The organism is Roseitalea sp. MMSF_3546 (assembly GCF_030732865.1).
Lineage (GTDB): Bacteria > Pseudomonadota > Alphaproteobacteria > Rhizobiales > Rhizobiaceae > Roseitalea.
Genome location: NZ_JASHKB010000023.1, coordinates 1 through 57,671 on the forward strand (window position 1 = coordinate 1; position 57,671 = coordinate 57,671).

At 67.2% G+C, this 57,671-nt stretch carries 50 protein-coding genes (1 of these 50 running past the window's edge); 23 read left to right on the plus strand and 27 right to left on the minus strand.

All coding sequences use genetic code 11. The features are described 5' to 3' along the window. On the plus strand, positions 1 to 501 hold a 501-nt coding region (locus RBB34_RS15660; protein WP_306120179.1), incomplete at its 5' end, for an aminotransferase class I/II-fold pyridoxal phosphate-dependent enzyme. Between the two features lie 18 nt (positions 502 to 519). On the opposite strand, the gene RBB34_RS15665 is transcribed toward RBB34_RS15660, so the two are convergent. Genes RBB34_RS15665 through RBB34_RS15675 form a run of 3 tightly spaced genes read right to left on the minus strand, consistent with a single transcriptional unit; the run spans position 520 to position 3,560 of the window. Beyond that, a complete protein-coding gene (locus tag RBB34_RS15665; RefSeq protein WP_306120180.1) occupies positions 520 to 1,695 on the minus strand; it encodes a CaiB/BaiF CoA-transferase family protein in 1,176 nt (391 codons plus the stop codon). A gap of 7 nt (positions 1,696 to 1,702) precedes the next feature. Next, the gene (locus RBB34_RS15670; RefSeq protein WP_306120181.1) at positions 1,703 to 2,518 is read right to left on the minus strand and encodes a tellurium resistance protein TerC; all 816 of its coding nucleotides are present in this window, start codon (positions 2,516 to 2,518) and stop codon (positions 1,703 to 1,705) included. A gap of 55 nt (positions 2,519 to 2,573) precedes the next feature. Next, entirely contained in the window at positions 2,574 to 3,560 is a 987-nt protein-coding gene (locus RBB34_RS15675; protein WP_306120182.1) for an alpha/beta hydrolase, read from the minus strand. Positions 3,561 to 3,681: 121 nt separating this feature from the next. Here RBB34_RS15675 and ettA point away from each other — a divergent pair, with 121 nt between their 5' ends. Further along, positions 3,682 to 5,331: an energy-dependent translational throttle protein EttA gene (gene ettA, locus RBB34_RS15680; protein WP_306120183.1), complete on the plus strand. Its 1,650-nt coding sequence runs from the start codon at positions 3,682 to 3,684 to the stop codon at positions 5,329 to 5,331. Between the two features lie 519 nt (positions 5,332 to 5,850). Here the strand turns inward: ettA and RBB34_RS15685 are convergent. The 3 genes from RBB34_RS15685 to RBB34_RS15695 all read right to left on the minus strand — a co-directional run bounded on the left by RBB34_RS15685 (position 5,851) and on the right by RBB34_RS15695 (position 8,835). Then, positions 5,851 to 6,750, minus strand: coding sequence for a LysR family transcriptional regulator (locus RBB34_RS15685; RefSeq protein WP_306120229.1), 900 nt, complete (start codon positions 6,748 to 6,750; stop codon positions 5,851 to 5,853). 66 nt (positions 6,751 to 6,816) lie between these two features. Further along, on the minus strand, positions 6,817 to 7,797 hold the full coding sequence (trxB, locus tag RBB34_RS15690) for a thioredoxin-disulfide reductase (protein ID WP_306120184.1): 981 nt from the start codon (positions 7,795 to 7,797) through the stop codon (positions 6,817 to 6,819). A gap of 213 nt (positions 7,798 to 8,010) precedes the next feature. Then, entirely contained in the window at positions 8,011 to 8,835 is an 825-nt protein-coding gene (locus RBB34_RS15695) for a hypothetical protein (protein ID WP_306120185.1), read from the minus strand. A 201-nt stretch (positions 8,836 to 9,036) separates the two neighbouring features. On the opposite strand from RBB34_RS15695, the gene RBB34_RS15700 reads away from it, so the two are divergent. After that, positions 9,037 to 9,807: an FkbM family methyltransferase gene (locus RBB34_RS15700; protein ID WP_306120186.1), complete on the plus strand. Its 771-nt coding sequence runs from the start codon at positions 9,037 to 9,039 to the stop codon at positions 9,805 to 9,807. A gap of 93 nt (positions 9,808 to 9,900) precedes the next feature. Here RBB34_RS15700 and greA read toward each other — a convergent pair whose 3' ends face one another. The 4 genes from greA to carA form a co-directional block, all read right to left on the minus strand. Further along, positions 9,901 to 10,374 carry a transcription elongation factor GreA gene (greA, locus tag RBB34_RS15705; protein WP_306120187.1) on the minus strand — a complete coding sequence of 158 codons (474 nt, stop codon included), beginning with the start codon at positions 10,372 to 10,374 and terminating at the stop codon, positions 9,901 to 9,903. A 177-nt stretch (positions 10,375 to 10,551) separates the two neighbouring features. After that, positions 10,552 to 14,058 (minus strand): carbamoyl-phosphate synthase large subunit, encoded by a 3,507-nt coding sequence (gene carB / locus RBB34_RS15710; RefSeq protein ID WP_306120188.1) that lies wholly within the window; start codon positions 14,056 to 14,058, stop codon positions 10,552 to 10,554. A 183-nt stretch (positions 14,059 to 14,241) separates the two neighbouring features. Continuing rightward, a complete protein-coding gene (locus RBB34_RS15715) occupies positions 14,242 to 14,697 on the minus strand; it encodes a PilZ domain-containing protein (RefSeq protein ID WP_306120189.1) in 456 nt (151 codons plus the stop codon). Positions 14,698 to 14,911: 214 nt separating this feature from the next. Beyond that, entirely contained in the window at positions 14,912 to 16,135 is a 1,224-nt protein-coding gene (carA, locus tag RBB34_RS15720) for a glutamine-hydrolyzing carbamoyl-phosphate synthase small subunit (protein ID WP_306120190.1), read from the minus strand. A gap of 284 nt (positions 16,136 to 16,419) precedes the next feature. Between carA and RBB34_RS15725 the strand changes: the two genes are divergently transcribed. From RBB34_RS15725 to RBB34_RS15740, 4 genes are all read left to right on the plus strand, one after another. Beyond that, complete coding sequence (locus tag RBB34_RS15725) at positions 16,420 to 16,869, plus strand: GatB/YqeY domain-containing protein (protein WP_306120191.1); 450 nt, start codon at positions 16,420 to 16,422, stop codon at positions 16,867 to 16,869. Between the two features lie 139 nt (positions 16,870 to 17,008). Next, a complete protein-coding gene (gene dnaG / locus RBB34_RS15730) occupies positions 17,009 to 18,925 on the plus strand; it encodes a DNA primase (RefSeq protein WP_306120192.1) in 1,917 nt (638 codons plus the stop codon). Between the two features lie 334 nt (positions 18,926 to 19,259). Beyond that, a complete protein-coding gene (gene rpoD, locus RBB34_RS15735; protein ID WP_306120193.1) occupies positions 19,260 to 21,293 on the plus strand; it encodes an RNA polymerase sigma factor RpoD in 2,034 nt (677 codons plus the stop codon). A gap of 64 nt (positions 21,294 to 21,357) precedes the next feature. Continuing rightward, a complete protein-coding gene (locus tag RBB34_RS15740) occupies positions 21,358 to 21,933 on the plus strand; it encodes a Uma2 family endonuclease (RefSeq protein WP_306120194.1) in 576 nt (191 codons plus the stop codon). Here RBB34_RS15740 and RBB34_RS15745 read toward each other — a convergent pair. From RBB34_RS15745 to ung, 3 genes are read right to left on the minus strand one after another with little or no spacing between them, the layout of a single operon-like run. After that, entirely contained in the window at positions 21,913 to 22,290 is a 378-nt protein-coding gene (locus RBB34_RS15745; protein WP_306120195.1) for a type II toxin-antitoxin system PemK/MazF family toxin, read from the minus strand. The two genes, RBB34_RS15740 and RBB34_RS15745, sit on opposite strands and share 21 nt — an antisense overlap. Then, a complete protein-coding gene (locus RBB34_RS15750) occupies positions 22,277 to 22,495 on the minus strand; it encodes a type II toxin-antitoxin system PrlF family antitoxin (RefSeq protein ID WP_306120196.1) in 219 nt (72 codons plus the stop codon). Before RBB34_RS15750 ends, RBB34_RS15745 begins: the two co-directional genes overlap by 14 nt. Positions 22,496 to 22,526: 31 nt before the next feature. Next, positions 22,527 to 23,225, minus strand: coding sequence for a uracil-DNA glycosylase (gene ung / locus RBB34_RS15755; RefSeq protein ID WP_306120197.1), 699 nt, complete (start codon positions 23,223 to 23,225; stop codon positions 22,527 to 22,529). 94 nt (positions 23,226 to 23,319) lie between these two features. Here ung and RBB34_RS15760 point away from each other — a divergent pair, with 94 nt between their 5' ends. Continuing rightward, on the plus strand, positions 23,320 to 23,751 hold the full coding sequence (locus tag RBB34_RS15760) for a secondary thiamine-phosphate synthase enzyme YjbQ (RefSeq protein WP_306120230.1): 432 nt from the start codon (positions 23,320 to 23,322) through the stop codon (positions 23,749 to 23,751). Between the two features lie 34 nt (positions 23,752 to 23,785). After that, positions 23,786 to 24,343 (plus strand): Uma2 family endonuclease, encoded by a 558-nt coding sequence (locus tag RBB34_RS15765; RefSeq protein WP_306120198.1) that lies wholly within the window; start codon positions 23,786 to 23,788, stop codon positions 24,341 to 24,343. Positions 24,344 to 24,353: 10 nt separating this feature from the next. Here RBB34_RS15765 and RBB34_RS15770 read toward each other — a convergent pair whose 3' ends face one another. Next, entirely contained in the window at positions 24,354 to 25,286 is a 933-nt protein-coding gene (locus tag RBB34_RS15770) for a DUF5996 family protein (RefSeq protein ID WP_306120199.1), read from the minus strand. 171 nt (positions 25,287 to 25,457) lie between these two features. Between RBB34_RS15770 and RBB34_RS15775 the strand changes: the two genes are divergently transcribed. From RBB34_RS15775 to ppdK, 3 genes are all read left to right on the plus strand, one after another. Further along, positions 25,458 to 26,123, plus strand: coding sequence for a DsbA family protein (locus tag RBB34_RS15775; RefSeq protein ID WP_306120200.1), 666 nt, complete (start codon positions 25,458 to 25,460; stop codon positions 26,121 to 26,123). 50 nt (positions 26,124 to 26,173) lie between these two features. Then, positions 26,174 to 29,635, plus strand: a complete 3,462-nt coding sequence (gene smc, locus RBB34_RS15780) for a chromosome segregation protein SMC (RefSeq protein WP_306120201.1) — start codon at positions 26,174 to 26,176, stop codon at positions 29,633 to 29,635. Positions 29,636 to 29,737: 102 nt separating this feature from the next. Then, positions 29,738 to 32,440 (plus strand): pyruvate, phosphate dikinase, encoded by a 2,703-nt coding sequence (gene ppdK / locus RBB34_RS15785; protein ID WP_306120202.1) that lies wholly within the window; start codon positions 29,738 to 29,740, stop codon positions 32,438 to 32,440. Here the strand turns inward: ppdK and RBB34_RS15790 are convergent. Then, positions 32,416 to 32,781 (minus strand): hypothetical protein, encoded by a 366-nt coding sequence (locus RBB34_RS15790; protein WP_306120203.1) that lies wholly within the window; start codon positions 32,779 to 32,781, stop codon positions 32,416 to 32,418. The genes ppdK and RBB34_RS15790 overlap by 25 nt on opposite strands. A 132-nt stretch (positions 32,782 to 32,913) precedes the next feature. Between RBB34_RS15790 and RBB34_RS15795 the strand changes: the two genes are divergently transcribed. Continuing rightward, a complete protein-coding gene (locus tag RBB34_RS15795; protein ID WP_306120204.1) occupies positions 32,914 to 33,660 on the plus strand; it encodes a hypothetical protein in 747 nt (248 codons plus the stop codon). Positions 33,661 to 33,662: 2 nt separating this feature from the next. On the opposite strand, the gene RBB34_RS15800 is transcribed toward RBB34_RS15795, so the two are convergent. After that, entirely contained in the window at positions 33,663 to 34,574 is a 912-nt protein-coding gene (locus RBB34_RS15800; RefSeq protein WP_306120205.1) for an MBL fold metallo-hydrolase, read from the minus strand. Positions 34,575 to 34,735: 161 nt separating this feature from the next. On the opposite strand from RBB34_RS15800, the gene RBB34_RS15805 reads away from it, so the two are divergent. The 8 genes from RBB34_RS15805 (at position 34,736) to dxs (ending at position 46,643) form a co-directional block, all read left to right on the plus strand. Next, entirely contained in the window at positions 34,736 to 35,314 is a 579-nt protein-coding gene (locus tag RBB34_RS15805; protein ID WP_306120206.1) for a biotin transporter BioY, read from the plus strand. A 129-nt stretch (positions 35,315 to 35,443) separates the two neighbouring features. Next, the gene (gene xdhA / locus RBB34_RS15810) at positions 35,444 to 36,868 is read left to right on the plus strand and encodes a xanthine dehydrogenase small subunit (protein ID WP_306120207.1); all 1,425 of its coding nucleotides are present in this window, start codon (positions 35,444 to 35,446) and stop codon (positions 36,866 to 36,868) included. Further along, positions 36,865 to 39,186 carry a xanthine dehydrogenase molybdopterin binding subunit gene (gene xdhB / locus RBB34_RS15815; RefSeq protein ID WP_306120208.1) on the plus strand — a complete coding sequence of 774 codons (2,322 nt, stop codon included), beginning with the start codon at positions 36,865 to 36,867 and terminating at the stop codon, positions 39,184 to 39,186. The genes xdhA and xdhB overlap by 4 nt, the downstream gene beginning before the upstream one ends. 140 nt (positions 39,187 to 39,326) lie before the next feature. Next, positions 39,327 to 40,136, plus strand: a complete 810-nt coding sequence (gene cysQ, locus RBB34_RS15820) for a 3'(2'),5'-bisphosphate nucleotidase CysQ (protein ID WP_306120209.1) — start codon at positions 39,327 to 39,329, stop codon at positions 40,134 to 40,136. 11 nt (positions 40,137 to 40,147) lie between these two features. Beyond that, on the plus strand, positions 40,148 to 41,050 hold the full coding sequence (gene cysD, locus RBB34_RS15825) for a sulfate adenylyltransferase subunit CysD (RefSeq protein WP_306120210.1): 903 nt from the start codon (positions 40,148 to 40,150) through the stop codon (positions 41,048 to 41,050). After that, complete coding sequence (gene cysN / locus RBB34_RS15830) at positions 41,050 to 42,963, plus strand: sulfate adenylyltransferase subunit CysN (protein WP_306120211.1); 1,914 nt, start codon at positions 41,050 to 41,052, stop codon at positions 42,961 to 42,963. Before cysD ends, cysN begins: the two co-directional genes overlap by 1 nt. Positions 42,964 to 43,073: 110 nt before the next feature. After that, positions 43,074 to 44,432 carry a homoserine dehydrogenase gene (locus RBB34_RS15835; RefSeq protein ID WP_306120212.1) on the plus strand — a complete coding sequence of 453 codons (1,359 nt, stop codon included), beginning with the start codon at positions 43,074 to 43,076 and terminating at the stop codon, positions 44,430 to 44,432. A gap of 285 nt (positions 44,433 to 44,717) precedes the next feature. Further along, entirely contained in the window at positions 44,718 to 46,643 is a 1,926-nt protein-coding gene (gene dxs, locus RBB34_RS15840) for a 1-deoxy-D-xylulose-5-phosphate synthase (RefSeq protein WP_306120213.1), read from the plus strand. A gap of 4 nt (positions 46,644 to 46,647) precedes the next feature. Here the strand turns inward: dxs and RBB34_RS15845 are convergent, their stop codons facing one another. Beyond that, positions 46,648 to 47,394, minus strand: a complete 747-nt coding sequence (locus RBB34_RS15845) for a M23 family metallopeptidase (protein ID WP_306120214.1) — start codon at positions 47,392 to 47,394, stop codon at positions 46,648 to 46,650. Positions 47,395 to 47,537: 143 nt separating this feature from the next. After that, positions 47,538 to 49,379, minus strand: a complete 1,842-nt coding sequence (glsA, locus tag RBB34_RS15850; RefSeq protein WP_306120215.1) for a glutaminase A — start codon at positions 49,377 to 49,379, stop codon at positions 47,538 to 47,540. A 159-nt stretch (positions 49,380 to 49,538) separates the two neighbouring features. On the opposite strand from glsA, the gene RBB34_RS15855 reads away from it, so the two are divergent. Beyond that, positions 49,539 to 50,300, plus strand: a complete 762-nt coding sequence (locus tag RBB34_RS15855) for a phosphatase PAP2 family protein (RefSeq protein WP_306120216.1) — start codon at positions 49,539 to 49,541, stop codon at positions 50,298 to 50,300. 36 nt (positions 50,301 to 50,336) lie between these two features. Here the strand turns inward: RBB34_RS15855 and RBB34_RS15860 are convergent, their stop codons facing one another. Continuing rightward, on the minus strand, positions 50,337 to 51,362 hold the full coding sequence (locus tag RBB34_RS15860; protein ID WP_306120217.1) for a phosphatase domain-containing protein: 1,026 nt from the start codon (positions 51,360 to 51,362) through the stop codon (positions 50,337 to 50,339). 308 nt (positions 51,363 to 51,670) lie between these two features. On the opposite strand from RBB34_RS15860, the gene RBB34_RS15865 reads away from it, so the two are divergent. After that, on the plus strand, positions 51,671 to 52,663 hold the full coding sequence (locus tag RBB34_RS15865; RefSeq protein ID WP_306120218.1) for an aldo/keto reductase: 993 nt from the start codon (positions 51,671 to 51,673) through the stop codon (positions 52,661 to 52,663). 95 nt (positions 52,664 to 52,758) lie between these two features. Here RBB34_RS15865 and RBB34_RS15870 read toward each other — a convergent pair whose 3' ends face one another. The 8 genes from RBB34_RS15870 to RBB34_RS15905 all read right to left on the minus strand — a co-directional run. Then, positions 52,759 to 53,031, minus strand: a complete 273-nt coding sequence (locus tag RBB34_RS15870; protein WP_306120219.1) for a hypothetical protein — start codon at positions 53,029 to 53,031, stop codon at positions 52,759 to 52,761. A gap of 10 nt (positions 53,032 to 53,041) precedes the next feature. Next, positions 53,042 to 53,350, minus strand: coding sequence for a hypothetical protein (locus RBB34_RS15875; protein WP_306120220.1), 309 nt, complete (start codon positions 53,348 to 53,350; stop codon positions 53,042 to 53,044). Positions 53,351 to 53,401: 51 nt separating this feature from the next. Continuing rightward, on the minus strand, positions 53,402 to 54,205 hold the full coding sequence (locus RBB34_RS15880; RefSeq protein WP_306120221.1) for an SH3 domain-containing protein: 804 nt from the start codon (positions 54,203 to 54,205) through the stop codon (positions 53,402 to 53,404). 7 nt (positions 54,206 to 54,212) lie between these two features. Next, on the minus strand, positions 54,213 to 54,647 hold the full coding sequence (locus tag RBB34_RS19860) for a GlsB/YeaQ/YmgE family stress response membrane protein (protein ID WP_346432546.1): 435 nt from the start codon (positions 54,645 to 54,647) through the stop codon (positions 54,213 to 54,215). After that, a complete protein-coding gene (locus tag RBB34_RS15890) occupies positions 54,644 to 55,330 on the minus strand; it encodes an SH3 domain-containing protein (protein WP_306120222.1) in 687 nt (228 codons plus the stop codon). Before RBB34_RS15890 ends, RBB34_RS19860 begins: the two co-directional genes overlap by 4 nt. A 98-nt stretch (positions 55,331 to 55,428) precedes the next feature. Further along, complete coding sequence (locus tag RBB34_RS15895) at positions 55,429 to 55,773, minus strand: hypothetical protein (RefSeq protein WP_306120223.1); 345 nt, start codon at positions 55,771 to 55,773, stop codon at positions 55,429 to 55,431. A gap of 55 nt (positions 55,774 to 55,828) precedes the next feature. Then, positions 55,829 to 56,749 (minus strand): SH3 domain-containing protein, encoded by a 921-nt coding sequence (locus RBB34_RS15900; RefSeq protein ID WP_306120224.1) that lies wholly within the window; start codon positions 56,747 to 56,749, stop codon positions 55,829 to 55,831. A 121-nt stretch (positions 56,750 to 56,870) separates the two neighbouring features. After that, positions 56,871 to 57,671 carry the 3' portion of a L,D-transpeptidase gene (locus RBB34_RS15905; RefSeq protein WP_306120225.1) on the minus strand. It continues 183 nt past the right edge of the window, so only the last 801 of its 984 coding nucleotides appear in the window; its start codon lies off the right edge, out of view — the gene reads right to left on this strand; it ends in the stop codon at positions 56,871 to 56,873.

Consider the following 57,671-nt stretch of genomic DNA (forward strand, 5'->3'; position numbering starts at 1 on the left):
GACGTGATCGAGGGCACGCTCGGCAAGGCGTTCGGCGTGATGGGCGGCTACATCACCGGCTCGCGGAACCTTGTCGACTTCGTGCGCTCGTTCGCCAGCGGTTTCATCTTCACGACCGCGCTGCCGCCGGCGCTGGCGGCGGGTGCGGTGGCCTCGATCCGGCATCTGAAGGCCCATGACGAAAAGCGCCGCGCCCACCAGGAGGCTGTCGGGAAAGTGCGCGCCGCGCTCGACCGGCTGGGCATTCCGCATATGCAAAACCCCTCGCACATCGTGCCGGTGATGGTGGGCGATGCGGCCAAGTGCAAATGGATCTCCGACATCCTGCTGGAGACCTACGGGATCTATGTGCAGCCGATCAACTATCCGACGGTGCCGGTGGGCACCGAGCGGCTGAGGATCACGCCGACCCCGTTCCACAGCGATGCCGACATCGCCCATCTGGCCTCTTCGCTGTGCGACCTATGGAGCCAGTGCGCCCTGGCACGGGCCGTGGCGTAGGGGCACCGGGCGCCGGCGTCAGCCGGCCTCCAGCTCCGCCAGAACCGCCTCGGTATGCTCGCCCAGACGCGGCGAGGGGCGTTCGGCGCAGAGGCCGTGCCCGTCCATCATCACCGGCATGCGCACAGACGCGATCGGGTTGCCCGCCGCGTCGGGCAGGTCGACGCGCATGCCGCGCGCGACGATCTGCGGATCGGCGAAGGCGTCGGCGATGGTATTGATCGGCCCGATCGGCACGTTGGCCCTTTCGCAGCCGGCGACCAGATCGTCACGGCGCCACCGGCGCGTCTTCTCGACCAGCCTTTCGGTTAGCGCAGCCCGGTTTTCGACACGCGCCCGGTTCGTTGCAAAGCGCGGATCGGCGGGCAGATCGTCGGCGCCGACGAGTGCGCACAAACGGCCGAACTGGCCGTCATTGCCGACCGCGATGATGACGAACCCGTCGGCTGTCTCGATCACCTGATAGGGCGCGATGTTCGGATGGGCATTGCCGAGCCGGTTCGGCGGAGTGCCCGTCGCCAGGAAGTTCATGTTCTGGTTGGCCATGGCGGCCAGCATGACGTCCATCAGCGCGATGTCGACATGGCGGCCCCGGCCGGTTCTGAGCGCCGCGATCAGCGCCGCCTCGACCGCCGCGGTCGCGTAAAGTCCGCTGAAGATGTCGGCGATGGCAACGCCGGCCTTCATCGGCTGGCGGTCAGGCTCGCCGGTCACCGACATGAAGCCGGCCATGCCCTGGATGATGAAGTCGTAGCCCGCCCGGTCCTTGTAGGGGCCGGTCTGGCCGAAGCCGGTGATCGAACAGGTGACCAGTCTGGGGTTCAGCGCGGCGAGGCTCGCATGGTCGAGCCCGTATTTGGCGAGGCCGCCGACCTTGAAGTTCTCGATGACGACATCGGCGCGCGCGGCAAGCTTGCGCACGGTGGCCTGGCCATCGGGTGTCTTGAAGTCGACGGCGACCGAGCGCTTGCCGCGATTGGCGCTGTGGAAATAGGCGGCCGAAAGCGGATTGCCGTGCGCATCGGTGATGAAGGGCGGTCCCCAGCCGCGCGTCTCGTCGCCGCCATCGGGATGCTCGACCTTGATCACGTCCGCGCCCAGATCGGCCAGCATCTGCCCGGCCCAGGGGCCGGCGAGCACCCGCGCCAGTTCGATCACGCGGATGCCGGCGAGCGGCTTTTCGGTCGTCGTCATGCGCGCATCAGGCCCGGGCGCGGATCTTGCGCGATTTCAGGCGCTTTTCGGCCAAGAGCTTGCGCTGGTAGCGGCCCTGGACGATCTCGACCAGAACCATGGTCACCAGCACGAAATAGAAGGTGGTCTTGCTCATCGCCTCGACGGTAAAGCCGAAGAAGGCCAGATGCGCAAGGTGCCCGCCCTCGGTGGTCAACAGGATGCCGACCAGCAGCAGCACGAACAGGCCGACGACCTCGTACATGCGGTTGCGGTCCAGGAAGTTGGCCACCGTTTCGGCCATCAGCACCATGAGCGCGCCGGAAATGACGATCGCCGCGGTCATGACGATGAAATTGTCGGTCAGCGCCACCGCCGAGAGGACCGTGTCGAAGGAAAACACCAGGTTCATCGCGGTGATCCAGAACAGCGCGCGCATCATCGAGGAGGTCGCCTGCCGCTCTTCGCCATGGCCCAGATCGTCGATCGCAAGAAGGTGGAAGATCTCGCGCGTGGCGGTGTAGATCAGGAACACCCCGCCGGCGAGCACGATCAGCGCGTGGCCGGAAATCTCGCCTTCGATGAAGGGCGGAACGGAGATCGTCGCGAACGGGTCCTCAAACGCCTGGATCAGCTGCAGCACGACGAACAGCAGCACGATGCGCAGCACGATCGCCAGGATGATTCCGAGCCGGCGCACCTGGGCCTCGTTTTCGGGGCCCGCTTTCTTGGCCTCGAGCGAGATGTACAGCAGGTTGTCGAAGCCCAGAACGGTCTCCAGAGCCGTCAGGACCAAAAAGACGGTCAGGTTCTGCAGCGTGAACAGGTCGGTCAATAGCTCCATCGGGCGCCCCATGCGGTTGTTGGCGCGCTCCGCTTAGCAGAGCCGGGCGGATGCGTCACCCGGCCGCATCGCGCCGGACATGGGTGTCGAGCCAGACCAGAAGATGGGCCGTGGCCGGCCCTGCGACGCGGTCGTTCAGCGTCTCGTGCCGGCCATCGGGATAGATCGCCACCGTGACGTCGGCAAAGCCGGCGCGCCGCAGCCGTTCGGCCTGGGCGCGCACCGCCGCCCCGTTCGCCGTTGCCGGATCCTTGCCGCCGCCGACCAGATGAAAGGGCAGGGCACGGGCGCGCGCCGATGCGCCTGCGACATCCGCGCCCCGGCGCATCATGGCGAACACCGCCTGCCACAGACCGACCGAGGGGTCCCATCCGCACAGCGGATCGGCGATGTACGCATCGACCTCGGCCTCGACATGGCTCAGCCAGTCGAACGGCGTGCGCCCGTCGCCGGCCGCCTTCGCCCAGGCGGCAAACGTCAAACGTGGCAGCAGGCGCGAGGGCACGTCCGAGCCGAGGCGAAGCCGTTCCCAGCCAAGCACGATGCGCGCGGCATGCGCGGCGATCCCGCGCGCAAGGTTCGCGTTCCAGACCGCCACGCCGGCCAGCCTTTCGGCATGGGCGAGCGCGTGGTTCATGGCGATCAGCCCGCCCATGGAATGGCCGAACATGACCACAGGCAGGCCGCCATGGGCAGCGCGCGCATGGTCCTGAACCGCCGCGCAATCGGCCATCACCTTGCCGATCCCGTCGCCGCCAAGCGAGAACACGCCCGGCGGGGCGTCCGGCGCGCGCGTGCCGCCATGGCCGCGATGGTCGTGTGCATACACATGCCAGCCCGCCGCGGCCAACGCGCGCGCGAAGCGGCCATAGCGCGCCGCGTGCTCGGCGACCCCGTGATTGACGTGCACGATGCCGCGCGCCGGCGCGGCCGCCGCTTGCCGGTAGACATTCAGCCTCGCCCCGCTCGGGGCGGCGAGTTCGAGGCGGTCTTCGAACGCGGTGTGCGTCCTCGCGTCCCGTGAGCCGGTCTTATCTGTCATGCTGTCCCGTCCATGCGCCGGCCTCGCCGGCGCCCGACGGGCCGCCGCCGATTGCCCTTGCCCGGCGTTTCGCCTAGAACGCGCCCGATTTCCCATCATCGCGATCCAAGGAGCCTCGCGCGTGGCACGCCAGTTCATCTATCACATTTCCGGCCTTTCCAAGGCCTATGGCAACAAGAAGGTGCTCGAGAACATCAACCTGTCCTTCTACCCGGACGCCAAGATCGGCATTCTGGGGCCGAACGGAGCGGGCAAGTCGACCGTGCTGCGCATCATGGCCGGCCTCGACACCGAGTTCAACGGCGAAGCCTGGATCGCCGACGGCGCAACGCGCGGCTACCTGCCCCAGGAGCCGCAGCTCGATCCCGACAAGACGGTGCTCGAAAACGTCATGGAGGGCGTCGCCGAAAAGAAGGCGATCCTCGACCGTTACAACGAACTGATGATGAACTATTCCGACGAGACCGCCGAGGAGGGCGCGAAACTCCAGGACATCATCGACGCCCAGAACCTGTGGGATCTCGACAGCCAGGTCGAGATGGCGATGGAGGCCCTTCGCTGCCCGCCCGGCGACTCCGCCGTCGACCATCTGTCCGGCGGCGAGAAGCGCCGCGTGGCGCTGTGCCAGCTCCTTTTGCGCCAGCCCGACCTGCTGCTGCTCGACGAGCCGACCAACCACCTCGATGCCGAAACCATCGCCTGGCTGGAAAAGCATCTGCGCGAATACCCAGGCTCGGTGCTGATGATCACCCACGACCGCTATTTCCTGGACAACGTCACCGGCTGGATTCTGGAGCTCGATCGCGGCCGCGGCATCCCCTACGAGGGCAACTACACCGCCTATCTGGAAGCCAAGGCCAAACGCATGGCGCAAGAGGGCCGCGAGGAGGCGGCGCGGCAAGAGGCGCTCGCGCGCGAGGCCGAGTGGATCAACGCCGCCCCGCGCGCGCGCCAGGCCAAGTCCAAGGCGCGCATCCGCGCCTATGACGAACTGGTCAAGGCGGCCAGTGACCGCCGGCCGGGCGACGCGCAGATCATCATCCCCGCCGGCCAGCGTCTGGGCAACGAGGTGATCGAGGCCCGCGACGTGACCAAGGGCTATGGCGACAGGCTGCTGATCGACGATCTCGACTTCAAGCTGCCGCCGGGCGGCATCGTCGGGGTGATCGGGCCGAACGGGGCGGGCAAGTCGACCCTGTTCCGCATGATCACCGGCCAGGAGCAGCCCGACAGCGGGCAGATCGTCGTCGGCGAGACGGTCGAGCTGTCCTATGTCGACCAGAGCCGCGATGCGCTCGATCCGGACAAGACCGTCTGGGAGGAGATTTCCGGCGGCAACGACATCATCAGGCTCGGCCCGCACGAGGTCAATTCGCGCGCCTATTGCGGCGCCTTCAACTTCAAGGGCGGCGACCAGCAGCAGAAGGTTGGCACGCTGTCGGGCGGCCAGCGCAACCGGGTGCATCTGGCCAAGATGCTCAAGGAGGGCGGCAATGTCATCCTGCTCGACGAGCCGACCAACGATCTTGACACCGAAACGCTCGCCGCGCTCGAGGAGGCGCTGGAGAACTTCGCCGGCTGCGCCGTCGTGATCAGCCACGACCGCATGTTCCTTGATCGCCTGGCCACGCACATATTGTCGTTCGAGGGCGACAGCCATGTCGAATGGTTCGAGGGCAACTTCGCCGAGTACGAGGACGACAAGATCAGAAGGCTGGGGCCGGAAAGCGTCAATCCCAAGCGCGTGACCTACAAGCGATTGACGCGGTAGGAGGCGCTGGCGGCGGATGCCAGGGCGCCCGCCGCCAGACAGGCGCCACTGGGCTGGCGCGCCTTCGACGGGCGCGGATCGGGCCATCAACTCCGGACAAGAAAAAACCGGACCGCTGGGAGGAGGTAGCGGCCCGGTTCAAACTGTCTGCGAGGGCGGGAGGAGGTGCCCTCGCAAAGCGCGTCTCCGAAGCAACTGGGAGGAGGTAGTTGCCCCTTCGACACCGCCAATATGGGACAGCCGGCGCCGTTCTTCAATTGCATTTTGTGCAATGCACATATGCTGGAATGCATGGCTTGTGCGGCGATTTGTAGCGGATGGGCCGGAAATCCAACAATTCCTGCCCAGCAATGCGACACTGCGCCGCATGAATGTGCATGGCGCGACGTGAACTGCCTGCCCGTCGGGCCGCCGTACGGTGCGCTGCAGCAACACCGGAGGCGGATCGGCCGCCTGGCCGGTTCGCTTGCCGGCGGCATCGGCGTGCGGGTCCGCGCCGGCCGCCCCTGGGCGGCATGTTCAGTACTCCCAGCCGCGCGCCTTTGCGAACAGGAAGTCGCGAAACGCCTGCAGCCGCGCCGAACCGCGCATCGTCTCGGCATAGGCGAAATAGGTGTCGAAGGACGGCAAAGCGACGTTTTCGATCACCCGCACCAGCCCCGCGTCGCGCTCCACCGCATAGTCGGGCAACATGGCGATGCCCACCCCGCGCTGAACGGCCCGCTTGATCGACATGATCGAGTTGATTTCCAGCGCCGCGCTGCGCGGCGGCTTGCCTTCTTCGCGGCCCAGCGTCAGCAGCGAATTGAGTTCGAGCAGGTAGCTCGGCGCCGGCTCGCCGAAGGCGATGATGCGGTGCTTGTCGAGGTCGTCGATCGTCTTGGGCGCGCCGAACCGGGCGATGTAGCCCGGCGAGGCGTAGACGTGGAAATGCACCGTGAACAGCCGCCGCTGGATCAGATCGGGCTGCTGCGGCTGGCGCAGCCGAATGGCGCAGTCGGCCTGGCGCTGGTTGAGGTCGAGCTCCTCGTTGGAGAGCACGAGCTGCACCTGGATGTCGGGATAAAGCTCCAGGAACTCCTGCACCCGATAGGTCAGCCAGCCCGAGCCCAGCCCGACCGTGGTGGTGATCCTGAGCCGTCCGGTCGGCCGGTCGGTCGCCTCGGTCAGCTTGGCCTTGACGTTTTCGAGCTGCAGGAAGACGTCATGCGCGGTGCGAAACAGCATTTCGCCCTGTTCGGTCAGCACCAGCCCGCGCGCATGGCGGTTGAACAGCGGCGCGCCGATATCGGCCTCCAGCGCCGAGACCTGGCGGCTGACCGCCGACTGGGAGATGTGCAGCCGTTCGCCGGCCTGCGTGAACGAGCCGGCCTGCGCGGCGGCGTGAAAGACACGCAACTTGTCCCAGTCGAGCGGCATTGCCGGACCCTTCGGCTCCTGTGTCGTGCCGGCGCGCCGGCCCGGCAATCGATTGTCCCAGATGGCCTATTCGGCCGCTTCCATCTGCCCGGCTTCCTGCGCGGCGAGGAATTTCTCCGCCTCCAGCGCCGCCATGCAGCCCAGCCCCGCCGCGGTCACGGCCTGCCGGTAGACATCGTCGGTCACATCGCCCGCCGCGAACACGCCCGGCACCGAGGTGACGGTCGAATCGGGCGCGGTCCACAGATAGCCGTTCGGGCGCTGCTTGAGCTTGCCCTCGAACAGGTCCACCGCGGGCGAATGGCCGATGGCCACGAACACGCCGTCGACCGCCATCTCGGTGACCGCGCCGGTCTGCACGTTCTTCAGCCTGACGCCATTGACGGCCGCCGGCAGCGCGGGATTGGTCTTGGCGCCCGTGATCTCCTCGACGACGCTGTCCCAGACGATGGCCACGTTGTCCTTCTTGAACAGCCGGTCCTGCAGGATCCTTTCGGCGCGCAACGCGTCGCGCCGGTGCACCAGCTTGACCGATCTGGCGAGGTTGGCCAGGTAGAGCGCTTCCTCGACGGCCGTGTTGCCGCCGCCGACGACCACCACGTCCTTGTCGCGGTAGAAGAAGCCGTCGCAGGTGGCGCAGGCCGAAACGCCGAAGCCCTTGTAGGTCTGCTCGCTGTCGATACCCAGCCACTTGGCCTGGGCGCCGGTGGCGATGATCAGCGTGTCGCCGGTATAGACCGTGCCGCTGTCGCCGATCGCGCGGAACGGGCGCGCGTCGAGATCGACCTCGGTGATCACGTCATGGCGCATGTCGGTGCCCACATGCTCGGCCTGCAGCCGCATCTGCTCCATCAGCCAGGGACCCTGGATGACGTCGGCGAAGCCGGGATAGTTCTCCACATCGGTGGTGATCGTCATCTGCCCGCCTTCCTGCATGCCGGCGACAAGCACCGGTTCGAGCATGGCGCGCGCGGCATAGATGGCGGCGGTGTACCCCGCCGGCCCCGAGCCGATGATGAGGACGGGGGTATGGACTGTCTGTGGCATTGTCCGCCCTTTCTTTGCACTTCTGCGGCTCACCGGGCGCGAATGTAACGACCCGCGCCCGAAGGCCATTTCATGTCCGCCCGGATATAGGTGTTGTCGGCTGGCAATACCGCCCCTCGCTGCCCTTTTCGGCCGGCTGTACGAGTCTAGCCACAGCAAATGCCAAAAGCGCCGTCCGCGATCAAGCCATGACGGCTCGATGGGACAAGCAGGTCAAAATGAGCGACAGGGCGGCGCGTGGTCAGGCGTGCGACGGCTCGCGGTTGGCAAGGCTTCGGCCGGATCGAACCAGCACCGGGCAAGCCAGTCGGCTGGTTTGCAGCGATATCGCAACGTGCGGCGATAGCCGGACATCGCCTCCTCCATGCTGGGTCGACCATGGAAGCACATCACGCGGCAATTGTCGGGCAACACAGGCGCCCGAAGATAATTGAACGGCCATGCCGGTATGGCGTTTCGCTTGAAGCTGCAAATCAGATCGCCCGGCAGATAGGCCAGCGAACCGTGCCGAAGCGCTGTCATCGACGTGTAGTATTGCTCGCTGCCCTTGTGGCGATCGATGGCGCCAGCCGGATCGGCGGCAAACTCCTCGTAAAGATAGGGATGAAGGTGTGGCTCGAGACAGAACACCGAGCCATGCCCGCCATCACGTCCTTGCCATTCGTAGCGCCATTCGCGCCGCATGGCGACTTTCTGCGGTGCGAAGTCGACAATCGCATCAAGCGGTCCCGCAATGGCGACATCAAGATCGAAGCCCAAAATCGGCCCTTCCATATCGGCCAGGCCAGGGCGGAGAAGCGATATCTTGCGCCACGCGCCTTTTCTTCCCCGCCGCTGCATTCCCGCTATGAGTTCCGCTTCGAACTCCTCTTCAGGCAACGGATGTGTCTCGATATCCGCGTTGACACCGGCACTGTCATCGGTGAAGCAGATGAAACGGAAATCGCGTTCGAGCCAGCGCTGCACGCCCGCGTGAAGGCGATTGACGTAATAGGAAGGATACTTGTTGCCCCACTTCATGCAGACGACGTTCAACATGCCTCGGCGTCTAGCAGCCCGACGCGGTCGATGACAGTTCTTTCGCTATCGCCCAATGGCCCGGCACCGCAGAAAGGTCAGAGCCATTGATATGGTCGCGGGACAGCGACGGCGCGGACATTGCGTTCGCCGATTTGCAGAGGTAACTGGCACCGACAGCCCCGCATTCCCGGCGGTCGCTTTTGGGGGCTGGGGGATTCGATGCACCAACTGATGTCCTTTGCCTGGAACAGCGGTTTCAACTTCGCGGCTCGGCTCGGCGTTGCAGGCCTCGTTCCGCGCCGCATCGAGCGTGATGGCGACCTGCTCGTCGCCCGCTTCGTCGGTGGCAGCCGGCTTCACTTCGTGGCCGAGAGGCGCATTCGACTGTATTCCCGCGGCTACGCGCACCGCCTCGCACGTGTGGCGAGCCGCTACGGCGCCGGCGAGCATTTCCACATCGCGCCCGGCCAGGTGGTCGTTGACGTCGGTGCGAACGTCGGTGAGTTCACTCTCCATGCTGCCGAAGCGGGTGCCGACGTGTTCGCAATCGAACCGGATCGGCGCAACTGGGCCGCTCTCGCTCGCAACACGGAGCAATTCGGCACAGTCCGATGCATCCAGCTCGCATGCGCTGAGGCCGACGGGGAGGCAACGTTCTACGCTTTCCCCGAGGGCGCGGACTCGTCCCTAATCGAGCCGGACAACTGGTCAGCGTCATATTCGGTCCCTACGCGCCGCCTGGACCGGCTCTTGTTGGAGAACGGCATCACGCATGTGGATGTCATGAAGTGTGACGCCGAAGGTGCTGAGCCGGAGGTTCTGAAGGGCGCCCTTGAGGTGCTGCCCTTCGTGCGGGTCTTGGTCATCGACGTAAGCCCCGAGCGAAACGGCACATCCACCGCAAATGCCTGCGAGGCGATCCTCACTGCCACCGGAGCGCGTGTGGAATACTTTCACAAGGGCCGTATCCTGGTGGCGAAGCGAGACTGAACCGCCCCGCAACGTCCAGGTCGGCGGGCTTGAAGGACCGGCCGGAGATCGTGTCCTGCATGAAAGCGCCGTCGATCCGCTCCGCCGCGCGGCTCAAACGAACTCCACCCCGTCGATCTCGTAGCTGTGGGCGCCGCCCGGTGCGAGCACCTCGACAGAATCGCCCACCGTCTTGCCGATCAGCGCGCGCGCGATCGGCGAGGAGATCGAGATCTTGCCCGCCTTGACGTCCGCTTCCTGGTCGCCGACGATCTGGTAGCGCTTTTCTTCCTCGGTGTCCTCGTCGATCAGCGTGACGGTGGCGCCGAACTTGACCACCTCGCCGCTCATCGAGCTGATATCGATCACCTCGGCGCGCGACAACAGCCCCTCGAGTTCGGAAATTCGGCCCTCATTGTGGCCCTGGGCTTCCTTGGCGGCGTGATACTCGGCGTTTTCCGAAAGGTCGCCATGGGCCCGCGCCTCGGCGATCGCCTCGATGATGCGGGGGCGTTCCTCATGGGTGCGCCAGCGCAACTCCTCCTGCAACTGAGCGTGGCCGTGCCGTGTCATCGGAACCTTGTTCATGGCTAACCTCACCAGGAAACCACGCCGGCCCCGTGCCGGCGTCACCAAACAAAAGCGGCCCGCCAAGCACGAAGCCTGCGAACCGCCAGGACCTTCCTTGATCGAACATTACGTCAACTGTGCGGCGAAGTTAAGCCCCGCCCGCCGCCCGGCGAATCACGCCGGGGCAGACCATGTTCACCGCCCGTGATAGGCCTGCAGCGGCTTGACGTCCAGTTCGCCGCGAGCGAGTGCGGCCACCGCCTCGCCGCCCGCGACGGCGCCGGCGATCGTGGTGAAATAGGGCAGCTTGTGTTCGAGCGCCGCCCGCCGCAGCGATTTGGAATCCGACAGCGCCTTCTTGCCCTCGGTCGTGTTGATGACGATCTGCACCTGCCGGTTGCGGATCGCATCCTCGATATGCGGCCGGCCCTCGAGCACCTTGTTGACCTTCTTCGCCTCGACCCCGTGCTCGACGAGAAAGCGTTGCGTGCCGCCGGTCGCCATAACGCCGAAGCCGAGCCGCGTGAACAGGCGCACCGTTTCGACGATCCGCGGCTTGTCGCCATCGCGCACCGAAACGAAGACCGTGCCCGACCTGGGCAGTTCGGCGCCCGCGCCCAGTTGCGCCTTGGCAAAGGCGATGGCGAAATCGTCGTCAAGACCCATCACCTCGCCCGTCGAGCGCATTTCCGGACCCAGCAGCGTGTCGACGCCGGGAAACTTGGAGAAGGGAAAGACCGCCTCCTTGACCGCGATATGGCCCAGATCGTCGCTGCCCTTCAGCCCGCCATAGGCGGCCGCGGCCGCCTCGAGCGTTTCGCCGGCCATCACGCGCGCGGCGATCTTGGCGATCGGCCGGCCGACGGCCTTGGCCACGAACGGCACCGTGCGCGATGCGCGCGGATTGACCTCGAGCACATGGACGGTGCCGTCCTGGATGGCGAACTGCACGTTCATCAGCCCGCCGACATCGAGCGCCCGCGCCAGGACCTCGGACTGGCGCTCGAGTTCGGCGACGATTTCGCCGGAAAGCGAATGCACCGGCAGCGAGCAGGCGCTGTCGCCCGAATGGATGCCCGCCTCCTCGATATGCTCCATCACGCCGGCGACATGCACGTTCTCGCCGTCGCTCAGGCAGTCCACGTCGACCTCGATGGCGCCGGCCAGATAGGTGTCGAACAAGAGCGGATTGGCGCCCAGCAGCGTGTTGATCTGGCCGGTCTTGTCGTTGGGATAACGGGCCTTGATGTCGCCGGGGATCAGCTCGGGCACGGTGCCGAGAAGATAGGAATCGAGCGCCGCCTCGTCGCCCAGGATCTGCATCGCCCGCCCGCCCAGCACATAGGACGGCCGCACCACCAGCGGAAAGCCCAGCCGGCCGGCCACGAGCCGCGCCTGCTCGACCGAATAGGCGATGCCGTTATCGGGCTGGGTGAGATCGTGCCTGGTCAGGAGCTTGGCGAAGCGGTCGCGGTCCTCGGCCAGATCGATCGCATCGGGCGCGGTGCCCAGGATCGGAATGCCGGCGTCTTCGAGCGCGTTGGCGAGCTTGAGCGGGGTCTGCCCGCCGAACTGCACGATCACGCCGGCCAGCGTGCCCTTCGATTGCTCGACCGCCAGAATCTCCAGCACGTCCTCGGTCGTCAACGGCTCGAAATAGAGCCGGTCGGACGTGTCGTAATCGGTCGACACGGTCTCTGGGTTGCAGTTGACCATGATCGCCTCGAAGCCCGCATCGGCGAGCGCGAAGGCCGCATGGCAGCAGCAATAGTCGAACTCGATGCCCTGGCCGATCCGGTTCGGCCCGCCGCCCAGGATCACCACCTTGCGGCGGTCCGAGACCTCGGCCTCCGAACGCGGCTGGCCGGCGAAGGGCGTCTCGTAGGTCGAATACATGTAGGCCGTCGGCGAGGCGAACTCGGCCGCGCAGGTGTCGATGCGCTTGTAGACCGGGCGCACGCCGAGCGCCTGGCGATGCGCGCGCACGCGCGATTCGCCATCCGCGACGAGCGAGGCAAGGCGCTGGTCGGAAAAGCCCATCGCCTTGAGCATGCGCATGTTGGCGGCATCGCCCGGCAGGCCGTGCGCCCGCACGCGCGCTTCCATCGCCACGATCGCGGCGATCTGCTCGAGGAACCACATGTCGATGGCGCAGGCGGCATGAATGTCGTCAAGCGAAAAGCCCAGCCGCATCGCCTGGGCGACCATGCGCAACCGGTCCGGCGTCGGCGTGCCGAGCGCGGCGCGGATGGCGTTCTTGTCGTCGCCCTCGCCAAGACCGGGGATTTCGATCTCGTCGAGCCCGGTCAGCCCGGTTTCAAGACCGCGCAGCGCCTTCTGCAGCGATTCGGCGAAGGTCCGGCCGATCGCCATCACCTCGCCGACCGACTTCATCGCCGTGGTCAGGATCGGCTCGGCGCCGGGGAATTTCTCGAAGGCAAAGCGCGGGATCTTGGTGACGACATAGTCGATCGACGGCTCGAACGAGGCCGGCGTCGCCCCGCCGGTGATGTCGTTTTCGAGTTCGTCGAGCGTGTAGCCGACCGCCAGCTTGGCCGCCACCTTGGCGATCGGAAAGCCCGTCGCCTTGGAGGCCAGCGCCGACGAGCGCGACACGCGCGGGTTCATCTCGATGACGACGAGACGGCCCGTGTCCGGGTTGACGGCGAACTGCACGTTCGAGCCGCCCGTCTCCACGCCGATCTCGCGCAGCACCGCGATCGAGGCGTTGCGCATGATCTGGTATTCCTTGTCGGTCAGCGTCAGGGCCGGCGCGACGGTGATCGAATCGCCCGTATGCACGCCCATCGGGTCGACGTTCTCGATCGAGCAGACGATGATGCAATTGTCGTCGCGGTCGCGGACGACCTCCATCTCGTATTCCTTCCAGCCCAGCACGCTCTCGTCGATCAGCACTTCGGTGGTCGGCGAGGCGTCGAGCCCGCGCTCGACGATCTCGAAGAATTCCGAGCGGTTGTAGGCGATGCCGCCGCCGGTGCCGCCGAGCGTGAAGGACGGGCGGATGATCGCCGGCAGCCCGACCTCCTCGAGCGCCTGGGCGGCAAGGCCCATCGCATGCGTCATGTAGCGCTGCTTGCGGTCCAACGTGCCGTCGCGCCACTCGAGTTCCAGCGCATCGAGCGCGGCGTCGAGCGCCTCGCCCGAAAGCTCCTTGCGCAACGCTTCGCGCCGCGCCTCGTGTGCGCTGCGGTCGCGCTCCTTGATGTCGGAGGCGTTGACCAGCACCGAGCGCGGGCTCTCGAGCCCGATCCGGTCCATCGCCTCGCGGAACAGCTTGCGGTCCTCGGCCTTGTCGATGGCTTCGGGCGTGGCGCCGATCATCTCCACGCCCCAGCGTTCGAGCACGCCCATGGCCTTCAGCGAAAGGGCGGTGTTGAGCGCGGTCTGCCCGCCCATCGTCGGCAGCAGCACCATCGTCTCGTCGGGCCGCTCGGTGCGCTCGCGTTCGATGATCTTGGCGACAACCTCGGGCGTGATCGGCTCGATATAGGTCGCATCGGCCAGTTCCGGATCGGTCATGATCGTCGCCGGGTTCGAATTGACCAGCACGATCCGGTAGCCTTCCTCCTTCAGCGCCTTGCAGGCCTGGGTTCCCGAATAGTCGAACTCGCACGCCTGGCCGATGATGATCGGCCCCGCGCCGATGATGAGGACGGAGTCGATGTCGGTGCGCTTCGGCATGGGTGTCGGGCTCTCACTTGCACACAAACGCCGGTCGGTATGGCCGGCCGGCGCAGGTGTCGAACGGAACTGTCAGGCTGGCCGTGGCCTATAGGGGATTAACCGCCTCGAAGAAAGGGGCGGCGCGCGCAATTCGCAGGCCCATGCGCGCCCCGGTCCGCCATCTCCGGCGCTGGGGCAGGCCTATCTGCGGCGGCCGAAGGGGACGGCCGGGCGCGGTGGGCGTTCGCTGCCCGGATCGGGCGCAGGCTGGCTCTCCTCGGCGGTGGCGGCGGGGGTGACGTCGGGCGCCGCAAGATCGGGCGGGGCGAGGTCGATCTTCTGGCGCTTGATCAGGTTGGAGGGCGTGGCCGGCCCGGTGAAGGCGACCCCGCACAGCCGGCCCCGCGTCCAGCGGCGCTCGCACGGCACCTGAATGCCATCGAGCGGAATATGCAGCGTGAACCGGTCCGGAATGACGTCGAGCCCGTCAAATGCCAGCCGGGCGCCCGTCTCGCTCAGATCGCGCACCGTGCAGTCGATGGCGCTGAACTGCTCGTTGAAGGAGACAAAGCCCTGTTTGAGCACGCGTTGCCGTCGCGCCCCGCGCGGGGTGTAACTGTCGACGGGCCGCTCGCCGCCTGGTTGATCCTTGATCACCTGGCAACCTCTGATACGTAAATGCCTGAAAACGCTTGCAAAACGCGCCTGCGTGTCGCGCTTACCATAGGTCAGGCCGCATCGAAACGGGCGACTTCTTGCAGGGTCGTGTGTCGTCGGCGCGCCTTTGCATCGTGCGCCCTGGCCAGATGTAGCCTGGCAGCCGCCCGATCCGAAAGGGGTCGCCGGCTGCCGCCGATCGGCCGGGTCCGGCCTACCGCTCGGCGAGCGCCGGCTGGCCCTTGCGTTCGCCGATCAGGTTGAAGAAGCGCCGGAACAGGTAATGACTGTCCTGCGGGCCGGGCGAGGCCTCCGGATGGTGCTGCACCGAAAACACCGGCTTGCCCTCGACCGCCAGCCCGCAATTGGTCCCGTCGAACAGCGACACGTGAGTTTCGGTGACGCCGGCGGGCAGCGAGGCCGCGTCCACCGCAAAGCCGTGGTTCATCGAGACGATCTCGACCTTGCCGGTGGTGTGGTCCTTGACCGGATGGTTGGCGCCGTGATGGCCCTGGTGCATCTTGACGGTCTTGCCGCCCAGCGCCAGCGCCAGCATCTGGTGGCCAAGGCAGATGCCGAACATCGGAATGCCGGTTTCCAGAAGCTGCCTGATCACCGGCACGGCATACGCGCCCGTGGCGGCCGGATCGCCCGGCCCGTTCGAAAGGAAGATGCCGTCGGGCTCGCGGGCGAGGATTTCCTCGGCGCTCGCCGTTGCCGGCATCACCGTCACCTTGGCGCCGAGCCCGGACATCAGCCGCAAGATGTTGCGCTTGACCCCGTAGTCGATGGCGACGATGTGGATGTCGGCGGCTTCGCCCGTGCCATAGCCCTTGTCCCAGACCCAGGGGCCTTCGGTCCAAACCGCCGTCTGGCCGGACGTGACGTCCCTTGCCAGATCGCGGCCGACGAGCCCGCTCCAGCCGGCCGCGCGCGCCTTGAGCGCGTCGAGGTCGAAGCGGCCCGAAGGCTCGTGCGCGATCACCGCGTTGGGCACGCCATGGGCGCGCACATGGGCGACCAGCGCCCGCGTATCGACACCGGCAAGCCCGATGATGCCGCGCGCCGTCAGCCAGGCATCGAGATGGCCGGCGGACCGGTAGCTGGAGGGTTCGGTGATCGAGGCCTTGAAAACCGCGCCGACCGCGCCCGCGCGGCGCGCCGGCGTCAGATCCTCGATATCCTCGTCATTGGCGCCGACATTGCCGATATGCGGAAAGGTGAAGGTGACGATCTGCCCCGCATAGGACGGGTCGGTCAGGATCTCCTGATAGCCGGTCAAGGCGGTGTTGAAGCACAGTTCGGCCTCCACCGCGCCCGTCGCGCCAAAGCCTTCGCCCTTCAGAACCGTGCCGTCGGCGAGCACCAGTACGGCGGTCGGTAAGCGCTCGTCCCAGGGCGCCGGGATGTCGGTGTGTGGATCGATCGTGTCGGGCATGGTCCATCCGTGCTGCGTCATTGCCGTGACATATTGTGCCGTGGCCAGGCAAATACCATATTGGCGGCGAACGCAACCAAGGCCCGTCGGCAGGCATTGCCCTGGGCACCAAACGTTGGGTAAGGTAGGCGAGCAGATGCGCCCCAGGCAGCCGCCAAACGCTGCCCGAACCGATTTGGTTTTTCATTTTAACACTGAAATATCAAGGGCTTGCAAGGTTATTGAAAGCTTGCATGACAGCAAGGGCGAGGCTATCCTCGCCGCAGCTTTCCCGGGAGTTCGACATGCGCGAATCGATCCATGCGGCACTCAAAGAAGCTCAGAATTCCGAAGACAAATGCCGCCTTGCGGTGCTGCGCCTGATTGCCGCAGCGGTCAAGGACCGGGACATCGCCAACCGCAATGCGGGGCGCGATCCGGTTTCCGATCAGGAACTTCACGACATTCTGACCAAGATGGTCAAGCAGCGCGAGAAGTCGGTCGCCGAGTACGAGCAGTCCGGCCGGCTCGAACTGGCCGATCAGGAGCGCTACGAATCGGAGGTCATCTCCGAGTTCCTGCCGCCCAAGATGGATGAGGCCGAGCTCAAGCAGGCCTGTGCGGCGGTGGTCGAGGACACCGGCGCCGAGGGCCTGCGCGACATGGGCAAGTGCATGAACAAGCTCAAGAAGCAGTTCCCCGGCCAGATGGACTTCACCAAGGCGTCCGGCATCGTGCGCGGCATGCTGCGCTGAGGCCGGTTTTCCCCGCTGTTCACGGCTGTCCACAGCACCGCACGCGATCGCGTCGCACCATGACCGCACCGGCGCGATCATGGTATCGCGGTGCCGGGCGGCCCGACGGCGAGTCGGCCGCAAACGCCGGTGGGGTGCGATGCGATTTTCGCAGACATTTCTCGATGAAATCCGTGAGCGCCTGCCGATCTCCGAGGTGATCGGCCAGCGCGTGACCTGGGACAGGCGCAAGACGAATGCGCGCCGCGGCGACTACTGGGCCTGCTGCCCGTTCCATGGCGAAAAGACCCCCAGCTTTCACTGCGAGGATCGCAAGGGGCGCTATTACTGCTTCGGCTGCGGCGCATCGGGCGATCACTTCCGCTTCCTGACCGAACTCGACGGCCTGGCCTTTCCCGAGGCGGTCGAGCGCATCGCCTCGATGGCCGGCATCGCCATGCCCGAGCCCGACCCCGAGGCCGAACAGCGCGAACGCCAGCGCGCCACGCTCCACGATGTCATGGAGCAGGCCGCGAATTTCTTCGAAAGCCGGCTTCAGATGCAGGCCGGCGCGGCCGCGCGCGCCTATCTGCGCGATCGCGGGCTTACCGCCGAAACGATCGCCAGGTTCCGCCTCGGCTATGCGCCGGACAGCCGGTCGGCGCTCAAGGAGCATCTGGCGCAAAAGGGCGCGACCAAGGACCAGATCGAGCAATGCGGGCTCGTCGTCCATGGCGAGGACATCGCCGTCTCCTACGACCGGTTCCGCGACCGCATCATCTTCCCCATCGAGGATGCGCAGGGGCGCGTCATCGCCTTTGGCGGGCGCGCCATGAGCGCCGACGTGCCGGCCAAGTATCTCAATTCGCCCGAAGGCCCGCTCTTTCACAAGTCAGACGTTCTGTACAATTTCCGCCGCGCCCGCAGCGCCGCGACCAGGGGCGGCAGGCTGATTGCCGTCGAGGGCTATATGGACGTCATCGCCCTCGACCAGGCCGGCATTTCCACCGCCCTCGCCCCGCTCGGCACGGCGCTGACCGAAAGCCAGCTCGGCCGCATCTGGCGCGTAAGCGAAGAGCCGGTCCTGTGCTTCGATGGCGATCAGGCCGGACTTCGGGCCGCCTTCCGTACGCTCGACCTCGCCCTGCCCGAACTCAAGCCGGGCAGATCGCTGCGCTTTGCGCTGCTGCCCGACGGCACCGATCCCGACGATCTGGTCCGGGACGGCGGCGCCCGGGCCTTTGAAGGTGTGCTCGGCGAGGCGCGCTCGGCGGCCGACATGCTGTGGCTGCGCGAGACCGGCGGCAGGAGCTTCGAGACGCCCGAACGTCGCGCCCAGCTCGAGGCGGCGCTGCGCGAGGCGACCGGTCGCATCGGCGATGACAGCGTGCGCCGGCACTATGCGCAGGAGATGCGCGAGCGTGTGGCGGCGTTTTTCGGCATGTCCGGCGGCGGCCAACGTTCCGGCGAGCGCCGGGCGGGGCAGGGGCAGGGCCAGCGCCTGCCGCGCGGACGCATCGCGGTCTCCGATCGCCTGGCGCGCTCCCGCCTGGTCTCGGCGCGGGCCGGCGGCGAACTGCCCCTGCGCGAGGCGGCGCTGATCAGCGCCGTCATCTGCCATCCGGACCTGATCAACGAGGCGTTCGACGATTTCGTCGCCATGGAGTTCGAGCACGCCGGGCTCGAAGCGATGCGCGGCGCCGTGCTCGAGGCGCACGCCGCCTCCGGCGCGCGCACGCGCGAGGACCTGCTCGCCGCGCCGGCGCTTGTCGCCCATGGCGCACTGATCGAGGCCGTCGACGCGGCCGTTCGCCGGGGCCGGCTCTGGGCGTTCACGCACGAGGCGGCCTATGACGATGCGCGCGAGGCGTTCGCCCAGGCGATGACGCTGCACCGGCGCACGCGCGGGCTGTCGCGCGAATTGCGTGCGGCCGAGGCGGCCCTGGCCGAAGAACCGACCGAGACCAATTACTATCGTCTTCTGAGCGTGCAGGCCGAGGTGCGGCGCCAGCAGGGGCTCGACGCGCTGCTCGAAGGGTTCGGTGTTCAATCGGGCCGGCCGACCCGCAGTTTTTGAGCCCGCCTCGCCGGTTTTCGGCCCGATTGGTGTTCGAAACGCCCCATGGGCGGTTGACGTGCCCGGAAAACGCGGGAATCACCGGGCTGGCACCGGAACGATTGCTGTGCGGACCATTGGAATCGTCTCGACGATCACTATCTGACGAGATTGCAAGGGGAACTCGGCGGGACGGGCTGCCGGATCGAGCGGTCGGCGGCGCTGCGGGAGTTTACGGTTAATCGAAGTTTAAGCCGGATCAACTAGCCCGCCGGGGCCGGACCAACAGGTTCACGATCCGATTCGGTGACACGGCGGCAGCCATGCGACCTGCGGCCATGGAGTAAGGGCATCAATGGCGACCAAGGAAAAAGAGAACACCGAGGCCGAGACCGCGACAGAGGCGGGCGCCGACGGCCCGCTGCTGGATCTGAGCGCCGACAGCGTCAAGAAGCTGATCCGCACGGCCAAGAAGCGCGGCTATGTGACCATGGACGAGCTCAACGCCGTTCTTCCCTCCGAGCAGGTGACCTCCGAGCAGATCGAGGACACCATGGCGATGCTGTCGGACATGGGCATCAATGTCATCGAGGATGACGAGGTCGAGGCCGATGGCGAGGCCGGCAATGGCGAGGACGAGCAGGGCTCGACCGAGCTTGCCACGGCCACCGGCAGCGCCGTCGCCACCGCCGCCAGGAAGAAGGAACCCACCGACCGCACCGACGACCCGGTTCGCATGTATCTGCGCGAGATGGGCGCGGTCGAACTGCTCTCGCGCGAAGGCGAGATCGCCATCGCCAAGCGCATCGAGGCTGGCCGCGAGACGATGATCGCCGGGCTCTGCGAAAGCCCGCTGACCTTCCAGGCGATCATTATCTGGCGCGACGAACTGCTCGAAGGCAACATCCTGCTGCGCGACATCATCGACCTGGAGACGACCTATGCCGGCCCCGAGGCCAAGCAGGCGCCCAAGGTGCCCACGCCCGAGGAGATCGAGCAGGCGCGCAAGGAACGCGAGGAAAAGGAGCGCGCCCTGCGCCAGCCGCGCCGCCACGATGACATCACCGATGTCGGCGGCGAGAGCCAGGAGGAAGAGGACGACGACGAGGACGAGGTCAATCTGTCGCTGGCGGCCATGGAGGCCGAGCTGCGCGAGGACGTCATGGCCTCCTTCGACAAGATCGCTTCGACCTATGCCAAGCTGCGCAAGCTGCAGGACCAGCAGGTCGAGAACGCGCTGGCCGACGGCGAGACGCTGACATCCTCGCAAAGGCGCCGCTACAAGCAGCTCCAGGACGAACTGATCGCTCAGGTCAAGGCGCTGTCGCTCAACAATCAGCGCATCGATGCGCTCGTCGAGCAGCTTTACGCGATCAACAAGCGGCTGATGCAGAACGAGGGCAGGCTGCTGCGCCTGGCAGAAAGCTACGGGGTGGGCCGCGCGGAGTTCATCAAGCAGTACCAGGGCACCGAACTGGACCCCAACTGGCTCGACCGCGTCGGTCGCCTGCCGTCAAACGCCTGGCGGGACTTCGCCAAAAACGAGCGCGTGAACGTCACAGACGTCCGCGCCGAGATCCAGGAACTGGCGACCGAGACGGGCATCTCGATCCCCGAATTCCGCCGCATCGTCAATCAGGTGCAAAAGGGCGAGCGGGAGGCATCGATCGCCAAGAAGGAGATGGTCGAGGCCAATCTGCGACTCGTCATCTCGATCGCCAAGAAGTACACCAACCGGGGCCTGCAGTTCCTCGACCTCATTCAGGAAGGCAATATCGGCCTGATGAAGGCGGTCGACAAGTTCGAGTACCGCCGCGGCTACAAGTTCTCGACCTATGCGACCTGGTGGATCCGTCAGGCGATCACCCGCTCGATCGCCGACCAGGCGCGCACCATCCGCATTCCGGTGCACATGATCGAGACGATCAACAAGATCGTGCGCACCTCGCGGCAGATGCTGCACGAGATCGGCCGCGAGCCGACGCCGGAGGAACTGTCCGAAAAGCTCGCCATGCCGCTCGAAAAGGTGCGCAAGGTGCTCAAGATCGCCAAGGAGCCGATCAGCCTCGAAACGCCGGTCGGCGACGAGGAAGACAGCCATCTGGGCGACTTCATCGAGGACAAGGGCGCCGTGCTTCCGATCGACGCGGCGATCCAGGCCAATTTGCGCGAGACGACCACGCGGGTTCTGGCCTCGCTCACCCCGCGCGAGGAACGCGTGCTGCGCATGCGCTTCGGCATCGGCATGAACACCGACCACACGCTCGAAGAGGTCGGCCAGCAGTTCTCGGTGACGCGCGAGCGCATCCGCCAGATCGAGGCCAAGGCGCTGCGAAAGCTCAAGCACCCGAGCCGCTCGCGGAAGCTGCGCAGCTTCCTCGACCAGTGATCGTTCGACGAACCCGGCCAACGCGCCGGGTTCTTCATTTGGCGCGATGTGGTATGATCATCCCATGAACATCCGCGTCACAGATGCCGCCGAAGGGCTCATGCGCCGTGCCTTCACGGTCGATGACATCTGGCGCATGGTCGAGACCGGCATCATCGACCCCGACGAACGCTTCGAACTGATCGGCGGGGAGATCGTGCCCATGTCGCCCAAGGGGATCCGACACGAACGCTTCAAGGCCTGGTTGAACAGGCAATTGGTCAAGGGCCTGCCGGATCAACTGATGACGATCCCCGAGACCACCTTATATCTGTCCGACGACACCTTCATCGAGCCCGATTTCGTCGTCTATCCCGCCGACAGCGGGCTGGAGAAGCTGTCGCCCGAGACATGCCTGCTGGCCGTCGAGATCGCCGATAGCTCGCTCGCCTACGATCTGGGCCGCAAGGCGCGCCTTTATGCCGAGTTCGGCATCGGCGAACTCTGGGTGGTCGATGTCAACGCCATGGCCGTCACCATCCACCGCGATCCGGCCGACGGCGCCTACGGCTCGATCGAGCGGACCGGCTTCGACACCGGCCTCGTTCCGGCCCGGATCGGCGACTTTGCGCTCGATCTTTCAGGCTATCGCGCCGGATGATCGTTCCGCCGGCCCGAGGATCGCGGCCAGACCGGCACGGACGCCGGCGATCTCGTCACGGCCGATACGCCCGGCCACGCGGACGATGCGGGATGCTTCGATCGCTGCGATCTTCGCTGGCCTGATGCGCGAGGGAACCGGCAGACCGCAGGCGGCATGGTCGGCAATCTCGGTATCGCCGGGCCAATGCTGGCTGGTCGAGGTGATCATGACGACCCACATCAGCCCGGTCGTCCGGTGAAACGCGACGCTCGAAACGACAAGCGCCGGCCGACGTTTCTCGGCGAGGCGATCGGCATAGGGAAACGGCACGACGACCACATCCCACTGCGCGGCCATGCCGTCATAGGCCCCCATAAGCCTTGTCGTCTTCGGCGCTGGACCACTCGGTGAAGACGGCGAACGGATCGTCGTCCATGCTGCCGGCCTTCTCGATGACGATGCCGGCCGGCGTCTTTCGATAGCGAAGGCGATCGCCGGGCTTGAGTCCGAGCAGGTCACGCACCTCGCGCGGAATGACCGTCTGGCTCTTGGACGTGATCTTGGAAAAAACTGACGTCATCAGCGTAAGATAGCTTACCGTCTTACCCGGTTCAATGTCCCGACGCCTGCACGGGTGGCAACCGCCAATCGATCGGCGCCAGACCATTCGCCTCCAGGAACGCGTTTGCCTTCGAGAACGGTTTGGAGCCGAAAAAGCCGTTGTGGGCCGAAAGCGGCGATGGATGCGGCGCTGTCAGGACCAGGTGCTTGGACCGGTCGACGAAGGCCGCCTTCTTCTGCGCGTATGAGCCCCACAGGATGAAGACGGCCGGCGTCTCGCGCGCGTCGACCAGCCGGATCACCGCATCGGTGAAGCGCTCCCATCCGCGCCCGCGATGGCTGGCGGCCCGATGCGCCTCGACCGTCAGCACCGCGTTGAGCAGCAGCACGCCCTGTCTGGCCCAGTGTTCGAGATGGCCATGATCGGGGGGCGCGATGCCCAGATCGTCCTCGAGCTCGCGGTAGATGTTGACCAGCGACGGCGGCACCCGCACGCCCGGCCGCACCGAAAAGCACAGCCCGTGCGCCTGGCCGGGCCCGTGATAGGGGTCCTGGCCCAGGATCACCACGCGCACCCGGTCGAGCGGCGTCGCATCGAGCGCGTGGAACCAATCCCCGCCGGGCGGGAAGATGCGCTTGCCGGCCGCCTTCTCGGCCACGAGAAACCGCTTGAGTTCGGCCATGTAAGGGCTTTCGAACTCGCTCCTGAGCGGCTCGCGCCAGCTTTCGTGCAGCTTGATGTCGGCCATTTTACCTGATCCGGTCACCGGGCCATAGTGCGGCCGAATGTCCACGCAAGCCAACAGGCCCGGCCGCCTGCCGGCCGAATTCCACAGCCAAACCATGCCGCTTGAACATCTGACCATCGAGACGAACGGTCCGGGCCTTTATGAATTCACCGATAGGGTCGAGCCCTTCGTTCGGCGCCACGCCACAACAGACGGCATTGTGACGGTGTTTGTCCGGCACACCTCCTGTTCGTTGCTCATCCAGGAAAACGCCGATCCTTCGGTGCGGCGCGATCTTCAGGCCTTTCTTGCCCGGCTGGTCCCGCCTGCGGACGATCCGTCCATGGATTTCATTACCCATCGCCTGGAGGGAGCCGACGACATGCCCGCCCATATCCGGGCTGCCCTGACGCAGACCTCGCTCGGCATTCCCGTCGCCAAGGGCCGGATGCTGCTCGGGACCTGGCAGGGCATCTACCTGTTCGAGCATCGCGACCGTCCGCACCGGCGTCAGTTGGTGTTGCATCTGGCCGCTGGCGCGCCGTGACGGCGATGCTATATTGGCCGCCATGACCGTGCACGTGACCCAAGCCGCCGAAGGCCTGCCGCGCCGCCCCTTCTCCATCGCCGATGTCGAGCGCATGGTGGAGATCGGCGTGATCGGCCGGGACGAGCGCTTCGAACTGATCGGCGGTGAGATCGTACCCATGTCGCCCAAGGGAATCCGCCACGAGCGGCTGAAGGAACTCGTCAATGTCTGGCTCGTGCAGCACTATGTGCCCGGGTACCGCGTGATCCCGGAGACCACCTTCCGCCTGTCGGACGACACCTATCTGGAGCCCGATTTCATCGTCTACGGCACGGACACCGATCTGGCCGAGTTGCGCGGCGACAATTGCCTTCTGGCCATCGAGATCGCCGATTCCAGCCTTGCCTACGATCTCGGTCGAAAACCGCAGATCTTCGCCGCCTTTGGCGTGCGCGAACTATGGGTTATCGATGCACGGACGCTGCAGACCCATATCCACCGCGATCCGACCCCGACCGGCTATCGCACCGTGCTACAGCGGTCGCCGGAGGACCGCCTGACGGCCCTCGCCGTTCCTGGCCATGCGCTGGTGATCGCCGACACGGCCTGAGCAGGCCCGATCAGGCCGGACGCGGCACGCCCGGCACCCCATAGCCGCACTCGAGCGCGTCCCGGTCCCATTCGCCATGATCGGCGGCGGCGGCATAGGTGCTGTCGAGAAAGGCCATCAGCGCCGCATCGGGGTCGGCCGCGGCGCGCACCGCCGCATAGGGCAGCACGAACTCCTGCAATTGCTCGTGCCAGTACGCCTGTTCGGGCGCGACGTCGGCCCCGGCCATCCCATCGGGCGTCGGATAGGCGTAGGAGAAGAACATCGCCTCCTCCACCCCATTGCCGCCCGGCCAGAAGCCGGCCGAGGAGACCTCGTGCGAATAGGCTTCGCGCGTCACCGCGTCGGGCAGGGCGGGAAATCCCCCCGGATGCGGCGGAGCATCGCGTCCCGAAAAGCGCGTCACCGCCAGGTCGAAGCTGCCCCAGAAGAAATGCACCGGCGACACCTTGCCCAGAAAACCCGACCGGAAGCGTGTGAACACCCGATCGATATCGACCATGGCCCGCCAGAACGCGGCCGCCTGGCCGCGATCGTAGGCGCCCGGTTCGGTCTGCCGAAAGAACGGCACCGGCTCGGGCACCTCGTTGGGGCTGCCATGGAAATCGCTCGGCGCACCGACGTCCGCGAGCGCCGCGACGAAGGCGGCACGAAACTCCGCGACCGACATGGGCTCAAGCGCTACCGTCGCGACCGCGCCTTCCGTGCTCGCCACCGTCAGCCGGTGATCGATGAAATCGAACCGGACCTCGAAACCGGCGTCCGTTGTCGCCACCAGCGAGGTCGTCAGCCCGCGCGCATCGACATAAAGCGGCACCTGCCATGAATGGTTCACCCACGGCGTGTTGGCGAGGCGGAACTTGCCCACCATCTGCGTCCACATGTGCAGGCTTTGCCCGGTCGGGGCGAAGGCGGGATAGTCGAGCTTGGGCCAGGCTGGCATGGTCGTCTCCGATGGCGATCAGGTCACGATAGGACGGGTCCGGCGCCACGGCAAACCTTGTCGGTAACGCACATGTTATCGATACGCCTTGCGATCGCGACGTGATCCGCCATGTTGGCAACAGATTCAGCCCGTTATACGGTGGACAAATCACTTCAGGAGACCTCGCCGATGGCCGCTGCGCATCCCTTGACCCGTCGTTCCACGCTTCTCGCCCTTGCCGGCGCGCCGCTTGCCCTGTCCGCTTTCACGGGCGCCGGCTGGGCGCAGAGCGTGCCCCAGCCGGAAGGCGAGGTCGACATGGACGAGCTGCTCGAGCCCGGCCCGCTGCCCGAAATGGCCAAGGGCGACGCCGATGCGCCGGTCACCATCGTCGAATACGCCTCCATGACGTGCGGTCATTGCGCCACGTTCCACAACCAGACCTGGCCGGCGATCCGCGAAAAATATGTCGACACGGGCAAGGCGCGCCTCATCATGCGCGAATTTCCGTTCGACCCGCGCGCTGCGGCGGCCTTCATGCTCGCCCGCTGCGCGCCCAACGACGCCTATTTCCCTATGATCGACGTGCTGTTCGAGCAACAGTCCACCTGGGCGCGCGCCGAGAACGCCCGTGCGCCGCTGGAAAACATCGCCAAGCTGGCCGGTTTTACACAGGAGAGCTTCGAGGCCTGCTTGACCGATCAGCAGCTTCTCGATGATGTGAACGCCATTCGCGTGCGTGCGGCCGAGGAGTTCGGCGTCAATGCGACGCCCACATTCTTCATCAACGGGCAGAAATACACCGGAGCGCTATCGGTTGATCAGATGTCGGCGATCATCGACTCCATGCTCTAGGCTGGAGGTCAGCGCGCCGGCCGCGTCGACGCGCCGGCGGGACAGCCGTCATGCGCTTTGACAAGCTGCGCCTGACCGGCTTCAAGTCGTTCGTCGAGCCGACCGAATTCATCATCGAGACAGGCCTGACCGGGGTTGTCGGGCCCAATGGCTGCGGCAAGTCCAATCTCGTCGAGGCGCTGCGCTGGGTGATGGGCGAGAGCTCGTACAAGAACATGCGCGCCTCGGGCATGGACGACGTCATCTTTTCGGGCTCGGCCACGCGGCCCTCGCGCAACACCGCCGAGGTCTCGCTGTTTCTCGACAATTCGACCCGCACCGCGCCGGCCGCCTTCAACGATGCCGATCTGCTTCAGGTCACGCGCCGCATCGAACGCGAGGCCGGTTCGGCCTACAAGATCAACGGCCGCGACGCGCGCGCCCGCGACGTCCAGCTCCTGTTCGCCGACCAGTCGACCGGCGCCCGTTCGCCCTCGATGGTCGGGCAGGGGCGCATCGGCGAACTCATCCAGGCCAAGCCGCAGGCGCGCCGGGCGCTGCTCGAGGAGGCCGCAGGCATTTCCGGGCTGCACTCGCGCCGCCACGAGGCCGAACTGCGCCTGCGCGCGGCCGAAGCCAATCTCGAACGGCTCGACGATGTCGTCTCCGAGCTCGAAACCCAGATCGACAGCCTCAGGCGCCAGGCGCGCCAGGCCAACCGCTTCCGCACCCTGTCGCGCGACATCCGCCAGGCCGAGGCGACGCTGCTGCACCTGAAATGGCTGCAGGCCAAGACCGCCGAGGCCGATGCGCAATCGGCGCTTTCGACGGCGACCGGCAGCGTTGCCGAGCACGCAAAGGCGCAGATGGAAGCGGCCAGATTGCAGGCGATCGCGCGTCAGAAGCTGCCCGGCCTGCGCGATGCCGAGGCGGAGGCGGCCGCCGCGCTGCAAAGGCTGACCATCGCGCGCGACCGGCTCGATGAGGAGGCGGCCCGGATCGCCGCCCGCAAGCGCGAATACACCCAAAGGCTCGACCAGCTCGCCGAGGACATCGCCCGCGAACAGCGCATGATCGACGACAATGCCGGCATGCTCGAAGCGCTCGATGCCGAGCGGGTGCAGATCGAGCAGGCCGAGGCCGGCTCGGGGGCGCGCGAAGCCGAACTGGCCGAGGCGATCGAGGGCGCCCGCGTCCGGCTCGAGCACAGCGAGGCGGAGCTTGCTCGGGCCACCGAGGCGCGCGCCGAGACCGCCGCCTTGCGGACCCAGCTCGAGCGGCGCATCGCCGATGCCGAGCAAAAGCTCGCCCGGCTGGCGCGCGAGCGCGCGGCCACCGCCGCCGAGCGCGATGCGCTCGCCGAAAAGATCGCCGGACTGCCCGATCCGGCCGACAGGCAGGCCGCCGCCGAGGCCGCCGACCGCGCGATCGTTCATGCCGAGCAGCAAGCCCTCGCCGCCGAACGCGCCGTCACCGCCGCGCGCGCCGCCGAGACCGAACTGCGCCCGGAACTGGCCACCGCGCGCGAGGCTCTCAACGCGCTCGAGGCCGAGGCGAAGACGATCGCAAGGCTGGTCAATGCCACCTCGGACGGTCTGTTCGCCGGCGTCATCGAAACGCTGAAGGTCGACAGGGGCTACGAGACCGCGCTCGGCGCGGCCCTTGGCGACGATCTCGACGTGCCCGTCGATGCATCGGCGCCGGCGCACTGGTCGCGCGTCGATCCGGCCCAGGACGACCCCGGACTGCCCGCCGGCTGCGAGCCGCTCGCTGCCCGCGTGCGCGGCGCGCCCGAACTGGCCCGGCGCCTCGCACAGATCGGCATCGTGGCCAGTGAGGATGAGGGCGCCCGGCTGCAAGCGGCGCTGCGCCCCGGCCAGCGCCTGGTCACGCTGCAAGGCGCGACATGGCGCTGGGACGGCTATGTCGCCGCCGCCGATGCGCCCACGCCCGCCGCCCAGCGGCTCGCCCAGAAGAACCGCCTGTCCGAACTCGACGGCGAGATCGCCGCGGCGCGCCAGGTGCGTCAGGGCGTCGAGGCGCGCATTGCCCAGGCCGAAAGCGCCACCCGCGCCGCCGTCGACGCCGAGAGCGCCGCGCGCACCGCCCTGCGCGACCGGCAGGAAGCGGCACGCAAGGCGCGCGAGGAGCTCGCCGCCGCCGAGCGCGCTGCCGGCGATCTTGGCCAGCGCCGCGCCGTGCTCGAACAGACCGTCGAGCGACAGGCCGAAGATGTGCGCGAGACCGAGGCCGTGCTTGCCGAGGCGCGCACCGCGCTTGCCGCCGAACCCGATGTCGGCGGTCTGGACAACGAGATCGCCCGGCATCAGGCGGTCGTCGCCGCCGATCGTGCCGCGCTCGCCGAGGCCCGCGCCGAACATGCCGGCGTCGCCCGCGAGCGCCAGGACCGCGCCAGGCGTCTTGCCGCCATCGAGCGCGAGCGCACCGGCTGGATCCGGCGACGCGACAGCGGCGCGGCGCAGGTCGAAACCCTCGCCAGCCGCCAGGCCGAGACCACAAAGGCGCTCGAGGCCATCGTCGAAACGCCCGAGGATTTCGCCCACAAGCGGCGCCTGCTCGACCGCCAGATCGAGGACGCCGATACCGCCCGCAAGGCCGCCGCCGACGCACTCGCCGCGGCCGAAGGCGAGGCGGGCGAGGCCGACAAGGCGGCCGCCGAGGCGCTGACGGCGCTGTCGCAGGCCCGCGAGGGGCGCGCCCGCGCCGAGGAGCGGCTGTCCGCCGCCGCCGAACGCCGCGGCGATTGCGAGACGCGCATCCGCGAAGCGCTCAACTGCGCTCCGCACGAGGCGTTCGCCGCCACCGGCCTTGCCGTCAATGACGAACTGCCCGGGATCGACCCGCTCGAAAAGCGGCTCGAACGGCTCAAGGTGGAGCGCGAGCGGCTTGGCGCGGTCAATCTGCGCGCCGAGGAGGAGCAGACCGAACTGGTCGCTCGCCGCAACGAGCTGACCGGCGAACGCGACGACGTCATCGCGGCGATCGCCGAACTGCGCGCGGCGATCGCCTCGCTCAACAAGGAGGGGCGCGACCGGCTGGTCGCCGCCTTCGATCTCGTCCAGGACCATTTCAAGCGCCTGTTCACCCATCTGTTCGGCGGCGGCACGGCCGAACTGCAGCTCGTCGAGAGCGACGATCCGCTCGAGGCCGGGCTCGAGATCCTCGCCCGCCCTCCCGGCAAGAAGCCGCAGACCATGACGCTGCTGTCCGGCGGCGAGCAGGCGCTCACGGCACTGGCGCTGATCTTCGCCGTGTTCCTGACCAATCCCGCGCCGATCTGCGTGCTCGACGAGGTCGATGCGCCCCTCGACGACCACAATGTCGAGCGCTTCTGCGACCTGATGGACGAGATGGCGCGCCAGACCGAAACGCGCTTCGTTCTGATCACCCACAATCCGATCACCATGGCGCGCATGAACCGGCTGTTCGGCGTCACCATGGCCGAGCAGGGCATCAGCCAGCTCGTCTCGGTCGATCTCAATGCCGCCGAGGAACTGCGCGAGGCGAGCTGAGCCGCCCGCCGGCCCGCATTGCTCCGGTATGCCCAAAGGCGGGATGGCGCTTCATGCTGCAATGCGATAGTGAGCCCCAAAGGGAGCGCGCGCGTGCACGGCTTGGCGACGACAAATTGGGTCTACGGCTTTGCGCCCGGCCGCGCCATCTCGGCCTGCGCCGACGAGGCGCTGCTCGGCGGCAAGGGCGCCAAGCTGGCCGAGATGAGCCGCATCGACCTGCCGGTCCCGCCCGGCTTCACCATTACCACCGATGCCTGCCGCGCCTATCTGGGTGGCGGCCGGCGTTTCCCGGAGGGCCTTGCCGACCAGCTCGCCGCCGCCATCGCCGAGACCGAGGCGGCCACGTCCAGGACGTTCGGCGCCGGGCCGGTGCCGCTGCTCGTCTCGGTGCGTTCGGGCGCGCGCGCCTCCATGCCCGGCATGATGGACACCGTGCTCAATCTGGGGCTCAACGACGCCACGGTCGAGGCGCTGGCCCAGGCCACCGGCGACGCGCGCTTTGCCCGCGACAGCTACCGCCGCTTCATCCAGATGTATGCGACCATCGTCATGGGCGTCGAGCACGGCCTTTTCGAGGATCTGCTCGACCAAGCTCGCGAGCGCGCCGGTGTCGGTCGCGACGACGCGCTTGGCGCCGAGGCGCTTGGCGATCTCGTCAGGGCCTACAAGAAGGCCATCGCCGACGATATGGACGAGCCGTTTCCCCAGGATGTCCACGCCCAGCTCTGGGGCGCCATCGGCGCGGTGTTTCGCAGCTGGAATAATCCGCGCGCGGTCACCTATCGCGCCCTGCACGGCATCGACGACGACGCCTGCACCGCGGTGACCGTCCAGGCCATGGTGTTCGGCAATGCCGGCCCGCAATCGGCGACCGGCGTCGCCTTCACGCGCCATCCCTCGACCGGGGAGAAGCGCGTCTTCGGCGAATATATGGTCAACGCGCAGGGCGAGGACGTCGTCGCCGGCCTGCGCACGCCCGACCCGCTTTTGGACGATGACGACCGGCCCGGACGCGCCATGGCCGAGCACATGCCCGGCGCCTTCGCCCAGCTCGTGGAGCTCGGCGACCGGCTCGAGGCCCATTTCGGCGACATGCAGGACATCGAGTTCACCGTCGAGAACGGCACGCTGTGGCTGCTTCAGACCCGCGCCGGCAAGCGCTCGGTCGATGCGGCGATCAGGATTGCCGTCGACATGGCGCGCGAAGGCACCATCACCCGCCAGCAGGCGGTGCTGCATGTCGATCCGGCCTCGCTCGACCGGCTCCTGCATCCGCATATCGACCCGGCCGCCGAGGGCCAGGTCTTCGCCTCGGGCCTGCCCGCCTCGCCCGGTGCGGCCACCGGCGAGGTCGTGTTCTCCTCGACCGCCGCCGAAAGGGCCGTCGCCGAGGGAAGGACGGTGATCCTCGTGCGGCCCGAGACCAGCCCGGACGACATCCACGGCATGGCGGTTGCCCAGGGCATCCTGACAACGCGCGGCGGCATGACCTCGCACGCCGCCGTCGTCGCCCGCGGCATGGGAAAGCCGGCGATCACCGCCGCCGCCGACATTCGCATCGATCTTGACAAGCGCACGATGCGCGCCGGCCCGATCACGGTGCGCGAGGGCGAGCACATCACGCTCGACGGCGGCACCGGCCGGGCGCTGCTCGGCGCCCTGCCCATGGTGCAGCGTCCGCTGACCGGCGATTTCGCCCAGCTCATGCAATGGGCCGACGCGACCCGCCGCATGGGCGTGCGCGCCAATGTCGATCTGGCCGACGATGCCCAGGTCGCGCGCCGCTTCGGCGCCGAAGGCATCGGCCTGGTGCGCACCGAGAACATGTTCCTGGAGGGTACCGGGCTCGAGGTGATGCGCGAGATGATCATGGCGCCCGACGAGCGCGCGCGCCGCTTCGTGCTCGACCGGCTCATGCCGCTGCAGCGCGACGCCTTCGTCGCCCTGTTCGAACAGATGCCCGGCCTGCCGGTGTGCATTCGCCTGCTCGATCCGCCGCTGCACGAATTCCTGCCGCGCGAGCCGGCCGAGCTCGACGCGGTCGCCGACCGGATGGGCATCGACCGTGCCGAGATGCGCCGCCGCGCCGACGAACTGCACGAGACCAACCCCATGCTCGGCAATCGCGGCGCGCGCCTGGCGATCTGCTACCCCGAGATCGCCGAGATGCAGACCCGCGCCATCATCGAGGCGGCGATCGTCGCCGGGAAGAAGTCGGGTTCGCCCGTGGTGCCGGAGATCGTCGTGCCGCTGGTCGCCTATTACGCCGAGCTTCGCGTTTTGCGCGAGCGCATCGATGCCATCGCCGCCGAGGTCAAGGCGCGGCACGGCTCGGACATCCGCCATCTGATCGGCTGCATCGTCGAGTTGCCGCGCGCGGCGATCCGCGCCGACCTGATTGCCGGCGCCGCCGATTTCTTCTCCTTTGGCACGAACGACCTGACCCAGACGACACTGGGCATTTCGCGCGACGATGCGGCCCATTTCCTGTCGCACTATCTCAAGGGCGGCGTGATCGAGCGCGATCCCTTCATCAATCTCGACCGCGAAGGGGTCGGCGAAGTCATCCGAATGGCCGCCGACAAGGGCCGCGCGGCCAATCCGGAACTGATCGCCGGCATTACCGGCGAGCATGGCGGCGACCCCGAATCGATCGCCTTCTTCGAGGAACTGGGCCTGGACTACGTCTCGTGCTCGCCCTACCGCGTGCCCGTGGCGCGGCTCGCCGCGGCCCAGGCAGCGATCCGCGCCGGCGCCAAGGGCGGTCGCAACAAGGCTCAGACCGACAGCAGGTCGAGATAGGCCCGCGCGACCGCCGGGCCGTGATCGAGGCCGTGGCACTCGGTCGCCACCTCGAGGCGATGGCTGCCCGCGTCCACGGTCACGAAGGCGACGAGCGGCACGTCGTCCTCGGCGATCATCGCCGCCGCGGCGACCCGCGATACCGCTCCCTCGCCGATCGACGGCAGGTCGAACAGGAACATGAAGCCCGTGCTGGCGCAGGCCGCCTTCACGCAATCGGCGAAAGGAACGCGGGTGAGGTCCTGTGCCGACAGGGCGATGGCGAGCGCGTCGAGTTGGGCGCGCTGGGCCTGGCTGAGTTCGGGCGCGGGCGCGGGCATGCATGCGTCATGGATGGTCATGATCGTCCTCCCGATAGGGCCGCCTCCAGCCATCGACCAGCGAACGCGGACAATCGGGCAGGGATCGGGCCGATCTTTACACATTGTGCCCGGTGGCTGTAACGCAAGGTGATCGGCAACCGGGCTGCCCGCATGGCGCTGACGATCGAACTTCCCGGCAGGCGGCCGTCGCGCGCGGCGCGGTGGGCGCTGCGTCTTGCCCTGTTGCAACCGGCGCTGTGGCTGCTTGCGATCCTCGCCTACCGGGCCGACGCGATCGCCACGTCGAGCTTCCTGCTGTTGCTGATGGTCACCGGCCTTGTGTGCGTTCTCACGCTCGTTCTCATCCTGGCCGGGCTGCGCAGCCTCTGGGTGCACGGCTCGCGCGGCGGCCGGCGCCTGTCCTGGACGATCATCGTGATGATCCCGCTCGCCGCGCCCTTCGTCGGCGCGGGCTATCTTTGGATCGTCAATCCCGTTGCCGCCGACGTGTCGACCGACCAGGCCGACCCGCCCGCCTTTGCCTTCTCGCCGGCGGTCGCGCCGGTTGCGGCGGAGCAGGGGCAGGGCACCGGCCGGCGCTTCCGCGCGCCGCTCGACGTCGTGCTCGAGGTCGCCGACGGCCTCGCCCGCGACAGGGGATGGACCCCGCTTGGCCAGCGCGGCCGTGTCGGCGCCGACGACACGATCCTGGTCGATTATGCCTATCGCGTGCCGGTGCTCCATCTGCCGGTGCAGATCGTCGTGCGCAGCCGCGACGAGGGCGACACCGCGCGCGTCGATGTGCGCGCGCGCATGGCCGATCTGTATCATGACCTCGGCTTTGGCGCTGTTCTGATCGCGCGCTATCTCGACGATCTCGACTTTGCGATGATCGGGCTGACCGATCCCGAGCCCTGACGTCAGACCGGCGCGAACCGCCCGTCGATCGCCGGCGGGCCGTCGCTCGTCACCAGCGCGCGTGCGACCAGGTCCTCCAGATGCGCCAGCACCGACAGCCCCGCCGCGCCGTGAAGCCGCGGATCGGTGTCGCGATAGATCTGCGCGACCATGTCGGGGATCGTCCGGTCGCCGCGGTCGAGCCGCTCCAGGATTGCCCGCTCGCGCATCCTGCGATGGGTCTTCAGCCCGCGCACGAACGCCCTGGGATTGTCCACCGGCCCGCCATGACCGGGAAGGTAGAGCCGGTCGTCGCGCGCCAGCATCACGTCGAGCGAGGCCATGTAATCGGACATCGACCCGTCGGGCGGTGCCACGATCGATGTCGACCAGGCCATGACATGATCGCCCGAAAAGACGATGCCTGTGCCCTCGAGCGCAAAGGCCAGGTGATTGGCCGCATGGCCGGGCGTGGCGATGGTTCGAAGCGCAAAGCCCTCGCCCGCCACACGCTCGCCATCGCCGAGCGCCCGGTCCGGCGCATGCCCGCGGTCGGCGGCCGCATCGAGCGGATTGACCTCGCCGATGAACAGATCGCGCGCGGCGTGGTGCGCCGCCGCGCCGACGATCGGCGCACCCGTGCGCGCGGCCAGCGCCCGGGCCAGCGGCGAATGGTCGATATGGGTGTGCGTGACGACGATATGGCTCACCGGCCGCTCGCCGATCGCCGCAAGCAGCGCGGCCAGATGCGCCGCGTCGGCCGGCCCCGGATCGATGACGGCGACCGAATCGTCCCCGACCAGATAGCTGTTGGTGCCCAGGAAGGTGAAGGCCGACGCGTTCGGTGCGGTCACCCGCACCACGCCGGGCGCGACCGGCACGGGCTGGCCGTGACGGGGCTCGAAGCTGCGGTCGAATTCGGGGGCCTTCGCCAATTGTCCTGTGTCCTGCGGCATTGCACGGGGCGGCGGCCGCGGCATCGACCGGCCTTGCCCATCAACTGGGCAGTCGATATAGGCGATGATGGTGCGATGCAAAAGTCGCCTCGCGCATCGCGCCTTTGGAGATTTGTAAAGCCGCAGGGGAGCCCAGCGCCATGACGCCGACCATCCGAACCCGACCCTTGATCGCCGGAGCGCTGCCCGAGCAGGGCGCGCTGCGCATCGCGCTGTTCGTGCTGATCGCGCTGGCCGGATCCTGGCTGCTGGCGATTTCGGGCCAGTTCAAGGTGCCGTTCTACCCGGTCCCGACGACCATGCAGACCTTCGCCGCCATTGTCATCGGCGCCACATTCGGCGCGAGGCTGGGACTTGCCACGGGCGCTCTGTTTCTCGCCCAGGGCGCGGCCGGCCTGCCGGTCTTTGCCGGTGGCGGCGGGCTCGCCTATCTCGCCGGTCCCACGGGCGGTTATCTGGTCGGCTTCGCCGTTGCCGCCTGGCTGGTCGGCCTTGCCGCCGATCGTGGCGTGGCCGCCTCGCCCTTCAAGCTGTTTGCCGCCAGCATTGTCGGCGCCGTGGTCATCCTGGCGATGGGCTACGCCTGGCTGGCCACGCTGATCGGCGCCCAGGCCGCCTGGGTCAGCGGCGTCATGCCCTTCCTGCTCGGCGATCTGGTCAAGTGCGTGCTCGCCGCCGCGCTCGTGCCGGCCGCCGCGGGACTGCTGCAACGCCGCTGAGCCGTCGCGGACAACGCATTGCACGGCCGCGCTCTCCCGGGCGCGGCCGTTTTCATGGCCGGACATGCATCATTGCATTGACGCGGGTCCGCAGTGCGGCGCACCATGGCGCGAGCGCATGGAGGCCCGATGACCACGCAGACCGCATTCCTTCTCAATGGCGCCCCGGTCGCGACCGGTGTGCGGCCCGACACCACCTTGCTCGACCTGCTGCGCGGACCGCTCGCGCTCAAGGGCACCAAGGAGGGCTGCGCCGAGGGCGATTGCGGCGCCTGTACGGTCCTGTTCAAGCGCCCGGGCGTCGCCGGTCCGCCGCTGGCCGCCAATGCCTGCATCATGACCGTCGCGCAGATCGAGGGCGCCGAGATCACCACCGTCGAGGGCCTTGCGCCCGACGGTGTGCTCAACGCCGTCCAGGACGAGATGGCAAGGAACGGCTCGTCGCAATGCGGATTCTGCACGCCGGGCATCGCGGTGGCGCTGTCGGGCCTTCTGGCCCGCGATCCCGACCCGGACGAGGCGGCGATCCATGACGCGCTGGCCGGCAATCTGTGTCGCTGCACCGGCTATCGGCCGATCGTCGATGCGACCCGGGCGGCGGCCGCGCGGCTGCGCGCCGAACTTGGCGGCGACGAGGCGCCGCAGCCCGAGGCGCGCCATGCCATGATCACCTCGCACACCGATGCCGGCGGCGCCACCGTCCATCGCCCGCACGACCTGCGCGGCCTGTTGAAGCTGCGGCGCGAGCATCCGGACGCCGTGCTGCTGGCCGGCGGCACCGATCTGGCGGTTCCGCTCGCCGGCTACGAGACGCGCTGGCCGCGCGTCATCGCCACCGGCCATGTCGGGCAATTGCGCCGCATCGAGGCCACCGACACGCACTGGACCTTCGGCGCGGCGGTCACCTGGCAGGAGGCGCTTGAGGCCGTGCGGGACGATTATCCGTCCCTTGCCACGCTGATCAGGCGCTTCGGCTCGATCCAGATCCGCTCTATGGGCACGATCGGCGGCAATATCGGCACGGCAAGTCCGATCGGCGACGGCCCGCCCGCGCTGATCGCGCTGGGCACCACGATCGGCCTTGCCTCGCTCGAGGGCGGCGCGCGCGACATGCCGCTCGAGGACTTCTTCGTCGACTATCGCAGGACCGCGCTGCGCGATGACGAGGTGATCACCCATGTCACCGTGCCGCGCGCGCGGGCCGGCACGCGGTTTCGCACCTACAAGGTCTCCAAGCGCTACGATCAGGACATCTCCACGGTGTGCGGCGCCTACCGGCTGGACATGGATGGCGGGGCCGTCGCCGACATCGCCATCGCCTATGGCGGCATGGCGGCGACGCCGAAACGCGCCCCGCACGCCGAGGCGGCGCTGCGCGGCCGGCCGCTGACGCTCGATGCGGCGCGCGAAGCGGGCCGGGCGCTTGGCTCGGACTTTTCGCCGCTCACCGACTGGCGCGGCAGCGCCGCCTACCGTCACAAGGTCGCCGCCAACCTGATCGAGCGGCTGGCGCGCGATCTTGCCGGTGAAACGGTGGAGGTCATGGCGCCGTGAACGAGCATGTCAGGCAGGTCAAGCGCACCGTCGTCGGCAAGGGCATCGCTCATGACAGCGCGGTCAAGCACGTCGCCGGAACGGCGGTCTATATCGACGACATGGGCGAACTGCCCGGCACGCTGCATGCCGCGCTGATCCTGTCGCCCGTCGCGCGCGGCACGCTTCACGCGATCAGGACCGGCGAGGCCGCCGCAATGGACGGCGTCGTCGCCATCGTCACCGCCGCCGACATTCCCGGCGCCAACCAGATCGGCCCGATCGTCATCGACGAGCCGCTGTTTGCCGAGCGCGACCTCGACTATCTCGGACAGCCCATCGGCGCGGTCGCGGCGACGAGCTTCGAACAGGCGGTGCGCGCCGCCCACACCGTCGTCGTCGAACACGACAAGGCCGAGCCGGTGCTCGACATCGAGGACGCCCATGCACGCGGCGATTACGTGCTCGAGCCGCAACGGCTGGTCTCGGGCGATGTCGACGCCGCGCTTGAAAGCGCCGACCGTGTGATCGAGGGTCGGCTCGACATGGGCGGGCAGGACCATTTCTATCTTGAGACCCAGATCGCCTATGCCATCCCCGGCGAGGATGGCGACATGGTGGTCCATTCCTCCACCCAGCACCCGACCGAGGTGCAGCATCACGTCGCCCATGTTCTGGGCGGTTATGCCAATGGCGTGGACGTGCATGTGCGCCGCATGGGCGGCGGCTTTGGCGGCAAGGAAAGCCAGGCGACCATCATCGCCTGCGCGGCGGCGCTTCTGGCGCGCAAGACTGGCCGGCCGGTCAAGCTGCGGCTCAAGCGGTCCGCCGACATGTCCGCCACCGGCAAGCGCCACGACATGGTCTCCACATGGCGCATCGGCGTCACCGAGGATGGCCGCATCACCGGCGCCGATGTTCGATATCTCGCCCGCGCGGGCAACACGGCCGACCTGACCGGCCCGGTCCTGACCCGCGCCATGACCCACACCGACAACGCCTATCACATCCCCGCGGCGCGCTTTGTCGGCCATGCCTGCAAGACCAACACGGTCTCCAACACCGCCTTTCGCGGCTTCGGCGGCCCGCAGGGCATCATCACGGCGGAGGCGATGATCGACCAGATCGCCCGCGAACTCGATCTCGATCCGAACCTGGTGCGCGCGCGCAACTATTACGGTCCGCAGACCGGCGAGACGACGCCCTATGACCAGCCCGTCGAGCACAATCGGCTGGGCGAGGTGACCGAGGCGATCCTGCGCTCGGCGCAATGGACCGAGCGGCGCCGCGAGATCGACGAACACAACAAGACCGGTCCGGTGATCCGGCGCGGGCTTGCCATGATGCCGGTCAAGTTCGGCATTTCCTTCAACCTGCCATCGCTCAACCAGGCTGGCGCGCTGGTCCATGTCTATCAGGACGGTTCGGTGCATCTGAACCATGGCGGCACGGAGATGGGGCAGGGCCTGTTCATCAAGGTCGCCCAGGTGGTGGCGGAGGTGTTCCAGCTCGACATCGACAAGGTGAAGATCACCGCCACGCACACCGGCAAGGTGCCCAACACCTCGCCGACCGCCGCCTCGACGGGCTCGGATCTCAACGGCATGGCCGCCTACAAGGCCGCGACAGCGATCCGCGCGCGCATGACGCCGGTCGCGGCCCGGCATTTCGATGTGCCCGAAGACGACATCGTCTATCGCGAGAACCGCGTTCATGCGGGCAACCGGTCGATCGGCTTTGGCGAACTGGCGCACATGTGCTGGGCGGCGCGGGTGTCGCTGTCGGAGGCGGGCCACTACGCCACCCCAAAGATCCACTGGGATTTCAAGACGATGAAGGGCCGGCCCTTCTTCTACTTCACCTATGGCGCGGCGGTCGCCGAGGTCGCCGTGGACACGCTGACCGGCGAGAACCGCGTGCTGCGGGCCGACATCCTGCAGGATTGCGGCTCGTCGCTGAACCCGGCCGTCGATCTGGGCCAGATCGAGGGCGCCTTCGTGCAGGGCATGGGCTGGCTGACCTGCGAGGAACTGTGGTGGGACGGCGAGGGCCGGCTGCGCACCATCGGCCCGTCGACTTACAAGATCCCCGGCTCGCGCGATGTGCCGCCCGCCTTCAACGTGTCGATCCTGGACGGCGCGCCGAACGCCGAGGAGACCGTGTTCCGCTCCAAGGCCGTCGGCGAGCCGCCGCTCATGCTGGCGGTGTCGGTCTGGCTGGCGCTGCGCGATGCGGTCGCTTCGTGCGGCAGGCCGGGCCTGTCGCCCAGGCTGCGCGCGCCGGCAACGCCCGAAGCGGTGCTCGCAGCCATCGACGACATGCGCGAACGCGCGGGCTGATCTGGCAAGGCGACCGCCCTTGGCATGATTTTCTCATCCGGCGCGTTTTTCCGGGCGCCTGGTCTTGGTCTTGCCGCCGGAACGTGTTTAGGACCTTGTGCGGCGAAGTTGTCGCCACGAGCTGAAAAGCATTGGACAAGATGAGCGTCTGCACCCTGTCATCGCTGTTGCCGACTGTCCGCGAGGCGGGCCGCGCGGCGATGGCGATCTACGAGCGCGGCTGCGACGTGCGGCACAAGGCCGACGACACGCCGGTGACCGAGGCGGATCTGGCCGTCGACCGCATTCTCGTGCCGGCCATCGAGGCGGCCTTTCCCGCAACGCCCGTGGTCAGCGAGGAGCGCGCGGGCAGCTTCGACCGCGCGACCGGCGCGGCGCGCTTCGTCCTCGTCGATCCGATCGACGGCACCAAGGAGTTCATCAAGCGCACCGGCGAATTCACCATCAATGTGGCGCTGATCGCAGGCGGCGCGCCGGTCGCGGGCATCGTCTACGCGCCCGCGGCGGGGCGCATGTTCATCGGCGATGCGTCCGGCTTTGCCCATGAACACTGCGACAAGGGCGCCCGGACCGCGCTCAGCGTGCGCGACTGCGCTGACCGCGATCTCGTCGCCGTCGCCAGCCGCTCCCATCTGACCGAGGCGACGCGCGGCTTTCTTCGCGACCACGCCATCGACGATTGCGTCAATGCCGGCTCGTCGCTGAAGTTCTGCCTGCTGGCGGCCGGCGAAGCCGACATCTATCCGCGCTTCGGCCCGACGATGGAGTGGGACACGGCCGCGGGCGATGCGGTGCTGCGCGCCGCCGGCGGCATGGTGCTGACCGCCGACGGCAAGCCGCTCGCCTATGGCAAGCCCGGCTTTGCCAACCCCGACTTCATCGCCTGTTCGCCCGGCGCGCGCCGGCGCTGCCGCCTTGGCGGCGACGATCGCGCCGTATCGGCCGCCTGACCGGAGTTGCCATGTCCTCGCTGACCCATCTCGAACGGCTCGAGGCCGAATCGATCCACATCCTGCGCGAGGTGGTCGCCGAGGTCGAAAACCCGGTCATGCTCTATTCGATCGGCAAGGATTCGACCGTCATGCTGCATCTGGCGCGCAAGGCGTTCGCGCCGGGCCGGCTCCCCTTTCCGCTGCTGCACATCGACACGACCTGGAACTTCCGCGAGACGATCAGCTTTCGCGACCGCATCGTCGCCCAATACGGCCTCGACCTGATCGTCCATGTCAACCAGGATGGCCTGCGCGACGGTGTCACCCCGTTTTCGCATGGAACGCCCGTCTACACCGACGTCATGCTCACCCAGAGCCTGCGCCAGGCGCTCGACAAACACGGCTTTGGCGCCGCGTTCGGCGGCGGCCGGCGCGACGAGGAGAAGTCGCGCGCCAAGGAGCGCATCCTGTCCTTCCGCGCCGCCGGCCATCGCTGGGACCCCAGGAACCAGCGCCCCGAGCTGTGGGATCTCTACAACACGCGCACCGGTCCCGGCGAGACGATCCGCGCCTTTCCGATCTCCAACTGGACCGAGCTCGATGTCTGGCAATACATCCATCGCGAGAACATCGAACTGCCCGGCGTCTACTTCGCCGATCGCCGCCCGGTGGTCGAGCGTGACGGCGTGCTGATCATGGTCGACGACGACCGCTATCCGCTGCTACCCGGCGAGGTGGCGCACACGAAGACGGTGCGCTTCCGCACGCTGGGCTGCTATCCGCTCACCGGCGGCTTCGAAAGCGGGGCCCGGAGCGTCGCCGACATCATCCGGGAGACGCTTCTTGCGACCTCCTCCGAGCGCCAGGGCCGCGTCATCGACCGCGACCAGCCCGCCTCCATGGAGAAGAAGAAGCAGGAGGGCTATTTCTGATGGCCCACAAGTTCGATCTGGTCGCCGGCGACATCGTCGAATATCTCAAGAGCCATGAGCGCAAGTCGCTGCTGCGCTTTCTGACCTGCGGGTCGGTCGATGACGGCAAGTCGACGCTGATCGGCCGGCTGCTCTTTGAGTCCAAGCTCATCTTCGAGGATCAGCTCGCCGCGCTCGAAGCCGATTCGAAGAAGGTCGGCACCCAGGGCGACCGTCTCGATCTGGCGCTGCTGGTCGACGGTCTCGCCTCCGAGCGCGAGCAGGGCATCACCATCGATGTCGCCTACCGCTTCTTTGCCACCGACCGGCGCAAGTTCATCGTCGCCGACACGCCCGGCCACGAGCAGTATACGCGCAACATGGCGACCGGCGCCTCGACCGCCGATCTGGCGATCATCCTGGTCGATGCGCGCAAGGGCATCCTGACCCAGACGCGTCGGCATTCCTTCATCGCCACCAGCCTTGGCATCCGCAACATCGTGCTCGCCGTCAACAAGATGGACCTGGTCGGCTACGACCAGCGCGTCTTCGCCGATATCGACATCGCCTATCGCGAACTGGCCGAGACGCTGGGCGGCATCCACCACATCGTCTCGATCCCGATCTCGGCGCTCGAGGGCGACAATGTCGTCACCCACAGCACGGCCATGGACTGGTATTCGGGTCCCACGCTGATGCAGCATCTCGAGGAGGTCGAGATCGACGCCGCGCACGAGGCGCTGCCGCTGCGCATGCCGGTGCAATGGGTGAACCGGCCCAGTGCCGATTTCCGCGGCTTTTCCGGGCGCATCGCCGGCGGCACGGTCAGCCCCGGCGACCGCGTCAAGGTGCTGCCCTCGGCGCGCGAGAGCACCGTGGCGCGCATCGTCACCATGGATGGCGATCTGGGCGAGGCCGTCGCCGGCCAGTCGGTGACGCTGACGCTCACCGACGAGATCGACATCGCGCGCGGCGACATGATCTGCGCCGCCGGCGACCCGGCCCAGATCGGCAGCCAGTTCGAGGCGACGATCCTGTGGATGGCCGAGGACCGGCTCTATCCCGGCCGGACCTATCTGATCAAGACCGGCGCGCAGACCGCCCAGGCGACCATCGGCGCGGCCAAGTACAAGATCGACGTGAACACGCTCGCCCACGAGGCGGGCAAGGATCTCGATCTCAACGAGATCGGCCGCTTCACCCTGTCGCTCGACCGCACCATCGCCTTCGACCCCTATGAGGACAATCGCCAGACCGGCGGCTTCATCCTGATCGACCGGATGACCAATGCCACGGTCGGTGCCGGCATGATCCATTTCGCGCTGCGCCGGTCGGCCAATGTCCACTGGCAGGCGACCGACATCGACAAGTCCGCGCGCGGCGCGCTCAAGGGCCACAGGCCCGCTGTGCTGTGGTTCACCGGCCTGTCGGGCTCGGGCAAGTCGACCATCGCCAACATCGTCGAGCGCCGGCTGGCCGCCGCGGGCGTGCACACCATGCTGCTCGACGGCGACAATGTGCGCCACGGCTTGAACAAGGATCTGGGCTTCACCGACGCCGATCGGGTCGAGAACATCCGCCGCGTCGCCGAGGTCGCCGGGCTGATGACCGAGGCCGGACTGGTCACGCTCGTCTCCTTCATCTCGCCGTTCGAGGCCGAGCGGCAGATGGCCCGTGCGCGCGTGCCCGAAGGCGAGTTCGTGCTGGTGCATGTCGACACGCCGCTCGATGTCGCCGAAAGCCGCGACGTCAAGGGGCTCTACCGGAAGGCGCGCGCCGGCCAGATCGCCAACTTCACCGGCATCGATTCGCCCTATGAGGCGCCCCAGAACGCCGAACTGACCGTCAACACCGCCGAACTGTCGGCCGAGGACGCCGCCGACCGGGTGATTGCCGAGATCGTCCGGCGCTCCATCGTGCCGCCCATCGGCTAGCCGGGCCGCGACGCCCGCGCGGGCGGCCGGTTAACCCATGTTCGCGCTTGCGTTTTCCGCCCCGGTTGGCGAGAACGGGACAAAGTCAAGCGTTCGACATCACGGTTTGCATGGCGTTTTATGAACCGAACATCGCGCTGACCGGCCTTGCCGCCGAACTGCGCGCCCGCGCCGAGGCCGGCAATCCGATCCGCATCGCCCTTGTCGGCACCGGCGAGATGGGCACCGACATCTTCACCCAGATCGCCATGATGGACGGCATCGAGGTTGCGACCGTCATGGAGCGCACCCCCGGCCGCGCCGAACAGGGCTGCGTGATCGCCTATGGCGAGGCCGGCCGCACGCGCTTTGCGGCAACGCACGACGCGGTGTCCGGCGCCATCGAGGAAGGCCGGATCGCCGTCACCGACGATCTCGACCTGGCGCTTTCGCACGATCTGGTCGACGTCGTCGTCGACGCCACCGGCGTGCCCGAGGCCGGCGCCGATATCGGCATGCGCGCCATTGGGTTCGGCAAGCACCTGATCATGATGAATGTCGAGTGCGACGTGTGCATCGGGCCTTATCTCAAGCACGAGGCCGACCGCGCCGGCGTGGTCTACACGCTCGGCGCCGGCGACGAGCCGTCCTCATGCATGGAGATCATCGAATTCGTCACCGCCATGGGCCACCAGGTCGTCTCGGCCGGCAAGGGCAAGAACAACCCGCTCGATGTCGATGCCCATCCCGACGACTATCGCGAGGAAGCCGAGCGCCGGCACATGAATGTGCGCATGCTGGTCGAGTTCGTCGACGGCTCCAAGACCATGGTCGAGATGGCCGCGATCGCCAACGCCACCGGCCTCGTCCCCGACATTCCCGGCATGCACGGGCCGCGCGCCACGGTCGACGAACTCGCCTCGGTGCTCATTCCCGAGGAAGACGGCGGCGTGCTGTCCAAGCCCGGCTGCGTCGACTATTCGATCGGCAAGGGCGTCTCGCCGGGCGTCTTCGTCGTCATCAAGGCCGCCCATCCGCGCATCCACGAGCGCATGGCGGACCTGAAGATGGGCGAGGGTCCCTATTTCACCTTCCACCGGCCCTATCACCTGACCTCGCTGGAGGTGCCTCTGACCGCCGCGCGCCTCATGCTCACCGGCAGGCCCGACATGGTGCCGCTGCCGCGACGCGTGGCGGAGGTCTGCGCCGTCGCCAAGCGCGACATCGCCGCCGGCGAGACGCTCGGCGCTGTCGGCGAGTTCTGCTACCGGTCCTTCACCATGACCGCCGAGCACGCCGCCTCCGCCAACGCCATTCCGTGCGGACTTCTGGAAAAGGGCAGGGCGCTGCGCCCCATCGGCAAGGGCGACCTTCTGACCTGGGACAATGCCGCGCCCAACCGGGACTCCGCGATCACCCGGCTGCGGGCGCGTCAGGACGCCATGCTCGCCCCGGACGCGCCGCTGCGACGCGCCGTTCCCGCCGAATGAGCCTGGGACGACATGTCGCCTGTCCGCCCGATGCACGCGACAGCACATGGGCGTGGGCGCCTTGGGTTTGGCGCCGGCAAATCCGGCGCAGTGCGCATTGCGGCCAGATTTGCCGTCCATGGCAAACCGAAAGCGGGAACGAAACCTCGGGCCATCGCTTGCCTGTAAGCTGAGATTGACAAAGAGGCGGACAAAAGTGACAATTGAAGTTGACACATTGAAGTGTCATTGTGTTGGACGGCATGGTTTGGGCCGGACAATTCGGCCGGAATGCGGGAGGCAACAATGACCAGGCAGCTTTCGACGCCCCTTCTCGACCAGGTGGCAACGCCTGCGGATCTGCGTGCGCTGCCCGACGACAAGCTGCCGCAGCTCGCCGAGGAGTTGCGCGCCGAACTGGTCGATGCGGTCTCCCAGACCGGCGGTCATCTCGGCGCGGGTCTGGGCGTGGTCGAACTGACGATCGCCATCCATCACGTCTTCGACACGCCCCATGACCGGCTGATCTTCGATGTCGGCCATCAGTGCTATCCGCACAAGATCCTGACCGGCCGGCGCGACCGCATCCGCACCCTGCGCAAGGAAAACGGATTGTCCGGCTTCACAAAGCGCGCCGAGAGCGAATACGACCCGTTCGGCGCGGCCCATTCGTCGACCTCGATCTCGGCGGGCCTTGGCATGGTCGAGGCTGCCCGTCTCCAGGGCATCGAGCGCAACGTGATCTCGGTGATCGGCGATGGCGCCATGTCGGCGGGCATGGCCTATGAGGCGATGAACAATGCCGGGCACATGGATGCCCGCCAGATCGTCATTCTCAATGACAACGACATGTCGATCGCCCCGCCCACGGGCGCCATGAGCGCCTATCTGGCGCGGCTGGTCTCCGGACGCACCTATATCGGCCTGCGCGAGGCGGCCAAGCAGTTCTCCAAGCGCATGCCCAAGTTCATCCAGGACAAGGCGCGCAAGACCGAGGAGATGACACGCACCTTCTTTTCGGGCGGCACGCTGTTCGAGGAGCTGGGCTTCTTCTACGTCGGCCCCATCGACGGCCACAATCTGGAGCATCTCCTGCCCGTCTTGCGCAATGCGCGCGACGCCCAGGTCGGCCCGATCCTGATCCATGCCGTCACCCAGAAGGGCAAGGGCTACGAGCCGGCGGAAAAGGCCGCCGACAAGTATCACGGCGTCGCCAAGTTCGACGTGATCACCGGCGCCCAGGCCAAAGCCAAGCCCAATGCGCCCTCCTACACCAAGGTCTTCGGCCAGTCGCTGGTCCAGGAGGCCGAGAACGATGACCGCGTCGTCGCCATCACGGCGGCGATGCCCTCGGGCACCGGCGTGGACATCTTCGAGAAGGCCTTTGCCGACCGCACCTATGATGTCGGCATCGCCGAGCAGCACGCGGTCACATTCGCTGGCGGTCTTGCCGCCGACGGCATGAAGCCGTTCTGCGCGATCTATTCGACATTCCTGCAGCGCGCCTACGACCAGGTCGTGCATGACATCGCCATCCAGAAGCTGCCCGTGCGGTTCCCGATCGACCGGGCCGGCTTTGTCGGCGCCGACGGGCAGACCCATGCCGGCTCCTTCGATATCGCCTATCTGGGCTGCCTGCCCGGTTTCGTGATCATGGCCGCCGGCGACGAAGCCGATCTCAAGCACATGGTGCGCACCGCCGCCGAATATGACGAGGGCCCGCTCGCCTTCCGCTATCCGCGTGGCGAGGGCATCGGCGTGGAGATGCCCGAACGCGGCCAGGTGCTCGACATCGGCAAGGGCCGCATCATGCGCGAGGGCGGCAAGGTGGCCATCGTCTCGCTCGGCGGCCGGCTCAAGCAGGCCCTGCTCGCCGCCGAGACGCTCGACGGCTACGGCCTGCCCGCGACGGTGGCCGATGCGCGCTTCGCCAAGCCCATCGACACCGGTCTGATCGAACGCCTGGCACGCGAGCACGAATTGCTGATCACCGTCGAGGAAGGCTCGGTCGGCGGCTTCGGCTCCTTTGTCGCCCAGCATCTGTCGTCGCAGGGCCTGCTCGACACCGGCCTGAAGTACCGCTCGCTGTTCATGCCCGACCGCTTCGTCGACCAGGCCGCGCCCGACCGCATGTACGAGATGGCCGGGCTCGACGCCAGGGGCATCGTGGACGCGGTCTTCGCCGCGCTCGGCCGCGAGCAGGTCGAGGCCGCCGGCGCTTCTATCGCCTGACCGGTCAGTTCCCGTTCCCGGCTGCGATCGCTTCGCGGTCAAACAGATCGTCGACCCAGGCGCCGGTGGGCGGCGCCGTCCTCCGCCCGTCCGGGCCGCGCAGCACGGCGGCGGGCTTGCAGACGACCGGATAGGTCGCAAGGAAACGGGGACCCTCGACCGCAACGCCCGGCTCGTAGCAGGTCACGCGCCCCACGCCGCCGGCCCAGAACAGATGCGGGTCGAACGGCGAGTAGCCCCCCGAGCCGACCTGCTGGCGCACCTCGAAATGAAGATGCAGGATTCCGGCCGCCAGAATGCCGGTGCGGCCAAGTGTGCCGATCTGCTGCCCGCGCGCCACCGTTTGCCCTTCACGAACGAGCCGCGCGTTCAGATGCTTGTAGACGGTGCGCGTGCGCCGGCCCGAGGCGCCGACGCTGTGTTCGATCACAACCCGATTGCCGTACATCGGCTCGGCGAACGATGCGACCACGCGGCCGGGTGCCGCGGCGACGACCGGCGTGCCGGACGCCGCGATGATATCGATGCCCTCATGATCGGCCGAGAACGATCGGTCCTGCGCGCTGGCGCGGCCGACACGGAACTGCTGCGAGATCGACGGCGCATTGGCCGGCATGACGACATCGACGCGCGCGAGCACGTCGCGATTGTAGGCGGCGGCCGTGCCATACCCTTGCAGCGCGCAGCCGGCGGTCAGCCCCGCGAACGCGAGCGTCGCGCACCCCGCCATCAATCCCGATGATCGCTTCATCGCCGCCCGTCTTGGCCTCGCCAATGCCGGTCTAGGCACCGAATGCACCTGTCCCTCGGCCACTATAGGCGCGGGCGCAGGGGGCGTCCAACGGATTGGCCGGGTCAGTGCCCAATCCGCAAGACGGCCCCGGCTGGCGCGGACTATTGCAACGCCTCGATGATGGCGTGCCCGCGACGCACCCTTGCGGAGAATTCGCGCGCCATGTTGCGCAGAACCTCCATGGCGATGCGCGGATGGTCCTGGCTGATCGCCATGAGCCGCTCGACCGACATGGCGTAGCAGACGACCGGCTCCTCGGCGATCACGTCGGCCGAGCGCACGCCATCTTCCAGAAGTGCCATCTCGCCGAAGAACTGCCCAGGCCCGAGGCTGGCGATGCGGATGGGCGGGCCGCCCTCGCGCGGCAGTTCGATGCTGACCACCCCGCGCGCGATCACGAAGAACAGCGCCGCCCGATCGCCCTTCTTCAGGATCGTCTGGCCCCGGTCGAACTGCATGGCCTGCACGGCCGTCTCCACAAGGCGCAACTCGGCCGGCGTGAGCCCGGCGAACAGGTCGATGCGGTCGAGCGCGAACTTGGTCAGGTCGGTCGGCGTCCGCCGCGGCGCCAGAAGACGCTCTTCCATGCTCTGCAGGGCCTCGTCGGCGCTGTCGTACAGTTCGACGTCGCGAACCGCGGCAAGGCCGGCCACCGCATCGAGCACGTGCCGGTCCGCGTTCGGCCCGCCAAGCTCGGCAAAGGCGACGGTGATCGAGCGCGCCTTGAGCGAGCCGATCAGTTCGACCAGAAACCGCGTCGCCGCCTCGTCGACCAGATGCACCCGCTTGAAGTCGAACAGCACATACTCGATCTCGCCGGCCACCGCCTGGACCCGGCGGATCAGCCGTTCGGCCGAGGCGAAGAACAATGCGCCCTGCAACTCGAACAGGCCGATGCGATGGCCTTCCTGACGCAGGATCTCGCGGTCGGCCGGCGAGCGCGTGCGCAGCGAATGGACCTGGTCGCCGCGGCATTCGCGCCGGATCACCTGCGCCACATCGGCCGCGTTCATGAACATGTGCAGGCCGAAATCGGCCGAGATCGCCTTGCAGGCTGCGATGCCGCGCACCGAATTGCCGATCGAATCGAGCGGCGGCGACCAGATCGCCACCGAAAGCTGCCCGGGCAGGATCGCCAGGATGCCGCCCGACACGCCGCTCTTGGCCGGCAGGCCGACCTCGTAGGACCATTCGCCGGCATAGTCGTACATGCCGCAACTCATCATCAAGGTGAGCACGTCGCGCACATTGTCCGGCTCGAGCACCTTTTCGCCCGTGCACGGATTGATGCCGTAATTGGCAAGCGTCGCCCCCATCACGGCCAGATCCCGGCAGGTCACGGTCACCGAACACTGCTGGAAGTACAGATCGAGCACCTGTTCGGGGTCACGGCCGATCATGCCGGTGTTGAGCATCAGATAGGCGATGGCGCGGTTGCGGTGGCCGGTCGCGCTCTCGGAGCGATAGACGGCCTCGTCCATGCCCAGCCGCCGGCCGGCGAAGCGGTCGAACACGGCGCGCATACTGGCCAGGCGCTCGGCGTGATCGGCGCCCGCGACCAGTTCGGAGATTGCGATCGCGCCCGCATTGACCATGGGGTTGAAGGGCCGGTTGTGGACATCGTCGAGCACGATGGCGTTGAACGCCTCGCCCGTGGGCGCAACGCCCACCTGCTCGTAGACCCGGTCGGCGCCGAGCCGGTACAGCGCGTCGCCATACATGAACGGCTTTGACACCGACTGGATGGTGAATGGTTCGGTGGCATCGCCGACCGAATAGACATGGCCGTCCACGGTCGCAAAACTGATGCCGAAGGCGTCCGGCGCGGCCTTGGCGAGTTCGGGTATGTAGTCGGGGATCGCACCGTCGGTGTTCGAGCGCAGCGTCGCGTGCAATTCGCGCAGATAGGCGGTGAAGGGGGAGGGGTCGGTAAAGGCGTGCATGCAGATGTAGGCCTTTGAAGAATGCGGACAAAATCCAACTCTTGCGCGTCCGTGCATGCATTTCCAGCCTCAATTTCGGGCATGGCCATGCCCATTGGGCCGATCCGGTGTGCACGAACGAAACGCGGGGAACCGGACGCGCCGTGTCAGGTTTAGACAATGATGGCCGATCGAACCTCGCGCAGCGCGGCCCACTGGCTGCGGCACAACATCGAATTCAGGACGCTGGTCTTTCTGGCGCTCGCCGTCGCAGCGGTCTGGGGCTTTGCCGAACTGGCCGACGAGGTGATCGAGGGTGCGACCCGCAATCTCGACCGCGACCTGCTGTTGCTGCTGCGGACCGAGGGTAACGTGGACGACCCGCTGGGCCCGCCCTGGTTCGAGGAGGTCATGCGCGATCTGACAGCACTGGGCGGCATCGCGGTCCTGACGCTGACGCTGGTGGCCGTGGCGGGCTTCTTCCTGCTGCGCGGCAGGATCGGCTCGATGATCTTTCTGCTGGCGGCGGTCGGCGGCGGCCTTTTCATTTCCACCATTGCCAAGCAGGCCTTCGATCGGCCGCGTCCCGATCTCGTCCCGCACGGCTCGATCGTCCATACGGCGAGCTTTCCCTCCGGCCATTCGATGATGGCTGCGGTCGTCTACCTGACGCTGGGGGTGCTGGTCTCGCGCATCCTGCCGCAGCGCCGCCTCAAGAGCTACGTGCTCGCGGTCGCCGCGCTGGTGACGATCCTTGTCGGCATGAGCCGGGTCTATCTGGGCGTGCACTGGCCGACCGACGTGCTGGCCGGCTGGCTGGCGGGTGTGGCCTGGGCTTTCGTGTGCATGCTCGGCGCCCGCGCGCTCGCCCGGCGCGGTGACATCGAGCCCGAGGCCGACGAAGGGGCGATGGCGGCGCGCGCACGATCGTCCGCGCCGTGACAGGCAATGGACCCCGGACAACGATGGCGGCACATGTCAGCCAACGGGTCCGCGCAACGAGCGGGTCCGGTCAAGGAGCGGCTGCAGGCTCTCACCGGCGAACAATCCGACATTCATCTCTCTGATCGCCTCCAGGGCGTTCGCGTCCATCCGATCGGCCCTGCCCGCCTGGCGCAGGACGATGTGCCGGATACGCTCGCCATGCCGGACGACCGCGTCACGGTAAATGCTGGCATCGTGCTGGCCGGTATCGCCGATGAGGACGAAGTCGAGCGTCGGGTTGGCGGCAAGGATCGTGTCGATCGCGTCGCCCTTGTGCGAGCCGTGCGAGGACTTGATGAACTGCGTTTCCGACACGCCCAGGTCGCGCAGGAACATCGGACCTTTCGGGACGCCGTTGGCCTCGAACACGGTGTTGAGATAGCGGTGCAGGTTCCACGGTGACGAACTGACGTAGAAGACCGGATTGACGCCGCCATGCAGCGTTTCAAGCAGTGCCGCGGTGTCGGCGAACACCTCGCGGTTCGAAACGAGGGTGGTTGCCGTTGTCCACAGGTTCCGCGGCAGCCAGTGGGCTCCGGTCTTCATGACCGTATCGTCGATGTCGGAGATGATGCCCAGCCTGGCGGCGGGGGAAGGCACCATGACGGTGGCCTCGGTCCGGCAGCCATGGTCCGGCGAGGTCAGGGCGATGGAGTGCGTGCCCGGCGGCAGACGGGCAATGGTGAAGTGAAAGTACCCCTCCTCGTCGGTCACAGCCTCGCTTGTGCCGGCAGCCACGCGCACGCCGGGCAACTCGTCGGTGAAGAAATTGCCGGCCATGTTGCGCACCGCCGCCCAGCGCGATGGCGTGTCGATCGGCGCCATGAAGCGATTGGCGCTTAGCACCCGTCCGCGCAACACGCACGCCTCGGCCGTCGCATAGCCGAGATAGGCCTCGATCACCGGTTCGGGCGCGGCCTTGCGCGGGCGCAGCCGGTCCCACACCCGCTCAAGGCCGACGAAGAAGCGATGCAATGCCCCGTTCGGTCCCTGTGCGCGCTTGCCCTGTGGTCCCCGCATGTCCCCTGGCGGTCTATCTCGTGCCCGTGCGCCCGCGCGGATGCGGCGGGCGCCAATCTCAGTGAAACGCAGGCGGTCAAGGGTTCGTTCCGCTTCATCGACACCGGCCGGTGACCGTCCCGACGGACGCCTCGTTGCGACCCTGGATCGTCCCGGGGCCCAGCGCAATGCGGCCGGTGCGGCGATCGTGCCGCAACGGGGATAGTCCCGCCAAAGTTGCGCTTTCCGGCCGTTGCCCGCCGGTTGCCGCATCCTTTCGCGCGACCGGTCGCGATGCTATGAATGGGCTTTTCACGGGGAGAGTGACGATGGGCGTGTCGCAAAGGCGTTTTGGCAGGACGGGATGGACGACGTCGTCGATCGGTCTGGGCGCATGGGCGATCGGCGGGTCCTGGGGCGAGGTCTCCGAGGCCGAGGGCAAGGCGACGCTGCATGCCGCCCTCGATGCCGGCGTGAGCTTCCTCGACACCGCCGATGTGTATGGCGATGGCCGGTCCGAGCGGCTGATCCGCGATGTCCTGGCCGAACGCGGCGGCGACCGGCCGATCGTGGCGACCAAGGCGGGCCAGCGCTTTGACCCGCATGTCGCCGAGGCCTATGCCGGGCCGGGGCTGGAGGCCTTCATCGATCGCAGCCTGGCCAATCTGGGCGTCGAAACGCTCGACCTCTTGCAGCTTCACTGCCCGCCCACCGGCGTGTTCTACATGCCGGAGGTGTTCGGCCTGCTCGACGATCTGGTCGGAAAGGGCAAGCTGCGCCATTACGGCGTGTCGGTCGAAAAGGTGGAGGAAGGCCTCAAGGCGATGACCTTCCCCAATGTCGTTTCCGTGCAGATCATCTACAACATGTTCCGCCAGCGCCCCGAAGAGCTGTTCCTGCCGCAGGCAAGAGAACGCGACGTAGCCGTGATCGTGCGGGTGCCGCTGGCGAGCGGCCTGCTGACGGGCAAGATGACGGCGGCCTCGACCTTCGCCGCCGATGATCATCGCAGCTTCAACCGGCATGGCGAGGCCTTCGATGTCGGCGAGACCTTCGCCGGCGTGCCCTTCGAGGTGGCGCTCGAAGCGGTCGAACGGCTGCGCCCGCTGGTGCCGGGCGGGGCGAGCATGGCGCAGTTCGCGCTGCGCTGGATCCTGATGAACGAAGCGGTGAGCGTCGTCATACCGGGCGCCCGCCGGCCCGAACAGGCCGTGGCCAATGCCGCCGCCGATGCGCTCGATCCGCTGCCTGCCGAAACCATGGACGAGGTTCGGCGGATCTATGGCGAGATGATCGGCCCCCATGTCCATCAAAGATGGTGAGCGCCGCCGCAACGGCACCCTCGGCCGGAGCGGGCCGAACCACCGATCGGATCAAGGCTGGTGGTGTTCGTGCCGCCGGCCGACCCGCCGGCAGTTCACGGTTTCGGCCTCGTCATGGTCACGATGCGACACAAGCCGGCCAGCATGGCGAGGTTGACGGCCGGTGCGAGTATGGCGAGCCAGAGTCTGGCACCCTCGGGCATGCTGTCGAGCCACAGCACCCACGGCAGGCCGAGCGGTAGGAGGAAGATGCCCGACAACGGGTCGGGCTCCTGACCGAAAAACCCGAACGTGCCGATCAGGAACAAGGCCAGGGCCACGAGATAGAGAACCCCGACGATCCCGATTGCCCATTGGCAGGCTCGCATCAGCGATGCGTCAATTGGCGAACTCGCTGAACACTGTCACACTTCCGTCGCCCTCGCGACGGCAGCTCACGCGCTGGCCGCCAGCATCGAGCACCAGCAGCGGCCCGCCGCCGGTCCGAACGCGATCCACGATGTTGATGTCGATCGCCGGAAAGCCGGTGAAGCGGGCGGCCTGGTCGATACAAGGCGCGGTCATCGCGTTGAACTGCGCTTGCGTCCCGCTGAGGCCATCGTCGGTCGCGACCTCGCTCGTCTCAACGCATCCGGCAATTGCGGAGGCGGCAACCACGAGCGTGGCGATCTTCAGGTGTATATGCATTCGGTTTTCTCCTTTGAACGCATTTCGGATTTCGGCGCGGGTCTGGCAGCGTCACCGCAGGTAGCGGGCGTTTACCCATCCTCGTTCGCGCATGTCGGACTGCATCTCGATCCGGCACCAGCGCGAACTGCCCTGCATCCGGCAGCCAAGGTTGCGGACCTGCGAACCGTTTCCGAGCGCCCCCACGATCCGATGGTTCGTGCCGGGACCGGCGCGCACGTTGAGCACATCGTTCGCCGGCACGCCTGTCACCGTCATGAGCGGCCCTGAGGCCGGTGGCGGCGCCGAGCCTGCGCGCGTAAGAAAGCGCCCCGCGACCCAACCGCGTTCACGCATGTCGGTCATCATCTCGATCTGACACCAGCGCGTGCTGCTCTGCATCCGGCAACCGAGATTGCGCACGAATGTGCCGTTCGACAGCGCGCCGACGATTCTGTTGTTCGTGCCCGGTCCGCTGCGGACATTGAGCGTGTCGCCGGCGCGCAAGCCCGTGACCTGAACGACGCTGCCCTGTTCGGCGGCCCCTGTTCCGGGCAGGTAGGCATTGCGAACACGGCCCTCGGCGAAGAACTCGACCATGCGCTGCCCGGAGCGCTCGAACGAACAGGCAAAGTCCTCCGATCGCGTTTCCAGGAAGATCCGGCCATTGACGGCATGCGTGCCGTCGACGCGCTGACCGTTGTACTTCATGTCGCTTCGAGCCGTGAAATCGCGAAAGTAGCTCTGCGCGACGCTGGCGCACGCGTTCAGCATGAAGTCGCGCGACTGTGCGGCGGCCGGCCCGCCGTACATGGCAAAGGAAATCGCGATAACGAGGGCAGCTTGCCGAAAGGAACCGCAAACGCCCATGCCCATGGCCTCCTCAGTTTGCCGCCTTGCGGATCAGGCCAACGACGAGGATCAGCACGACCGCGCCGATCAGGGCCGCAATGAAGCTTCCCAGGGCGCCACCGATCGGGATGCCAAGCAGCGGCAGGACATATCCTGCGAGGATCGAGCCGCCGATCCCGGCGGCGATGTTGCCGAAAAGGCCCGACCCATGCCCCTTGACGATGAGGCCCGCGAGCCAGCCCACGATGGCGCCGATGATGATGAGCAGAAGCAGGCCGATGATGCCACCGACAGCGGCGCCGACGGCCTGTGCGGCCTCGTCCTGCGCGAGGGCCGCGCTGGCCGGAAGCAGAAGTGCGGGCAAGACGATCGCAAAACGCTGAAGCATTCTTTCAGTCCTTGTGCCGTGTCGGGAGGGGCGGTTCTTCGGATCGCGATCGGTCCGTGCGGGCGGCGCCTCAATCACTGCAGATACCGCGCGTTGACCCAACCGCGCGCGCCCATGTCGGTCATCATCTCGATCTCGCACCAGCGCGAACTGCCGACATCCTCGCAGCCGAGCAAGCGCACGCTGTCCCCGTTGGCGAGCGCGCCCACGACCCGATTGCCGGTGCCCGGTCCACTGCGGACGTTCAGCACATCATTGGCAGGCACGCCCGTCACACGCATGGTATTGCCGCCGCCCGACGCCCCCGCCTGCGATCCGCCACCAGCCGCGATGGAGACATCGATGGAATAGCCGACGGTTCTGTCGGCGTCGCGGTCGTTGCCCATCAGATAGACCCGGATCGCCCAGTCGCCGCTTTCGGGCAGTTCCACCTCCGCGCGGCGATCGTCGTCCGTGCTGCCGTTGTAAAGGGCGGGGAAGTCCTGGCCGGCCGGCAGGATGTTGAAGAACGCCGAGCCATGGCCATTGGTCGCCGTCACCTCGAGCGACGCGATCATCGTCTGCCCGGCCTGCGCGCTGAGCACGTAGTCTCGATATTCGCGTCCGACGATCGTACCGTTCACGGTGGTGCCCGTGGCGCCGGATTGGAACTGGACCCGCACCACGTCTTGCGCAAGCGCGGGCAAGGCCCAGCCGCCGCAAATCGCCGCGGCGAGGCCGAGCGCGCCGAGACACCGCGTCAGGTCGATGCGTTTGTACATTCTGAACGTATCCTCTGTATCAATGCGCGTAGGCCCACGAGATCGGCAGGGGTCGATCGCGCCGGAAGACTGGCGAACCGGCGCAATGCATGGTCTCGTCAAAGAGCCCCCTCGCTGCCCATGAACATGACAGTCGGGTTGCTGCCATCCTCCGAGACAAGGCAGCGCCACGGTGCCCCGTTCGCGCCAACCCGCATGTAGACCGCGCTGTTGGCTTCGGAGAATTCGGATCCCACGACCCGAACGCCGCCCGTCGTCTGCGAGGCCAGCAGGTCGCGGCAGGAGGTGACCGCGGCATCGCTGGCGCCGAAGCGTCCTTCGATGAAAGGCGGCGCACCGGCCGCGACGTCCATTTGTCCGCCCGAAGAGGTGCCCGAAGTCTCGACACAGGCTGCCAAGGACGCGAGTGCGCCAAGGCCAATGCCAATCTTCAGTGGTTTCATGATATCTTTTCCCATGGTTCCAACGGCTCGCTCTGTCTGATCCGCCATGCGCCGTTCAGTTGATGCCGAAGATCACGTTGTAAGACTGTGCTTCGTTCGAGGTGTTGTAGACCTCGATGGTGTGGTCGCCGGATTGCCAGAGGCCGTTCCGGAACTCGCGTCCCGCACCAACCTCGTCCTGCATGACGGAGCCATCGGGGTTGTAGACCACGTAGGTCATCCCCGGGCCGCTCGCGGCAAGCCGGAAATAGAGGCTTTGTCCGTTGCGCGCGCCAAGGACATACCGGCGCGATCCGCCGGCCTCGAGGCTATCGGAGAACTCGGTCCCGGTTTGACCCCTCGGAAACTGCACCCGCTCGATTGTATGGCTGGCACTGCCGTTCGCGACGACCGGAGTCACTTGCGCCGAACGAACCGGACCGCTCGCTTCGGTCAGGAAATCGGCGGCCGCCCATCCGGACGCATCGCCGTCGGCAATGTGACACCATGTGCGCCCCTCGATTTCCTGGCAGCCGAGTTTTTCCACCACGGTGCCGCTCGGCAGCTTGCCGACAAGTGTCGCCGAGGCAGACGGCGAAGCGCGCACGTTCAGACGGCCATTCACGCTGACGGCGAAATGATCCGGCCCACCGGCGCCTGCTGTCGTGTCGCTCGGCGCGGAAGCGGACCCCTCGGACAGGATCGTGCAGAACCCTCCTGCGCTCCCCGGTGGTTCGAACCTGACGTGCAGGTCGCTTCCGTCTTCTGCTGTGCTGATCGGGAAGGTGATGCCGCCCGCCTTGGCTTCGTAGTAATGCTGGTTGAACATGACGACGCTGGCGGGGGTCCCGTTGACCTGAACGTTCCCGGCGGGGTTGGCGCTGATGGTGATGCCCGTGGGGCACTGCGCGCTAAAGACGGGCATGTCCGCCAGGGCTCCGGTTGCGAACGACAGGGCCGCCGCACACGTCGCTGACAGGATGATCTTGTTGTGCATGTCTGGACGTCCTCCTTTCTTATTGACCTGGGGAGCGGCCTGGCCGCGAACGCGCCGCGATCAACCCGACTGCAAGCGAAGCGATGGTGCGCGTCATTGGCTGGTCCAACGCCGGCGAGGCTCAGGACGTCGTCATGATCACGAAATCCGAACCCGACTGGCGCTCCGGGTGTGTCGGAAGGTCCGTGATGATGAACGTCAGACCCGGGTGAAGCCGCTTCTGCATGGCGTCGATGAAGTCGGCATTGGCCCGGATGCGGTTGATGACCAACTCTTCGGGACGGTGCGGAAAGGCCGGGTCCTCGTGATGGCTGATGCCGTGCCAGGCCATGCCGCGCTGGCCCGGGTGTGGGGCCCGGAAAACCAGCACGTGTTCGCCCAGAATGGGCGGCCCGTCGATCGTCAGCGTGCTTCCGACGACTTCCTCGCCATTTTCGATGAGCATGATCTCCAGATCGGCTGACGACGCGATGATCGTGGCGATCGGGCTGGTTTCGGCTTGCTGCCAGTCGGAGGGATGCGATTTGCCGTCCAGATGCGCGACGACCTCTTCGAACTCATGCTCGGCATATCCGCCAAGCACCATGCCCGGATGCACGAGATCCCATGGATCGGTGTGCGAGCCGGCTATGATCACGGGCGTTCCGATATGCGTGATCTCGAACAGCTTCCGCGAGAATTCCAGCGGCAATCGAATGCAGCCATGTGAGGCCGGGTAGCCTGGCAGGTTGCCCGCGTGCAGCGCGATGCCCGACCAGGTCAACCTGTTCATGTTGGGCATCGGCGCATTGTTGTAGGTCGAGGACCGATGGTCCGCGTCCTTCTGCAGCACCGTGAAGACACCGGTCGGGGTGGCGTGCCCTGGCTTGCCCGTCGAGCATGTCGAGACCGCGATCCGGATGCCGTTGCGGTACACGTGCAC

Excerpts from the sequence above, each read along its gene's own strand:
- RBB34_RS15665 (WP_306120180.1), bottom strand. The coding sequence starts at position 1,695 with ATGACGACGACCGAAAAGCCGCTCGCCGGCATCCGCGTGATCGAACTG.
- RBB34_RS15670 (WP_306120181.1), bottom strand. The coding sequence starts at position 2,518 with ATGGAGCTATTGACCGACCTGTTCACGCTGCAGAACCTGACCGTCTTT.
- RBB34_RS15675 (WP_306120182.1), bottom strand. The coding sequence starts at position 3,560 with ATGACAGATAAGACCGGCTCACGGGACGCGAGGACGCACACCGCGTTC.
- RBB34_RS15685 (WP_306120229.1), bottom strand. The coding sequence starts at position 6,750 with ATGCCGCTCGACTGGGACAAGTTGCGTGTCTTTCACGCCGCCGCGCAG.
- trxB (WP_306120184.1), bottom strand. The coding sequence starts at position 7,797 with ATGCCACAGACAGTCCATACCCCCGTCCTCATCATCGGCTCGGGGCCG.
- RBB34_RS15695 (WP_306120185.1), bottom strand. The coding sequence starts at position 8,835 with ATGTTGAACGTCGTCTGCATGAAGTGGGGCAACAAGTATCCTTCCTAT.
- RBB34_RS15700 (WP_306120186.1), top strand. The coding sequence starts at position 9,037 with ATGCACCAACTGATGTCCTTTGCCTGGAACAGCGGTTTCAACTTCGCG.
- greA (WP_306120187.1), bottom strand. The coding sequence starts at position 10,374 with ATGAACAAGGTTCCGATGACACGGCACGGCCACGCTCAGTTGCAGGAG.
- carB (WP_306120188.1), bottom strand. The coding sequence starts at position 14,058 with ATGCCGAAGCGCACCGACATCGACTCCGTCCTCATCATCGGCGCGGGG.
- carA (WP_306120190.1), bottom strand. The coding sequence starts at position 16,135 with ATGCCCGACACGATCGATCCACACACCGACATCCCGGCGCCCTGGGAC.
- RBB34_RS15725 (WP_306120191.1), top strand. The coding sequence starts at position 16,420 with ATGCGCGAATCGATCCATGCGGCACTCAAAGAAGCTCAGAATTCCGAA.
- dnaG (WP_306120192.1), top strand. The coding sequence starts at position 17,009 with ATGCGATTTTCGCAGACATTTCTCGATGAAATCCGTGAGCGCCTGCCG.
- rpoD (WP_306120193.1), top strand. The coding sequence starts at position 19,260 with ATGGCGACCAAGGAAAAAGAGAACACCGAGGCCGAGACCGCGACAGAG.
- RBB34_RS15740 (WP_306120194.1), top strand. The coding sequence starts at position 21,358 with ATGAACATCCGCGTCACAGATGCCGCCGAAGGGCTCATGCGCCGTGCC.
- RBB34_RS15745 (WP_306120195.1), bottom strand. The coding sequence starts at position 22,290 with ATGGGGGCCTATGACGGCATGGCCGCGCAGTGGGATGTGGTCGTCGTG.
- RBB34_RS15750 (WP_306120196.1), bottom strand. The coding sequence starts at position 22,495 with ATGACGTCAGTTTTTTCCAAGATCACGTCCAAGAGCCAGACGGTCATT.
- ung (WP_306120197.1), bottom strand. The coding sequence starts at position 23,225 with ATGGCCGACATCAAGCTGCACGAAAGCTGGCGCGAGCCGCTCAGGAGC.
- RBB34_RS15760 (WP_306120230.1), top strand. The coding sequence starts at position 23,320 with ATGCCGCTTGAACATCTGACCATCGAGACGAACGGTCCGGGCCTTTAT.
- RBB34_RS15770 (WP_306120199.1), bottom strand. The coding sequence starts at position 25,286 with ATGCCAGCCTGGCCCAAGCTCGACTATCCCGCCTTCGCCCCGACCGGG.
- RBB34_RS15775 (WP_306120200.1), top strand. The coding sequence starts at position 25,458 with ATGGCCGCTGCGCATCCCTTGACCCGTCGTTCCACGCTTCTCGCCCTT.
- smc (WP_306120201.1), top strand. The coding sequence starts at position 26,174 with ATGCGCTTTGACAAGCTGCGCCTGACCGGCTTCAAGTCGTTCGTCGAG.
- RBB34_RS15790 (WP_306120203.1), bottom strand. The coding sequence starts at position 32,781 with ATGACCATCCATGACGCATGCATGCCCGCGCCCGCGCCCGAACTCAGC.
- RBB34_RS15795 (WP_306120204.1), top strand. The coding sequence starts at position 32,914 with ATGGCGCTGACGATCGAACTTCCCGGCAGGCGGCCGTCGCGCGCGGCG.
- RBB34_RS15805 (WP_306120206.1), top strand. The coding sequence starts at position 34,736 with ATGACGCCGACCATCCGAACCCGACCCTTGATCGCCGGAGCGCTGCCC.
- xdhA (WP_306120207.1), top strand. The coding sequence starts at position 35,444 with ATGACCACGCAGACCGCATTCCTTCTCAATGGCGCCCCGGTCGCGACC.
- cysQ (WP_306120209.1), top strand. The coding sequence starts at position 39,327 with ATGAGCGTCTGCACCCTGTCATCGCTGTTGCCGACTGTCCGCGAGGCG.
- cysD (WP_306120210.1), top strand. The coding sequence starts at position 40,148 with ATGTCCTCGCTGACCCATCTCGAACGGCTCGAGGCCGAATCGATCCAC.
- cysN (WP_306120211.1), top strand. The coding sequence starts at position 41,050 with ATGGCCCACAAGTTCGATCTGGTCGCCGGCGACATCGTCGAATATCTC.
- RBB34_RS15835 (WP_306120212.1), top strand. The coding sequence starts at position 43,074 with ATGGCGTTTTATGAACCGAACATCGCGCTGACCGGCCTTGCCGCCGAA.
- dxs (WP_306120213.1), top strand. The coding sequence starts at position 44,718 with ATGACCAGGCAGCTTTCGACGCCCCTTCTCGACCAGGTGGCAACGCCT.
- RBB34_RS15845 (WP_306120214.1), bottom strand. The coding sequence starts at position 47,394 with ATGAAGCGATCATCGGGATTGATGGCGGGGTGCGCGACGCTCGCGTTC.
- glsA (WP_306120215.1), bottom strand. The coding sequence starts at position 49,379 with ATGCACGCCTTTACCGACCCCTCCCCCTTCACCGCCTATCTGCGCGAA.
- RBB34_RS15855 (WP_306120216.1), top strand. The coding sequence starts at position 49,539 with ATGATGGCCGATCGAACCTCGCGCAGCGCGGCCCACTGGCTGCGGCAC.
- RBB34_RS15860 (WP_306120217.1), bottom strand. The coding sequence starts at position 51,362 with ATGCGGGGACCACAGGGCAAGCGCGCACAGGGACCGAACGGGGCATTG.
- RBB34_RS15865 (WP_306120218.1), top strand. The coding sequence starts at position 51,671 with ATGGGCGTGTCGCAAAGGCGTTTTGGCAGGACGGGATGGACGACGTCG.
- RBB34_RS15870 (WP_306120219.1), bottom strand. The coding sequence starts at position 53,031 with ATGCGAGCCTGCCAATGGGCAATCGGGATCGTCGGGGTTCTCTATCTC.
- RBB34_RS15875 (WP_306120220.1), bottom strand. The coding sequence starts at position 53,350 with ATGCATATACACCTGAAGATCGCCACGCTCGTGGTTGCCGCCTCCGCA.
- RBB34_RS15880 (WP_306120221.1), bottom strand. The coding sequence starts at position 54,205 with ATGGGCATGGGCGTTTGCGGTTCCTTTCGGCAAGCTGCCCTCGTTATC.
- RBB34_RS15890 (WP_306120222.1), bottom strand. The coding sequence starts at position 55,330 with ATGTACAAACGCATCGACCTGACGCGGTGTCTCGGCGCGCTCGGCCTC.
- RBB34_RS15895 (WP_306120223.1), bottom strand. The coding sequence starts at position 55,773 with ATGAAACCACTGAAGATTGGCATTGGCCTTGGCGCACTCGCGTCCTTG.
- RBB34_RS15900 (WP_306120224.1), bottom strand. The coding sequence starts at position 56,749 with ATGCACAACAAGATCATCCTGTCAGCGACGTGTGCGGCGGCCCTGTCG.